Below are 55,916 nucleotides of genomic sequence, written 5' to 3' on the forward strand. Positions count from 1 at the left end.
GCCCCCTCGGGGGGCAGCGACCACACGAAGTGAGGGAGCGTGGGGGCCCCAGGCCGGCGCCGGGCCGCCCCAAGGCGGCCTGCGGCCCCCTCGGGGGGCAGCGACCACACGAAGTGAGGGAGCGTGGGGGCCCTGTTTATTCGTGCTTGAAGTCAGGCGTGCGCTTGGCCAGGAAGGCGTCCATGCCTTCCTTCTGGTCGGCGGTGGCGAACAGCGCGTGGAACAGCCGGCGCTCGAACATCACGCCATCGGACAGCCCGCTCTCGAAGGCCCGGTTGATCGATTCCTTCGCCGCCATCACCGCGACCTGCGAGAAGTTCGCGATCACCAGCGCGGCGCCGAGTGCTTCCTCGGCGAGCTTTTCGAAAGGCACGATGCGGCTCACCAGCCCGGCGCGCTCGGCCTCGGTCGCGTCCATCATGCGGGCGGTCAGGGCCATGTCCATGGCCTTCGACTTGCCCACTGCGCGCGGCAGGCGCTGGGTGCCGCCGGCGCCCGGAATCACGCCGATCTTGATCTCGGGCTGGCCGAACCTCGCGTTGTCGGCCGCGATGATGAAGTCGCACATCATCGCGAGTTCGCAGCCGCCGCCCAGCGCGAAGCCGCTCACGGCGGCGATCACCGGCTTGCGGATCTGGCGGATCGTTTCCCAGTTGCGCGTGATGTAGTCGCCCTTGTAAACATCGAGGAAGCTGTACTTCGCCATCGCCGCGATGTCGGCCCCGGCCGCGAAGGCCCGCTCGCTGCCGGTCAGGATGATGCAGCCGATCGCCGGGTCGGCGTCGAAGGCCTTGAGCGCCTGGCCCAGCTCGGTCATCAGCGCATCGTTGAGGGCGTTCAGCGCCTTCGGGCGGTTCAGCGTGACGATGCCGACTTTCTCGGCCTCGATGCGCACTTCGATGTTCTCGTAGCTCATGCGTGTCTCCTTGGAACGAACAAATGGTGGGGTGGTGTGCCGGCTATCGCGGATGCAGCCAGGCCGCGATCTTCGCCGGATCCTGGGCGAACAGGCGCCAGGTCGTGACGTTGGCGGGCAGGCTCAGCGGCAGGCGCAGCAGGCGGCGATCGCGCGCCACGAGGGCCGTCGCCTTTCGCAGCGGGCCGAGGTAGAGCGCGAGATCGTCGAGCCGCGCCAGGCGCCAGGCCTGGGCCGGCCGGCCCTTGGCCGCGGGCAGCTCGATGCCGATCCATTCGTCGTTGGCCGAGAAGCCCGCCTGTTCGGCGGCACCGCCGCGCAGCACCACCTTGACCTGCACGCTGCCACCGGTCTCGGCGACGCGCAGGCCGAGTTCCTGCGCGCGCTGGGCCGGGTCGTCGAGCGCCGCCACACCGTGCAGGCGCAGCAGGTCGGACAAGGGCAGTTCGTCGGTCGAATGGACCCAGCTCGCAATTTCCCTGGCGAACGATCGCCCGCCGACCGCCTCGAGCGCGGCGGCGACATCGGCTTCGGCGATCGGACCGCCGTCGCTCTCTTTCCACAGCAGGCGCATCACGTCGTCGAGCGAGCCCTTGCGCTCGCTGCGCAGCGTGAGGTCGAAGCACATCGCGACCAGCGCGCCCTTGGTGTAGTAGCTCACCGTCGAGTTGGGCGTCTGCTCGTCCTGGCGGTAGTACTTGATCCAGGCGTCGAAGCTGGCCTCGGCCACCGATTGCACCCGCCGGCCCGGCGTCTGCAGCACCTGGTTGATGGTCTTGTTGATGAGCCGCAGGTAGGCGGCGTCGTCGATGCAGCCGGCCCGGCGCAGCAGCAGGTCATCGTAGTAGCTGGTGAAGCCCTCGAACAGCCACAGCAACTGCGTGTAGTTCTCGCGCCCGTAGTCGTAGCGCGCGAATTCGGCGGGCCGCAGCCGCTTCACGTTCCAGGTGTGGAAATACTCGTGGCTGACCAGGCCGAGCAGCGTGGTGTAGCCCTCGGACTGCTTCCTGGCGCCGAGTTGCGGCAGGTCGCGCCGGGTGCAGATCAGCACCGTCGAGCGGCGGTGCTCGAGCCCGCCATAGCCGTCGTCGACCGCGTTGAGCATGAACACGTAGCGGTCGTGCGGCGGCTTCGGCCCGCCGCGCTTGCCGACCTTGTCGCCGTGCCAGAAGCGCATTTGCGTCTCGCAGATGGCGCGCGTGTCGGCAATCAGCCGCTCGCCGTCGAAGGAGGCCGGAGCGCCGGCGACCACGAAGCGGTGCGGCACGCCGCAGACCTCGAAATCCTCGCTCCAGAACGGCCCCATCTCGACCGGGCTGTCGGCCAGGTCGTCGTAGCTGGCGGCCAGGTAGCTGCCGAAGCCCTGGCGGTCGACCTTGGTCGGCTGCAGCGCGGTGGCGCAGGACCAGCGCGCGCCGTCGGCGATCAGAGGCGGCGCCACCACTTCGAGCGCGTGCGGCGCGTCGACATGGCCCTCGACCTGCAGGCACAGGCTGGTGCCGTTGAAGAAGCCGCGGTCGGCGTCCAGCCAGGCGGTGCGCACCGAGTTGTCGTAGGCACAGACCTCGTAGCGCAGCACCAGCGGCTTGCCGGGCGTGCAGGCGATGTCCCAGGTGCACTTGTCGTGTTGCCGCACGGCCAGCTTGCGCCGCCCCTGAAGCGCCCGCAACTGCTGCAGGTTCTTCGAGAACTCGCGCAGCAGGTAGCTGCCCGGGATCCAGGCCGCGAGCGCCACGCGCTGCAGCTCGGCGGGCGCCGCGATGGTCAGCGTGACCGCGAACAGGTGCGCCTTGCGGTCCGCGCACTCGACGCGGCAGTGGATGGCCGGCGTGGCCATCAATTGAGCGCGGAGAGCTGCTTCTCGACCTGCGCGGCCGGGATCGCGCCGGGGGTGCGTGTGCCGTCGCTGAAGATCAGCGTCGGCGTGCCGGTGATGTTGTACTTCTGGCCGAATTCGCGGTTGCGCGTGAGCGCGGCGGTGTCGCACTCGGCGGCCGCGGGCGCGACGCCCCGCTGCATCCAGTCGTCCCAGGTCTTCGCCTTGTCCTTGGCGCACCAGATGTTGCGCGACTTGACGACCGAATCGGGTCCCAGCACCGGATAGAGGAAGAGCTGGATCGTGACGTTGTCGACCTTGGTCAGGTCGCGCTCGAACTGCTTGCAGTAGCCGCAGTTCGGGTCCGCGAACACCGCCAGCCGGCGCTTGCCGTTGCCGCGCACGATCTTGATGGCGTCCTTCATCGGCAGTTTGTCGAAGGCCACCTGGCTGAGCTTCTCGACCCGTTCCTCGGTCAGGTTGCGGCGCTCCTTGACGTCGATCAGGTTGCCCTGCAGCAGGTAATTGCCTTGCTCGTCGGTGTAGAAGATCTCGAAGCCGTTGACCCGCACTTCATAGAGGCCGGGGATCGGCGCCTTCGTGACCTCGTCGATCTTGGCGAACTGCGGGATGCGCTCGGCCAGGTTCTTGCGGATCTCGGCTTCGCCGGCCGTCGCGGTCAGTGCCGAGCCGAACGTGAGGACCGCCAGCGCGGCAAAGAGGGGACGCAGGGGATGCTTCATGGTGGTGTTCCGGGGATTCAACGCAGGCCCATGGCCTGGCGCGCGATCCAGTTCTTGATGAGCCGTGTGCGGTCGAAGCCGCGCATGCCCCAGTTGCGCAGCGTCGGCAGGGGGTCGGCGCTGTGGGCGAAGAGCTGCTGAAGGCCGTCGGTGGCGAGGCTCATCGACAGCACGGCGGTGCGGCGTTCACGTTCGTAGCGGCGCAGCAGCCGGGCGTCGCCCACGCTGCGCCAGTAGTCGCGGGTGCGGATCAGCTCGGCCAGCGCGGCGACGTCGGCCAGGCCGAGGTTGAGTCCCTGGCCGGCCAGCGGATGCACCGTGTGGGCGGCATCGCCCGCCAGGGCCCAGGCCGAGCCGTCGCCGAAGGCGCCGGTCCAGCGGTCGGCGATGGCGCGCTGCAGCGGCCAGGCGGCGCGTTCGCTGGCGAGCCTGAGCGCGCCCAGCGCATTGTGGCTGGCCTCGCGCAGGGAGGCGCTGAACGCGTCGTCCGACTGCGCGAGCAGGGCCGGTGCCCGGAACTGGTCGACCGACCAGACGAGGGCGAGCGAGCGGGGCGTATCGCCCAGCGGCAGCAGTGCCAGCACCTCGCCCTTGTCGTTGAACCACTGGCGCGCGGTGCCGTCGTGCGGCTGATCGGCCTCGAGCCGGGCCGCGATCGCGTGCTGGGCGTAGCGCGTGACTTCGTAGCCGACGCCGAGCGCCTCGCGGGTGGTGCTGATGCGGCCTTCGCAGACGACCGTCAGCGCTGCCGGCACGGGTGCGGTCACGACCTCGATCCGGGACTGGAAGCGCACGGCGTCACCCAGTTGCCGTTCGAGCGCGGGCACGTCGACGATCCAGGCCAGCGCATCGACCTTCTGGCGCAAGGCGGAGAACTGCACCCGCCCGCCTTCGTCGCCGTGCACCACCATCTCGCGCACCGGCGTGGCATACGCCGACTCGGGCCAGGCGCGCAGCGATTCGAGCAGGGACTTCGAGGCGGCGTTGAGCGCGTAGGCGCGCACGTCCGGTCCGGCCGGCGCCGCGGCCGGCGCCACCAGCGCCACGCGCACTCTTTCGCGCGCCAGCAAGAGCGCCAGCGTACGGCCGACGATGCCGGCGCCGCGAATGCAAACTTCGGGGGGAAGGGCCATCGGGCCATTGTAAGGATGTGGCTTCGCTACTTCGCGTCGATCGCCACCCCCGGAGGGGGCGGCTGGCCGGTGCCGCACAATCTTCGGTCAGCCACAAGGACCCGACCGTGAACGCCTCCGATTTCGACCTCCAAGCCACCATCGCCCGCCTGTTCGTCTATCCGGTCAAGTCCTGCGCCGGCGTCGAACTCGACGAGGCCCTGCTGATCGAGACCGGCCTGGAGTTCGACCGCGCCTGGATGGTGGTCGACGCCGCGGGCGAATTCGTGAGCCAGCGCGAGCTTCCCCGCATGGCGCTGATCCGGCCGCAGTTCAAGCAGTCCGAGATGGTGCTGCGGGCGCCGGGCATGCTGGCGCTGCACATCGCCTTCGACCGGGTCGAGCAGCCGACCCGCGTCAAGGTCTGGAAGGACGAGGTGGCGGCCTACGACATGGGCGATATCGCGGCCCAGTGGTTCAGTGACTTCCTGTCGGAACCGGGCCGGCCGCGGCCATTGCGCATGGTGAGGTCCGATCCCGAGCAGCAGCGGCTGTCGAGCCTGAAATGGACCGGGGGCGTCGAGGCCCCGAACCAGTTCGCCGACGGATTCCCGCTGCTGGTGGCGAGTGAGGGCTCGCTCGCGGAGCTGAATGCAAAGCTGGTCGCCGCCGGCCATGCGGCCGTCGGTATCGAGCGCTTTCGCCCCAACATCGTGCTGGCCGGCATCCAGGCGCACGACGAGGACCGGGTCGACACGATGCACGTCGCCACCGCCGAGGGCGAGGTCCTGATGCGTCCGGTCAAGCCCTGCGCGCGCTGTCCGATCCCGGACATCGACCCGCAGAGCGCGGTCAGCAGCCCCGAGGTGGGCGACATGCTGCGCACCTACCGCGCCGATCCGCGGGTCGACGGGGCCATCACTTTCGGCATGAACGCGATCGTGCTGCAGGGGGTCGAACATGCCCTCAGAGTCGGCCAGCCGGTAGGCGCCAACCTGCGTTTCGAGTGAAAAACGTAGCCCCCAACGCTGCGTCACTGCGTTACTCGCTGCCCCCCGAAGGGGGCCGCAGGCCGCCTTGGGGGCGGCCCGGCGCCGGCCTGGTGCGCCGGGCGCCTAAAATACCCGGTTCCCCCCAGCATTCTGAAAGCACCCGCCATGAGCCTCCAGTGCGGCATCGTCGGCCTGCCCAACGTCGGCAAGTCCACTCTCTTCAATGCCTTGACCAAGGCAGGCATCGCGGCCGAGAACTATCCCTTTTGCACCATCGAGCCCAATGTGGGCGTGGTCGAGGTGCCGGATCCGCGGCTCGACGCGTTGAGCGAGATCGTCAAGCCCGAGCGCGTGGTGCCTGCGATCGTCGAGTTCGTCGACATCGCGGGCCTGGTGGCCGGTGCCAGCCAGGGCGAAGGCCTGGGCAACCAGTTCCTGGCCCACATCCGCGAGACCGACGCGATCGTCAACGTGGTGCGCTGCTTCGAGGACGACAACGTGATCCACGTGGCCGGCAAGGTCGATCCGATTTCCGACATCGAGGTGATCCAGACCGAGCTCTGCCTGGCCGACCTGTCGACGGTCGAGAAGGCGCTGCATCGCCACACCAAGACCGCGCGTTCGGGCGACAAGGAAGCCATCAAGCTGGTGGCGCTGCTCGAGAAGTGCCAGGCTTCGCTGAACGAGAACAAGCCGGTGCGCTCGATCGAGTTCAGCAAGGAAGACAAGCCGCTGGTCAAGCAGTTCTCGCTGATCACAGCCAAGCCCGCGATGTTCGTCGGCAACGTCGCCGAGGACGGCTTCGAGAACAACCCCTTCCTCGATCGCCTGCGCGAATACGCCGCGGCGCAGAACGCGCCGGTGGTGGCCATCTGCGCCAAGATCGAGGCCGAGCTGGCCGACATGGACGACGAGGACCGCACAATGTTCCTGGCCGAGATCGGTCAGGAGGAGCCGGGCCTGAACCGCCTGATCCGCGCCGCCTACACGCTGCTGGGCCTGCAGACCTACTTCACGGCCGGCGTCAAGGAAGTGCGCGCCTGGACCATCCACACCGGCGATACCGGCCCCCAGGCTGCCGGCGTGATTCACACCGATTTCGAGAAGGGCTACATCCGCGCCCAGACCATCGCCTTCAACGACTTCATCGCCTACAAGGGCGAGCAGGGCGCAAAGGACGCGGGCAAGATGCGCGCGGAAGGCAAGGAATACGTCGTCAAGGATGGCGACGTGATGAACTTCCTGTTCAGCTCCTGAACCCGCGCCATGATCACCGTCCACCACCTCGAGAACTCGCGCTCGCAGCGCGTGCTCTGGCTGCTCGAGGAACTCGAACTGCCCTACGAGGTGGTGCGCTATCAGCGCGATCCGAAGACGATGCTGGCGCCGCCCACGCTCAAGGCGGTGCATCCGCTGGGCAAGTCGCCGGTGGTGACCACCGATGAAGGTCTGACGCTGGCCGAATCCGGCGCGATCATCGAGACCCTGATCGAGCGCGAGGGCAAGGGCCGCCTCGCACCCGCGGCCGGCAGCCCCGAAGTCTTGCGCTATCGCTACTGGCTGCACTACGCGGAAGGCTCGGCCATGCCCCCGCTGCTGCTCAAGCTGATGTTCGATCGGATCGAGAAGTCGAAGATGCCTTTCTTCGCCAAGCCGATCGCCCGGGCCATTGCAGACAAGGCCCGGGCCGCATTCATCCTGCCGAACCTCAAGACCCACCTCGACTTCATGGAAGGCGAACTCGGCAGGAGCGCGTGGTTCGCGGGCGATGCGTTCACCGGCGCCGACATCCAGATGAGCTTCCCGGTGGAAGCCGCCCGGGCCCGTGGCGGGCTCGATGCTTCGCGGCCGAAGCTGATGGCCTGGCTCGAGCGCATCCATGCGCGGCCGGCCTACCGGCGCGCGCTGGAGCGCGGCGGCCCCTACGGGCTCTTGTCCTGAATTCGGTGCCGGTTCAGTTCGGCCAGATATAAAGCAGCGCCACCGTCATCGTGACGTAGCGGGCGAACTTGCCGATGGCCATGTAGAAGACGCAGGGCCAGAACGACAGCTTGAGCCAGCCGGCGACCGCGCACAGCGGGTCGCCGACGACCGGCAGCCAGGCCAGCAGGCAGGCCTTGGGCCCGAGCCGCTCCAGCCACCCCAGCACGCGCAGATGGTGCTTGGAGTGCGAATACTTGTCGGCCACCTTGTGGGCGCCGTAGCCCATCCACCAGTCGACGATCCCGCCCAGGGTGTTGCCGGCGGTGGCGACCGCGATAGCCGCCCAGAACATGTCGGGATTGAGCTTGAGCAGCCCGAACAGCACCGGCTCCGAACCCACCGGCAGCAGCGTTGCCGACACGAAGGCGGCAATGAACACCGTGCTGAGGCCGTATTGCGGAAGCGCCAGAAGCGCCAGGAGGGAGTCGAGCCAGGCTTGCATGTGTGCGCGAAGTATAGGAACCAGACCGGCCCGGGCATCGGCAAGATCACTGATGGGTACCTTCGCCGATGGATGCGGGAGTGCAAATCGTTTCAGCCGAAGGAGCGGCGCGCCGCTACAATCGTGCCTCATTTTTCAGCAGCCCGGCGCGTGCCAATTTCCCCCATGACCCTGCAGATCGGCCACATCGCGCTGGACAACAGCCTGTTCGTCGCCCCCATGGCGGGTGTCACGGACCGGCCGTTCCGCATGCTGTGCCGCGAACTCGGCGCCGGCTATGCAGTGAGCGAGATGGTCACTTCGCGCAAGGAACTGTGGGGCACGCTGAAGACCTCGCGACGGGCCAACCACGAGGGCGAGCCCGGCCCCATTTCGGTGCAGATCGCAGGCACCGACGCGGCCATGATGTCCGAGGCCGCCGAATACAACATCGACCGCGGCGCGCAGATCATCGACATCAACATGGGCTGCCCGGCCAAGAAGGTCTGCAACAAATGGGCCGGGTCGGCACTGATGCGCGACGAACCGCTGGCGCTCGAGATCGTCGAAGCCGTGGTGCGTGCTGCGCTGCCGCACCGGGTGCCGGTGACACTCAAGATGCGCACCGGCTGGAGCGAAGACCGTCGCAACGCGGTGACGCTGGCACGGCGCTTCGAGGCGGCCGGCGTGCAGATGCTCACGGTGCACGGCCGCACGCGCGAGCAAGGCTACAAGGGCCAGGCCGAATACGACACCATCGCCGCGGTCAAGGCCGCCGTGCGCATCCCGGTGGTCGCCAACGGCGACATCGCATCGCCCGAGAAGGCGCGCGACGTGCTGGCGGCGACCGGGGCCGATGCGGTGATGGTCGGGCGCGCGGCGCAGGGCCGGCCGTGGATCTTTCGCGAGATCGCGCACTTCCTGGCGACCGGCACGCACCTGGCGCCGCCGCTGGTGGCCGAGGTGCGGCGCCTGATGCTGGATCACCTGCAGCAGCACTACGCGCTCTACGGCGACTACAGCGGCGTGCGCACGGCGCGCAAGCACATCGGCTGGTATGTGCGGGCGCTGCCGGGCGGCGAGGCGTTCCGCAGCGAGATGAACCTGATCGAGGACTGCGATGCGCAACTGCGCGCGGTGGCCGCATTCTTCGACGCGCTGGCGCAACGCATGGACCGCATTCCGCCGGCCTCGGCGGACGACACGCTCGAACCGCTTGATGCGCAGTCGGCCGACGCGATCGCATGACGCCGAAGCGAACACGAGAGAAGGCTGAGAACGAGGAGAAGAAGAGAAGGCCATGAGCAAGAAACACATCGAAGACTGCGTACGCAGCAGCCTGGACAGCTATTTCCGCGACCTGCGCGGCACCGAACCCGACGGCATGTACGAGATGCTGGTGCGGGTCGTCGAGAAACCCCTGCTCGACGTCGTGATGACACGCGCCGAGGGCAACCAATCCAAGGCCGCGCAATGGCTCGGCCTCAACCGAAACACGCTGCGCAAGAAGCTGGTCGAACACAAACTGTTGAAGTAATCCTGATGAACGCACTGATCTCCGTATCCGACAAGACCGGCATCCTCGAATTCGCCCAGGCGCTGCACGCGCTGGGCATCCAGCTGCTGTCCACCGGCGGCACCGCCAAGCTGCTGGCCGATGCCGGCCTGCCCGTGACCGAAGTGGCCGACCACACCGGCTTCCCCGAGATGCTCGACGGCCGCGTCAAGACCCTGCACCCCAAGGTGCACGGCGGCTTGCTGGCGCGGCGCGACCTGCCGGCGCACATGGCGGCGTTGAAGGAGCACGGCATCGCCACCATCGACCTGCTGGTGGTGAACCTCTATCCGTTCGAGGCCACGGTCGCCAAGCCCGGCTGCACGCTCGAGGATGCGATCGAGAACATCGACATCGGCGGCCCCGCGATGGTGCGCAGCGCGGCCAAGAACTGGAAGGACGTCGGCGTGCTGACCGATGCGTCTCAGTACGGCCCCGCGCTGGCCGAACTCAAGGCCGACGGCAAGCTCAGCGACAAGACCAAGTTTGCTTTCTCGGTGGCCGCGTTCAACCGCATCAGCCAGTACGACGGCGCGATCAGCGACTATCTCTCGCGCATCCAGGAGGACGGCGCCCATGCGCTGTTCCCGGCCCAGAGCAACGGCCGCTTCGTCAAGCTGCAGGACCTGCGCTACGGCGAGAACCCGCACCAGCAGGCCGCGTTCTACCGCGACCTGTATCCGGCGCCGGGCTCGCTGGTGACGGCCAAGCAGCTGCAGGGCAAGGAGCTCAGCTACAACAACATTGCCGACGCCGATGCGGCCTGGGAATGCGTGAAGAGCTTCGAAACGCCGGCCTGCGTGATCGTGAAACATGCGAACCCCTGCGGCGTTGCCACCGGGAAAGACCCGCTCGAGGCCTACAGCAAGGCCTTCAAGACCGATCCGACCTCGGCCTTCGGCGGCATCATTGCCTTCAACCGGCCGATGGACCGTGCCGCCGCCGAAGTGGTCAGCAAGCAGTTCGTCGAAGTGCTGATGGCGCCGGGCTATTCGGCCGAAGCGCTGGAGGTGTTCAAGAGCAAGGTCAACGTGCGCATCCTCGAGATCGCGCTGCCGCCGGGCGGCAAGACCGACTGGGACAACGGCCGCAATGCCGTCGACGTCAAGCGCATCGGCTCGGGCCTGCTGATGCAGACCGCCGACAACCGCGAGCTGTCCATCGACGAGCTCAAGGTCGTGAGCAAGAAGCAGCCGACGCCGCAGCAGCTGCAGGACCTGCTGTTCGCCTGGAAGGTCGCCAAGTTCGTCAAGAGCAATGCGATCGTGTTCTGTGCCGACGGCATGACCATGGGCGTCGGCGCCGGCCAGATGAGCCGGCTCGACTCGGCGCGCATCGCCAGCATCAAGGCCCAGCACGCGAACCTGTCGCTGGCCGGCACCGCGGTCGCGAGCGACGCCTTCTTCCCGTTCCGCGACGGCCTCGACGTGGTGGTCGATGCCGGCGCCACGTCGGTCATCCAGCCGGGCGGCTCGATGCGCGACCAGGAAGTGATCGACGCGGCCGACGAGCGCGGCGTGGTGATGGTGCTATCGGGCGTTCGCCACTTCCGTCATTAGTCAGCTCGCCCCCAGGTTGGCTCACTTCGTGTAGCCGCCCACCCCCTACCGGGGGCGCAGTCCGCGGCCCGGCGAAGCCGGTTCCGCGACTGCCCACCAACAGGCGGGCGCTGCGCGCCGCCGTGGAACAACACCGCGCCGGGTTGCTGTTGGCCGGCGCAGCCAGGCCCGTTGGTGAAACGCCGCGGAACCGGCTTTGCCGGGCCGCTGGTGTTGGGGGTGGGAGGGCTACACGAAGTGAGCCCGACCTGGGGGCGAGCCTATTCCGAAAAGCGGTACTTCAGCTGGAAGCTGATGGCGCCGTAGAGCTTGTCCTTGATGCTGGGGATGATCGCGATGTTCAGTCCCCAGTGCCTGCCCTCGATCGCCGCGGTCGGGATCAGGGCCGGGAACCAGCCGCCGTTGTTGGTCATCTGGTAGCCGTCGAAGCCGCCCACCACGGCGCCGAGCTTCACGCCGTGGAATTCGAAAGGCATCACGTAGAGGCCGATGTAGTGCGAGCGGTCGCGGTCGCTGTTGCGGAAGGCGCCGGCCGTGAGCGAAAAGGTCTTGTCGATCGGCCACTCGATGCCGATGCCCGGATTGAAGTCTTCCAGTCCCTTGTTGCGATCGAAATGCAGCGAATAGAAGCCCGGGTTGATCCAGACCTGGCTGATGTCGGCCTGGGCCAGTGCCGGGCCGGGCAGCAGCAGGCTCGCGCCTGCCAGGAGCGAAGGCAGCTTCACGGCGCCTACAGCGTCTTGAAGATCTGGCGTGCCGCCTCGACGGTGGCGGCGATGTCGTCCTCGCCGTGCGCGGCGCTCACGAAGCCCGCCTCGTACAGCGCCGGCGCGATGTACACGCCACGGTCCAGCAGGCCATGGAACAGCTGGTTGAACTTTGCGCCGTCGCTCTTCATCACGGCCGTGTAGTTCTGCGGCAGCGCATCGAGCAGGAAAAAGCCGAACATGCCGCCTTCGCTGTCGACGCTGAACGGCACGCCTTCGGCGTCTGCCGCAGCCTTCAGCCCGGCGACCAGCGAGCGTGTCTTCTTCGACAAGGCTTCATAGAAGCCCGGCTTGGCGATTTCGTGGAGGGTCGCAAGGCCGCAGGCGGTCGCCACCGGATTGCCCGAGAGCGTCCCGGCCTGGTACACCGGCCCCATCGGTGCGAGTTGTTCCATGATCGCGCGTGGTCCGCCGAAGGCCGCCAGCGGCATGCCGCCGCCGATCACCTTGCCGAGCACCGTCAGGTCGGGCGTGACGCCGAGCACGCCCTGGGCGCCTCGCAGGCCGACGCGAAATCCGGTCATCACCTCATCGAACACCAGCAGCGCGCCGTGCTGCGTGCACAGCTCGCGGCAGCGCTTGGCGAAGGCCGCGCTGGCGCGCACGAAGTTCATGTTGCCGGCGATCGCCTCGATCATCAGGCAGGCGATCTCGTGGCCGTGCAGCGCGAAGGCTTCCTCGAGCTGCGCGAGATTGTTGTACTCGAGCACCAGGGTGTGCTGCACCACTTCGGGCGGCACGCCGGCCGAGGTCGGATTGCCGAAGGTCGCCAGGCCCGAGCCGGCCTTGACCAGCAGCGCGTCGGCGTGGCCGTGGTAGCAGCCCTCGAACTTGATGATGTATTTGCGGCCGGTGGCGCCGCGAGCCAGGCGCAGCGCGCTCATTGCGGCCTCGGTGCCCGAGCTCACGAGGCGCACCATCTCCATCGAGGGCACCAGCGCGAGGATGGCTTCGGCGAGTTCGATCTCGCGCTCGGTCGGAGCGCCGAAGGAAAACCCCTCGGTGACGGCGCGCTGCACCGCCTCGACCACCGCGGGGTGGCCATGGCCGAGGATCATCGGCCCCCAGGAACCGATGTAGTCGATGTAGCGCTTGCCGTCGGCATCCCAGAAGTAGGCGCCCTGCGCGCGCTTCACGAAGCGCGGCGTGCCGCCGACCGCCTTGAAGGCCCGCACGGGCGAATTGACGCCCCCGGGAATGACGGCGCGCGCGCGCTCGAAGAGGATCTCGTTCTGGTTAGTGGCGTTCATGGCATTTGCGTTCATTGTTCATGTGCGATCAGGTTCGGCGCGGCCGGCGCAGCCAGGCCCGTTGGTGAAACACCGCGGAACCGGCTCCGCCGGGCCGCTGGTGTTGCCCCCGGTAGGGGGTGGGAGGGCTACACGCAGTGAGCCCGACCTGGGGGCGAGCTAGTGTCGAGTGTCGTGCGGAGGAAGGGCGAAGTCGGTCGGCGACGCGAGGTCGTCATTGTCGTCGTCGTCGTCCTCCGGCTGGGCCCAGAACAGCCGATCGGGCAGCACGTGGCCCATGCCGGGGCGAAAGCCCGCGTCGAGGCAGCGGTCCATGTAGCTCAGGGCCTCGCTGGTGGCGGCGACCAGATCGGTGCCGCTCGCGAGCAACGCCGACAGCGCGGCCGACAGGGTGTCGCCGGCGCCCGCGAACACGGCATCGAGCCGCTCGAATTTTTCGCTCGCGAGCACCGACTGCGGCGAGGCCAGCACGTTGTCGATGAACTGGTCGGGCAGCACCAGCCCGGTGACCAGCGTGTACGGCACGCCGTACTCGCTCGCCGCCTTGGCGATGTCGCGCGCCGTCGGCGGCCGCTCGCCGCTCCAGTCGGGCAGGAGCCAGCGCCAGAGCGTGCTGTGGTTGCCCACCAGCACCGTGGTCTGCGGCAGCACCAGTTCGCGAAAGGCGTCGAGGTAGGCCTCGATCTGGCTGTCCTCCCACCACGAAAGGTTCGGCATGTAGGCCACCACCGGCACTTCGGGATAGTCGGTCGCGGTCTCGGCCACCGTGCTGAGGTTCTCGGGCGAGCCGACGAATCCGACCTTGATCAGCTGCACCTCCACGTCCTCGAGGATCGAGCGCGCCTGCTCGGCGACGGCCTCTTCGTCGAAGCTGAAATGGTCGAAGATCTCCGCCGTGTCGCGCGCGTAGGCGCCTGTGACCACCGCCAGCATGTGGGCGCCGACCGAGGCCATGGCGAGCGCGTCGCCGCCCAGGCCGCCGGCGCCGCTCGGATCGCTCGCATTGAAGACCAGCACACAGGGCGGATTCAAATCAGCTTCCGCCGCGCTCTCTTCGTCCGAGGGGTCGGTAAGATCGCTGATTTTGCGATCGTGCTCTGGTGGTAGTAAGTAAGTTTTCATACTCGAATCAGGGCTCACCAGATGGTGGCATATCTGAGACGCTTGTCACGTGAATAGTTGATACGTTTGGATACGATCGTTGCATTTGATGAACAGGGACCTTAAGCTGCGATGAATACGAAAACCTGGATGTGCCTGATTTGTGGGTGGATCTATGACGAATCGGTGGGCGTGCCAGAGGATGGTATTGCGGCCGGTACGGCCTGGGCCGATGTTCCGATGAACTGGACCTGTCCGGAGTGCGGGGCGCGCAAGGAAGACTTCGAAATGGTTGAGATCTGAAGCATGGCATAGGGCCGCGCTTCTTGCGCTCCCGAGGGGGCGCAGTTACACCCGGGTGTCACACGAGGAGCGGTTCGAATGAGCGCGAATGGATCTGGTTACAAGGTGCTTGTCATCGACGACAGCAACACCATTCGGCGCAGCGCCGAGATCTTCCTGAAGCAGGGCGGCCATGAAGTCCTGCTCGCCGAGGACGGCTTCGATGCGCTGTCCAAGGTCAACGACCACAAGCCCCATCTGATCTTCTGCGACATCCTGATGCCGCGGCTCGACGGTTATCAGACGTGCGCCATCATCAAGCGCAACGCCACCTTTTCCAATGTCCCGGTCGTGATGCTGTCCTCGAAGGACGGCGTCTTCGACAAGGCGCGCGGCCGTATGGTCGGCTCCCAGGACTACCTCACCAAACCTTTCACCAAGGACCAGCTGCTCCACGCCGTGCAGCAGTTCGGTCTCGTCCAGGAAACGCAGTAATGGCGATTCGCAAAGTGCTCGTGGTCGACGATTCCAAGACCGAACTCGTGTTCCTGACCGACCTGCTCCAGAAGAACGGCTTCTCGGTCAAGACGGCGGAGAACGCGGATGACGCGATGCGCCGGCTCGAAGAGGAGCAGCCCGACCTGATCCTGATGGATGTCGTGATGCCGGGGCAGAACGGCTTCCAGCTCACGCGCGCCATCGCCCGCAATCCGCAGTACGCGGCCGTGCCGATCATCCTGTGCACCAGCAAGAACCAGGAAACTGATCGCGTGTGGGGCATGCGCCAGGGTGCCCGCGACTACATCGTCAAGCCGGTGAACGCCGCCGAGCTGATGGCCAAGATCAGCGCCCTGGCCTGATCGAGCTCCCTGCCGCCCATGGCCAACCGCGACGCTCTCCGCGCTTTCCAGTCCCGGCTCGCCAGCCGCCTGCAGGCGGCGCGCACCTCGGACGTGTCCGCATCCTGGCTTGCCGTGGAGGCGGGCGAATCGAACTATCTGTTCCCGCTCGGCCACGCCGGCGAGATCTTTCCCTGGGTGGCCCCGCAGTCCGTGCCCTACACCGCGCCCTGGTTCCTGGGCGTAGCCAACCTGCGCGGCGGCCTCTACGGCGTGGTCCAGCTGTCGAGCTTCGCCGGCGGCGCGGCCACGGCACCCGTGGTGAACGACGCGGCCCGCGCGCAATCGCGGCTGGTGGCGCTCAACGAAATGCTGGACGTCAACTGCGCCTTGCTGATCGACCGCCTGGTCGGACTGCGCGGCGTGGAAGCCTTCGTCGCCTCGGAGGCGCCACAGGGCGACGCGCCGCCCTGGTTCGGGAATTCGTACACCGACGCTGCCGGAGGGCGCTGGCAGGAAATCAACCTGCAGGCGCTTTCGCAGCAACCCCAGTTTTTGAGCATCGGCGCCTGAGCGGCCTGCCGAGCACCGACTACAACCTGAAGGACCGACCGTGAGCTCGATCGCCGACAAGTTCAAGAATCTCCTGCCCCAAGGTGGCAACAGCGTCACCGTGGGCGCCGACAGCGCAGCCACCCTGTCGCTGGACAGCATCGAAACCGTGCAGACGGGCGACGACAGGGCCGAGCCGGTGCGGCGCGATGCCATGCCGGAGCCCGAGGCCTCGCCGGCGGCGGCCGATGCCGCGCTGCAGAGCGCGCAGGAGATGCCGCCGGCCGACGGTTCCGGCGCCGTGCCGCCGCCGGTCGCGACACGATCGCGGCGATCGCGACGATCCAGCCCGGCGCGCCAGCAGCGGATCCTCGCGCTGGCGCTGGCGGGCGTGGTGCTGCTGCTGCTGCTGGTGGCCGGCTCCGCCATCCTGCGTGCCGAACGCCTGGCGCAGCAGGTGGCGGCCACCGGCCAGTCGCTGATGCAGTCGCAGCGACTCGCCAAGTCGGTGTCGCAGGCGCTGGTCGGCAACGTCGCCGCCTTCGTCGAAGTGCGCGACAGCGCGGACGACCTGACCCGCCGCGTGCAGGGCCTGACCCACGGCGACGATGCCCTCAAGCTGGAGCGCGCGGGCAGCCAGTACGACGCCGAGCTCGGCAAGATCGGCCCGCTGGTCGAGCGGGCCGACAAGAATGCCAAGGCCGTGCTCGCCCAGCAGAAGATCCTGACCCAGGTCGGCACCGCGCTGCGCGACATCAATCGCCAGTCCTCGGACCTGCTCGAGATGGCCGAGACCGTGGCTTCCCTGAAGATGCAGCAGAACGCGACCATCCCGGAAATCTCCGCCGCCGGCCAACTGGTGATGCTGACGCAGCGCATCGGCAAGTCGGCCAACGAGTTCCTGACGGTCGAGGGCGTGAGCCCGGACGCCGTGTTCCTGCTCGGCAAGGACCTGAACAGCTTCCAGGAAATCACCCGCGGCCTGCTCGACGGCAGCCCGCAGCAGCGCCTGCCGGGCACGCGCGACGCGCAGACGCGCCAGCAGCTCGAAGCCATCCTGAAGACCTACGAATCGACCCGGACCCAAGCCGGCGCCATCCTGGGCAACCTGCAGGGCCTGGTGGCGGCGCGCGAGGCGCAAGCCGCCATCCTGGCCGACAGCGAACCGCTGCGCACCGCGCTCGGCGACCTGCAGGAAAAGCTCTCGGCCCGCACCGGCCTCGGCGCCGGCACGGTGGTGATGCTGTTCGTGCTGTCGCTGGCCGCCCTGGCGCTGGCCGGCGCGATCGGTTTCGTGCAGGTGCGCGAAGGCCGCGAGCGTGCCGCCGCGGCGGAGCGCGATCGGGTCGAGGCCGAGCGCGTGAGCGAGGACGCGAGCCGCGTCAACGCTGCCAACCAGGCCGCCATTCTGCGATTGATGAACGAACTGCAGACGGTGGCCGAAGGCGACCTGACGCAGGAAGCCACGGTGACCGAGGACATCACCGGCGCCATCGCCGACTCGGTGAACTACACGGTGGAAGAGCTTCGCCTGCTGGTGGGCAACGTGCAGAACACGGCGACCCGCGTGGCGCAGACCACCTCTCAGGTGGAAAGCACCTCGACCGAACTGCTGGCGGCCTCGACCGAACAGCTGCGCGAGATCCGCGAGACCGGCCAGTCGGTGCTGACCATGGCCGAGCGAATCAACGGCGTGTCCTCGCAGGCGCAGGAATCGGCCACGGTGGCGCGGCAATCGCTGCAGGCCGCTTCGTCGGGCCTGCAGGCGGTGCAGAACGCGATCGGCGGCATGAACTCGATCCGCGACCAGATCCAGGAGACCTCCAAGCGCATCAAGCGCCTGGGCGAGTCCTCGCAGGAGATCGGCGAAATCACCGAGCTGATCTCGGACATTACCGAACAGACCAACGTGCTGGCGCTCAACGCCGCCATCCAGGCCGCGTCGGCCGGCGAAGCCGGTCGCGGCTTCTCGGTGGTGGCGGAAGAAGTGCAGCGCCTGGCCGAACGCTCGGCCGACGCCACGCGCCAGATATCGGCGCTGGTGAAGGCGATTCAGACCGACACCCAGGATGCGGTGGGCGCCATGGAGCGTTCCACGCAGGGCGTGGTGGAGGGCGCGAAGCTGTCCGACAACGCCGGCACCGCGCTGTCGGAGATCGACCGCGTGTCGCGCCGGCTGGCCGAACTGATCGAGCAGATCTCGCAGTCCGCCTCCCGCGAAGCCGATTCGGCCAACGTGGTGGCCGCGAACATCCAGCACATCTTCGCCGTGACGGAGCAGACCGGCGAGGGCACGCGGACCACCGCGCAGCAGGTTCGCGAACTCTCGCACATGGCCGAGGAACTGCGTCAGTCCGTGTCTCGTTTCAAGATTGCCTGAACGCCGAGCGCCCAACGTGTCGATCCAAAGCCCCACCGTCGCCCACACCGCCGGCAACGCGCCGGCCACCGAGGATCTCGGGCCGCTGGCCTGGGTCCTGGGAGAGATCCAGAAGTCGCTCGACGGAGTCGGCAAGACGCTGCGGCGCTTCGCCCGCGAGGCCGCCACCGCCGCGCCGGGCACGGAGATCGATACCGGGCCGTTGCGCCTGACGCGCCAGCATCTGCACCAGGCCGTCGGCGCGCTCCAGATGGTGGGCCACACGGCGCCGGCCCTGGTGCTGGGCGCGATGGAGTTCGCGGTCCAGAGCTTCGTCACGGAGCCGCTGCGCTGCAACGAGAGCGCGGTCGAGAAGATCGATCGCGCGGGCTTCGCGGTGGCGGACTTCCTCAACGCGATGATCGCCGGCAAGGTGGTGTCGTCGGTGGCGCTGTTCCCGCAGTACCGCGAGGTGCTCGAGCTGGTCGGCAACGAACGGGTGCATCCGGCCGACCTCTGGAGCATGACCTGGCGCTGGGTCGAGATCAAGCCGGCGCCGACCCAGTCTGCGCTGGTCTATGACCCGGCGGTGCGCTCCAAGCTCGATCGCGAGGTGCTCAAGGTCGTCAAGAGCGGCGACGACCACGCCGCCCGCCGGCTCCAAGCGCTGTGCCTCGGGCTCGGGCGCGGCGCGTCGATGCCGCGGGTCGCGAGCTTCTGGACCCTGGCCGCCGGCTTCTTCGAGGCCCTGGCGCTGGCGCTGATACCCACCGACTCGCATGTGAAGCGCGCCGCCTCGCGCGTGCTGCTGCAATACGCCACCCTGGCACGCGGCGACAACACCGTGTCCGATCGCCTGGGCCAGGACCTGCTGTTCTTCTGCGCGCAGGCCGCGCCCGGCCCGCGCGACGAGGCCGCCACCCTGCGCGCGGTGCGCGTCGCCTGGGGCGTCGCCAACGAACAGTCGGTCGACTACACGATCGAGCAGTTCGGCCGCTTCGACCCGCTGGTGCTGGCGCAGGCGCGCAAGCGCATCGAGGCCGCGAAAGAGATGTGGTCGGCGCTGTCGGGCGGCGACACCAGCCGCACGCGGCAGGTCGCCGACACCTTCGCGCAACTCGGCGAATCGCTCCAGAAGCTGCATCCGCCCAGCGCACCGATGGTGCAGGCGCTCAACAATGCGGTCGAGGCCTCGATGGGGTCGGGCCAGCCACCGGCGACCGAGCTGGCGATGGAAGTCGCGACTTCGGTGCTGTACCTCGAGGCCGCCTTCGAGGACCTCGATCCGCACGACCGCCAACTCACCGCGCGCACCGTGCAGCTGGCGGGCCGCATCGAGCGGGCCCGCGACGGCGGCCGCTCCGAGCCGCTCGAGCCCTGGATGGAGGAGCTCTACCGCCGCGTCAGCGATCGCCAGACCATGGGCACCGTGGTCGGCGAGCTGCGCAGCCACCTGGGCGAACTCGAGAAGTCGCTCGATCAGTTCTTCCGCCGGCCGACCGAAAAGGGCCTGCTGCGCACCGTGCCGAGCCAGCTGCTGCAGATGCGCGGCGTGTTCTCGGTGCTCGGCCTCGACCAGGCGGCGCAGACCGTGCAGCGCATGCGCGAGAACGTCGATCAGCTGCTGGGCGAGGAATCGCCGGCCGACGAGATCCGAGCCTTCGACTCGCTCGGCAACAACCTGGGCGCGCTCGGCTTCCTGATCGACATGCTGAGCTACCAGCCGGCGCTGGCGAAGCGGCTGTTCGTGTTCGATGCCGAATTGGGCGAGCTCAAGCCGCTGATGGGGCGGCAAGGAACCGAAGGCGGTACGCCGGAAGCGGCAGCCCCGGCGTCCTTCGCCGCGGCGTCCGGCCCGGTCGCCGTGACCGAAGCCGTCTTGAGCGTCGAGGAGGTGGATGCGCAGATCGCAGCCAGGCTGGCGGCGCTCGCCGCACCGGCCAGCCGCAAGCCGCCACCTTCGCCGATCGAGGAGTTCAGCCGCGCGACCGCCAGCTGGACCTCGAAGATCACCGGTCCGGCGCCGCTGGAAGGCATGCTGCCCGACACCGAGGTCACCGAGCTCGAGGAGGACGACCTCCAGAACATCTTCCTCGACGAGGCGCGCGAAGTGCTGCACAACGGCCTGGCCGCGGTGTCGGCGCTCAGCGCCCGTCCGGACGACGACGGTGAACTGACCGTGCTGCGGCGCGCCTTCCACACGCTCAAGGGCAGCTCGCGCATGGTCGGGCTGATGGATTTCGGCGAAGCCGCCTGGTCCTTCGAACAGGTTCTCAACACCTGGCTGGCCGACCAGCGCCCCGCGACGCCGGAACTGGTTGCCGGCACGCGCAGTGCGCTGACGGATTTCGCGAAATGGGTCGAGGCCATTGCAGCCAACGAGCCGCACAGCTGGCACTCGGCGCCGTTCCGCAGCACGGCCGAGGCCTTGCGCACGGGGGAACCGCTGGTGGCGCCCGCCCGCGTGGCCGATGCCGGCGCGCTGGTTGCGGCCGCCCGCCACATCGCTGCCGAATCGCTGGCCGAGGCGCCGCCCGCCGCCGCGCCCGAAGCGTTGCCGGAGCTTCCCGGTCTGGATCTGCCCGACCTGGATCTGCCCGATCTGGACCTCGGTTCGATTGCGTCCGATCTGCCGCCGACCGAAGAGCCGGCCGCAGCGACGCCGTCCGCCGAAGCCGCCACCGTGTGGCCGGGCCTGATCGAGCCCTCCAGGGACGAGGAGGCGCCACGCACCCCGGACGATTTCGCCTCGACGGATTTTCTCGATTTCGACGGCAGCCCCGCACCGGAAGCGCCGGCGGATCTGGGCGAACTCGAGGAGGTCGATTTCCTCGAGACCGTCCATACCTCGCTCGAGCCCCTCGCGGGAAGCCCGCGCCCCGAGCCGGAAGCCGAAGCCGAAGCCGAGGCTCCCAAGGGCTTCGAGTCCCCGGTTTTCGCCCCGGCGCCGGAGCCCGAGCCCGAGCTGTCCTTCACCTTGAGCCTGGAGCCCGAAGCGCAGGCTGAGCCGCCGCCGGCCATCAGCGTCGAGCCCGAACCCGTGGTCGAACCGCTGGCGTTGGCGCCGGTGGCGGAAGCCGCCGAGGCAGAGCTGCCGCCCGAGGCCGCCGCGCCACCGGTGGCGGCGGCGACCGCGCCGCCGGCCGAGATCGAGCCCGAACGCCCGTCACTGCCGAGCGCCGAGGAGCAGGTCAAGGTCATCGGGCCGCTGCGCATCGGCATTGCGCTCTACAACGTCTATCTCAACGAGGCCGACGAATGGTCGCGGCAACTGGCCACCGAGGTCAGTGAATGGGCGCTCGAATCGCACCAGCGGGTGTCCGACTCGACGATCGGGCTGGCGCATTCGCTGGCCGGCAGTTCGGCGACGGTGGGATTCCAGAGCCTGTCGGGCATGGCGCGCCTGCTCGAGGCCGCGCTGCAGCACCTGCAGATGCAGGGCCGCGGCACGCCCCAGCAAGGCACGGTGCTGGTCGGCGCGGCCGAGGAACTGCGGCGCCTGCTGCATCAGTTCGCGGCCGGCGTCCTCAAGGATCCGGCCGAAGGCACGCTGCGGGCGCTGCGCGACGTCGCCGCCTCCGTGCTGCCGGCCGAGGCGGCTGACGCGCGGCCGGTCTATCCGCACCTGGTGCGCGACGGCATGGCGGACGTCGCGCTCGACGACTCCGAGGATGCCGTCGACGTGGCCGATGCGGTCGACGTCGACCTGTTCCCGATCTTCGAGGAAGAGGCCGCCGAGTTGCTGCCGCAGCTCGGCGCCGCGCTGCGCGAATGGGCCCAGCGTCCCGACGACATGGCGCCGCGCGCGTCCACGCTGCGCACCCTGCACACCCTCAAGGGCAGCGCCCGGCTGGCCGGCGCGATGCGCCTGGGCGAGCGCGCGCACCGCATGGAGTCCGAGATCGAATCGCTCGGCGCCGCGGGTGGCGAGCGTTCGTCCATCGAACGGCTGATGACGCGCTTCGATGCGCTGCAGGCGACCTTCGATGCGCTGCGCGCCGCCGACGATGCGATCCAGACCGAGCTGGTGCAGCGCGCGGTGGCGCCGCCGGCCCCCGCGAAGCCCGCGGAATCGGCGKCGGCCGCGGCTGCGCACGTCCGCGACGCGCTGCCGGAGGCCGCCGCCGAGTCCGCCGTCCAGCGCGGCACGGTGGCGATGCCATCGCCATCGGCCCTCACGCCGCTGCGCGCAGTCTCGAGCCAGGCGGTGCGCATCCGCACCCACCTGCTCGACCGTCTCGTGGCGCAGGCCGGCGAGGTCATCATCACGCGCTCGCGGCTCGAGGCCGAACTGGGCCAGCTGCGCAGCTCGCTCGGCGACCTGACCGGCAACCTGGATCGCCTGCGCCAGCAACTGCGCGACATCGAGGTCCAGGCCGAGAGCCAGATGCAGTCGCGCCTGGCCCAGGCCAAGGATTCGCAGCAGGGCTTCGACCCGCTCGAGTTCGACCGCTTCACGCGGGTGCAGGAACTGACCCGCATGATGGCCGAGTCGGTCAACGACGTGGCGACCGTGCAGCGCACGCTCCAGAAGACCGTGCAGGCGACCGAAGACGACCTGAGCGCCCAGGCGCGCCAGACCCGCGAGCTTCAGCGCGGACTGCTGCGCACGCGCATGGTGGAGTTCGAAGGCATCTCCGAGCGGCTGTACCGCGTGGTCCGCCAGGCCTCCAAGGAGACCGGCAAGCAGGTGCGCCTGGACATCACCGGCGGTTCGATCGAAATGGACCGCGGCGTGCTGGACCGCATGACACCCGCCTTCGAGCACCTGCTGCGCAATTGCGTGGCACACGGCATCGAAGACGCGGCGGCGCGCGAGAAGGCCGGCAAGGACGCCAGCGGCCTGATCGTCATCGAGCTGCACCATGAAGGCAACGACGTCTCGGTGAGCTTCCGCGACGACGGCGCCGGCCTCAACCATGCGCGCATCGCGGCCCGCGCGCGCGCACTCGGGCTGGTTGCCGAAGGGCAGCCGCTCAGCGACGCGGACGCGGCCGAGCTGATCTTCCAGCCCGGCTTCTCGACCGCAGAGCAGGTGTCCGAACTGGCCGGTCGCGGCATCGGCATGGACGTGGTGCGGGCCGAAGTCGCCGCGCTCGGCGGCCGCATCGAGATCCACAGCCAGGCTGGCCAGGGCACGGTCTTCAAGCTGGTGCTTCCGTTGACCACCGCGGTGACGCACGTGGTCATGCTGCGCGCCGGCGGCACCTCGGTCGGCGTGCCCTCCAACCTGGTCGAGCTGGTGTTGCGCGCCAGCACCTCGGACCTCGAGTCCGCCTACCTCGAGCAGCGCTACGCCTTCGGCGGCGAGCAGGTGCCGTTCTACTGGGCCGGAGCGCTGCTGCAGTCCTCCGCGCGCAGCGAGCGCGCGCCGTCCAAGGCCAACACGATCGTCATCGTGCGAAGCGCCGCCCAGCGCGTCGCCCTGCACGTGGACGAAGTCCTGGGCAACCAGGAAGTGGTGGTCAAGAACCTCGGGCCGCAGCTGTCGCGGCTGCCCGGCATGGCTGCCATCTCGGTGCTGGCCTCGGGCGCGGTGGCGTTGATCTACAACCCCGTAGCCCTCGCTGCGGTGCACGGCGAGCAGGCGCGCGAGTACCAGGCCGCGGCGCGCCGCCAGCCCGCAGCGCGCGGCGCGCAGCCCGCGGCCTCGGTGGCGCCGCAGGTGCCCCTGGTGCTGGTGGTGGACGATTCGATCACGGTTCGGCGCGTCACGCAGCGCCTGCTGCAGCGCGAGGGCTACCGCGTGGCGCTGGCGGCCGACGGCCTGCAGGCGCTCGAGCGGCTGCAGCAGGAGCGGCCGGCGGTCGTCCTGTCGGACATCGAGATGCCACGCATGGACGGCTTCGACCTGGCGCGCAACATCCGCGCCGACCAGTCGCTGGCCGACCTGCCGATCATCATGATCACCTCGCGGATCGCCGAGAAGCACCACGATCACGCGCGGGCGCTGGGCGTCAACCACTACCTCGGCAAGCCGTATTCGGAAGACGAACTGCTGCGGCTGGTGCGCAGCTATACCGGGGTCGAGTTGCCGGCGGTGCTGGCGGCCTGAGCGAGGCCGGTCACAACACCTGCACGCCGGGCAGCTTGCGCATGCCGCGGTCGAAGGTGGCCGTGAACTCGCAGGAATTCAGCGCGCTACTTGTCGATCACCCGGCGCGCGAATCGCTCCAGGTAGTCCATCAGCCGATTGGCGCCTGCGACCGCCGCTGCTTCGTCGCAGGTCGCGATCCCCTGGGCAAGCTCCATGTGCGCGTTCGCGCCTTCGGTGATGTCGCCTTCATGCTGGTAGGCATACCAGAAGCGCCGGCACTGGACGATCAACGGGACGACGGCCTTGACCGCGGAGTCGTTGTGGCTCGCCCGATGATTGGCTTGGTCGAGTTCCTGGTCGGCCAGCATGTAGTCGTCGAGGTTGCCGCGCGCGGCCGCTTTCACCATTCGCTCGGCGCAGCGCACGATTTCCTTGCGCTGGACGACGGTGGCGCGGCGCGCCGAGCAGGCGGCGATCAGGTTTTCGAGCACCCTGCGTGTCTGGATCACGTCGAGATGGTCCGCCAGAACGATCTGGGAGACCAGCAGTCCGCGTCGAGGCTGCTGCACGATGAGGCCGATAGAGATCATGCGCAGCAGCGCTTCGCGCACCGGGGTGCGGCCGAGACCGGTGGAGTCGGCGATGTCGGCTTCGACCACCGGGCTGCCGGGCTCGAGTTGCAGCGTCGAGATCAGCGTCTCGATGGCGTCATAGGCCAAGTCCGCCGCGCGCCGCTTGGGGGCGGTCGCTTGGGACGATTTCAAGGCGATGGGCATGGTCGGAGGCGGCGTGCTGTGGAAGTTTGCGGGGCATTGTCCGTCTATCCCGCGGAGTGGGGATTCGAAATGCCCGCCAGCGTCGCGATGCGGGCCGGCGAGAACGGGGGGCGCGGTTCGGGCGCTGTCCAGCCGAAGAGAAACTGCGCTGCCGCACCGCAGACACGGCCCTGGCAGGCCCCCATGCCGCAGCGACTGTGCAGCTTGGCCTCGGCCCAGCCGGTGCAAGGCGTCAATGCCGCGTAAGGCACGTCTTCGCAGCGGCAAACGAGCGTGTCGGGAGTCGGCAAGCGCTTGAGTGCGGGAGCCAGCGCAAAGCTTCGCTGCAACTGCGCGGCGAAGGCGTTCCAGCGCGCCCGTTCGGGCCCGCAGGCTTGCGCCGCGGCGGTATGGCCGACGGCCGCGTGACCGGCGATCGAGCCCTGCACCAGCGCGCGCTCGCTGCCGCCGATGCCGGTGCACTCGCCCGCCGCGTAGATGTCGGCGACCGAGCACTGCTGCATGCCATCGACGGCCAGCGCCTGCATGCCGCCTGCGACCGGCGCCAGCGCGCAGCCCAGCCCTCGGCCGAGCTCCGTATTCGGCACCAGACCGAAGCCGCAGGCGATGCGCTCGCAGGCCATGTCCGTCTGGCGGCCGCCGCGCTGGATGCGCGCTGCCCGGACCCGGCCGCTGCCCAGGGCGGCGACGACCTGCGCGCCGGTTCGGTACTGCGGGTCGACCAGGGGCACAGCCTGCGCGAACTTGCCCGGCCAGCCGGCTAGGCGCAGCGCGAACCCGGCGACCGCTGCGAAGCCGGCTTGTTCGGCAATGCGCACGACCTGCGCGCCGGCCTGGCGGGCGGCGGCTGCGGCGGCCAGCAGCAGCGGGCCGCTGCCGGCCACCACGATGCGCTCGCCCGCCACGGGCAAGCCGGACTTGATGAGGGCCTGCAGCGCGCCCGCACCGGTCACGCCGGGGAGCGTCCAACCCGGAAACGGCAGCAGCAATTCGCGGGCGCCGGTGCACAGGATCAGCTTCTTCCATTGCAGCCGCCAGCCGCGCTGCGCATCCTCCAGCAACAGTTCGTTCGGCGCGGTCGCGGCAACGATGCGCGTCCCGCTGCAGATCCGCACGTTGGAGCAACGGGAGACCGCATCGCGCCATGTCACGGCGGCCGCAGGCAGCTGCGCGCCGGGCCCGTCGCGCCAGATCTGGCCGCCCGGCACCGGGTTGTCGTCGACCACCACGATGCGGGCGCCGCTGGGCGCAGCGGCCACGGCCGCGGCCATGCCGGCCGGCCCTGCGCCGATGATCAGCACGTCGCAGTGCTCGGTCACCGCGCTCATTTCAATTTTCCACCGTGCGATCGCGTGACCCGCGACGCATGAAACCGGCGCAGCCAGAGGCCAGGAACACCGCGGAACCGGCTCCGCCGGGCCGCTGGTGTTGCCCCCTTGAGGGGGAGGCGGCTACACGAAGTGAGCCAGCAACGGGGGTGGGTTTCATCGCAGCGTCTCCACCCGCATGCCCCCGGCACAAGCGGTCTGGCAGGCCAGGCGTCGCCGGCCATCGATGTCGACCCGGCATTCCTGGCAGATGCCCATGCCGCAGAAAGGCGCACGGGCCTCGCCCCGCACCGAATGGCGCGCGGTTCCCAGGCCGCAGGCGTCGGCGATGCGCAGTGCCGACGCGACCGAACTGCCCGCGGGAACGGACACCGGCCAGCCATCGATGTGCAGGGCCAGCATGGCCGGCGCCGTCGTCCTCATGCGGCCTCCAGGAAGCGCGTCGGGGCGTAGGGCGCGGGGTCGAAAGCCGGCGTGCCTCCGGTCATGAGGGCGGCCAGCAGATCGGCGCTGCCGGTGGCCGTGGTGACGCCCAGGCCCTCGTGTCCCACGGCAAGCCAGAGCCCTTCGCGCCATGGATGACGACCCAGCAGAGGCAGGCTGTCGGGCGTTGCTGCACGCAGCCCGGTCCAGGCGCGGATCGCGTTGAGATCCGCCAGGCCCGGCATGTAGCCCAGTGCGCGCTGCAGCATCTGCTCCAGCATGGCCGCTTCCACGGCAGGGTCTGTGATGTCGAACTGGCGCGAGGAGCCCAACAGCAACTGGCCGGTGGGTCGGGGTTGCAGGTTGAACGCGACTGATAGTCCGTCGCTGTGGTGCGCGCTCGTCACATAGCCCAGTTCGACCAGTTGGTGGTGCACGGTGCCGGGGTAGCGGTCGGTGATCAGCAGGTGGCCCTTCTTGGGCCTGATCGGCAGTTCCGGGCACAGCGTGGTGGCCTGGATGCCGTTGGCCAGCAGGATATGGGGCGCATGGCGGCGGCTGCCGTCGGCGAGCCGGACGCCGTCCTCTTCGATCGCCACCACCTCGGCGCGTTCGACCTCGACGCGGCCGTCGGTGTGCGCGAGCAGCCAGCGCGCTGCGTTGGGCGCATAGACGATGCTGTCGCCGGGCACCTCGAGTGCGCCCGCCAGACCGGGGCGCAGCGCGGGCTCGGCCGCGGCCAGCGCGTCGGCCCCCAGCAGGCGGCAGCCGATGCCGTGATCGGCAAGGCGCGCGCGCTTGTCCTCGGCCGCCGCCATTTCGTCGTCGTTGGCGGCCAGCCAGAGCGTGCCGCAGCGCGTGAACGCGCAGTCGCTGCCCATCCGCGGCGCCAGCGCATGCCACAGCGCGAGCGAGTGCCGGCAGAGTGCGAGTTCGGCCGGGTTGTCGTCCATCACCACCAGGTGGCCCATGCCGGCGCCCGTCGCTCCGCCCAGGCCGGCATCGACCACTCTCACCTGAAGGCCGGCCTGAGCCAGCGCATGGGCACAGGCCGCGCCCACGATGCCGGCGCCAATCACGAGAACGTCGTCGGCTTTCATCTGCGATGCTTCAGAGGCGGATGCCCCAGCCGAAGGGGTCGTCGTCCTCGATCAGGAGGGTGGCTTCGGCGCTGATGTGGGCGCGGCCGCGAAGGGTCGGAACGACCCGCCCATCGGCCCGTTCATAGCTGGCCTCGAAGCGACTGCCGATCACGCTGGCCTGGCGCCAGACTTCGCCGGGTGCCAGCTTTCCGTCGGCGGCGAGGCAGGCGATCTTGGCGCTCGTGCCCGTGCCGCAAGGCGAGCGGTCATAGGCCAGACCGGGACAGAGCACGAAGTTGCGGCTGTCTGCGCCCTGGTCGTCGTCGGCGAACAGCTCGATGTGGTCGATCTCCGCGCCATCGGCACCCTGGATGCCCTGCGTCGCCAGTGCATGACGCAGAGCCGATGCATAGGTGGTGAGTGCGGCCAGGTTGTCGCTCGCCACCCGCTGCCCATGATCGCTCGCCAGGAAGAACCAGTTGCCGCCCCAGGCCACGTCGCCGTGCACCGTGCCGTGACCCGGCACGGCCACCGGCACCTGATGCAGGTGCCGGTAGGCGGCGACGTTGCGCACGCTGACCTGGCCGTCCTCGTGCAGCGTCGCCGTCACCGTGCCCACCGGGGTCTCGATGCGGTGGCTGCCGGCTTCGATGCGGCCCATGTGGGCCAGGCTCGCGACCAGGCCGATCAGGCCGTGCCCGCACATGCCGAGATAGCCCGCGTTGTTGAAGAAGATCACGCCCGCCGCGGCATCGGATGCCACGGGCTCGCACAGCAGCGCGCCGACCACGACGTCGCTGCCGCGCGGTTCCAGCACCGTGGCGCAGCGCCACGCGTCGTGGGCGGCGGCCAGCAGCGCGCGGCGTTCGGCCATGCTGCCGCCGCCGAGATCGGGAAACCCGCCGATGACCAGCCGGGTGGGCTCGCCGCCCGTGTGTGAGTCGATGACCTGGATGCGTTGCATGGCCGTGGTCCTCAGTAGCTGTCGAGCGGCACCGGCGCGGCGTTCCTGAAGGTGAACACCGTGATGGGCGCCTGCTTCAGGTTGCCCTTGTCGTCGTAGCTGTAGCTGGCAGCCACGCCCTTGTAGGTCGTCTTGTAGAGCTCCGCGCCTACCTTGTCGGGGTCGACCGAGTTGGCCTTCTGCATGGATTCGCCGATGAACATGAGCTGGTCGTAGTACGAGGCCGCATAGGCGTCGGCATCGACGTTGAAGCGCTTCTTGAACTTCGCCTTGAAGGCCGGGCCGCTCACCGCCTTCTCGAGGATCGACCCCCCCTGGGCGCAGAAGACGGCGTCGTTGACCGCATCGCCGCCCAGCTTGCCCATCTCCGGACTGCACAGCGTGTCGCCGCCGAGCAGCTTCGCGGCGATGCCGAGCTGCTTCATCTGGCGCGCCATGGGTGCGCCCTGTGGTGCGTAGCCGCCGAAGAAGATCGCTTCGGGCTGCGTGGCCTTCAGGTTGGTCAGGATGGCGGTGAAGTCGACCGCCTTGTCGGTGGTGAACTCCTGCCGCACCATGGTGAGGCCCTGCGCCTTCGCCTCCTTGGTGAACTCCTCGGCCAGGCCCTGGCCGAACGCGGTGCGGTCGTCGATCACGCCTACCTTCTTCACCTTGAGCACCTTGGCCGCATAGACCGCCATGGCGGAGCCGATCTGGTTGTCGCTCGCGATGATGCGGTAGAGGTTCTTGTAGCCGCCCTGCGTCACCTTGGGGTTGGTGCCCACGGTGGACAGCAGCACACCCCCGTCGCCGTAGACGCGCGAAGCAGGAATGGCCACGCCTGAACAGTAGGGCCCCATGACGAACTTGATGCCCTCGTCCGCGAACTTCTGCGCGACGCTGACGCCCGTCTTGGCGTCGCACTGGTCGTCCTCGGAATGCAGCTCGAACTTCAGCGTCTTGCCGCCGACCACGATCTTCTTCGCGTTGAGCTCCTCGATGGCGAGACGCGCGCCGTTTTCGTTGTCCTTGCCCGCATAGGCGTTGGGGCCCGACAGCGGACCGCTGTGGCCGATCTTGACCACCTGCTCCTGGGCCTGCGCGGGACCCGCGAGGGCGAGTGCGGCGAGGCCGAGAAGCGGAATCGTGTGTGCGACGGTCTTCATGCTTTTTCCTTGGGTGGGAGGCGGTGAATGGGCGTTGGAACGGATTCAGCTGACCGACCGGTACTCGGGCGGCCGGGTCGCGAGCGCCTGGCTGACGACCTTTTCGATGAATGCCCGCTCTTCGCCGACCAGCGGCAGGCGCGGGCGGCGCATGTGCTCGGTGCCGACACCGGCCAGCAGGTCGATCAGCTTGAGGTTTTGCACCAGCTTGGTCGAGACGTCCAGGTGCAGCATCGGCGTCATCCACTGATACAGCTTGAGCGCTTCGGCAAACCGGCCCGCCTTCATCAAATCGTAGAGCGCCACGGTTTCGCGCGGGAAGGTGCAACCGACGCCCGCCAGCAGGCCATCGCAGCCCAGCGCCAGGCCTTCGAAGGCGAGGTCGTCGACGCCGAGGAACAACTGGTAGCGGTCGCCCAGCAGATTGCGCAGGTCGGTGATGCGGCGGGTGTCGCCACAGCTTTCCTTGATGGCGACGATCCATTCGCAGTCGGCCAGTTCGGCCATGTGCGCGGGCAACAGGTCGACCCGGTAGGCGATCGGGTTGTTGTAGACCATCACCGGTTTTTGCGCTGCGTTGGCCATGGTGCGCACGTTCAGCATGGCTTCGCGCGCGTCGGCCACGTAGATGACCGAGGGCATCACCATGAAGCCGGCCACGCCGAGCTTGTTGGCGCCGTCGATGTAGCGCAGCGCTTCGCGCGTGCTGGTCTCGGAGACGTTGGCCAGCACCGGCACGCGGCCATCGCTCGCGTCCAGCGCGATCTTCGCCACCTCCAGCTTTTCCTCGAGAGTCAGGGTGCTGGCTTCGCCCAGCGAGCCGCAGGTGACGATGCCGTGGACGCCGTTGCGGATCTGGAAGTCGATGTGCTTCGCGGTGCCTTCGGCATCGATGCGCTCATCGGCGTGGAACTTGGTGGTGACGGCCGGGAAGATGCCTTGCCAGCGGGGATGGTTCATTGCGGTGCTCCTGCAAATGGTGAGGGGGCGAAGTGAGTTGTTAATATATTAGAAAGATATTTGAAATATCTTCTTAGGGTTTCCATCAGCTTGATGGATGGGGGGCTTGCGTGAATGGCAAGGAGTGGGGCCGCACAGTCCGGGCGCTCCAAGAGCACAAAGCCCGCAGCAAGCGGGCTCTGGACAATCACTCGAGGGATGGAAGTCGGCGAGCAGCTGCGGGCTCGCCGGGCATCTGCCCTATGACCGGAGCCGAGCGTTTCCCGCCGCGCGCTCCGCCTGCCGCACCACCCCATAGCGCTGCAGCGTGCGCTCGCGCGCCTCGGCGTGGTCGACCACCGGCTTCGGGTAGTTCACGCCGAGTTCGACGCCCGCCGCCAGCAGTTCGACCGGTTTGGCGGTCCAGGGTGCGTGGATCGCGCCATCCGGCAGCTTCGCGAGTTGCGGCAGGTAGCGGCGGATGAACTTGCCCTCGGGGTCGAAGCGTTCGCTCTGCGTGACCGGGTTGAAGATCCGGAAATAGGGCTGGGCGTCGCAGCCGCTCGAGCTCGCCCACTGCCAGCCGCCGTTGTTCGAGGCCAGCTCGAAGTCGTTCAGGTGCAGGGCGAAATACCGCTCGCCGCGCCGCCAATCCAGCCCCAGATCCTTGCAGAGAAAGCTCGCGACCACCATGCGCAGCCGGTTGTGCATGTAGCCGGTCTGGTTGATCTGCGCCATCGCGGCATCGACCAGCGGATAGCCGGTGCGGCCCTGGCACCAGGCGTCGAACAGCTGGTCGGCGTGCTTGCCATGGTGCCACTGGATCCTGTCGTACTCGGGCCGGAAACTGTGCGATTCGCCGCCTTCGGCCACGCGCGGGTGGTGGGCCAGGATCTGGAAATAGAAGTCGCGCCAGATCAGCTCGCCGAGCCAGGTCGCCGCGCCGCCATTGCCCTGCTGCGACAGCGGGTATGCCAGGCCCGCGAGCTGGCGGATCGAGACGGTGCCGAAGCGCAGATGGACGCCGAGGTAGCTCGGGCCGCGCACCGAGGGGAAGTCGCGTGCCGTGTCGTAGCGGTCGATGCGCTGCAGGAAGTCGCCCAGCAGCGCGGCGCCGCCCTGGCTGCCGGTCGGGATCTCGAGTCCGGACAGGTTGGTTTTCTCGAAGCCCAGCGCGGCCAGCGTCGGCACCGGCGCGCGCAGCGCGTGGGGCGGCGGCGCCAGCGCCTCGGCGTGGCTGCGAACCGGATACGGCTTGAGATAGAAGGCGTCGACCTTGGCCAGCCAGGCGCGCTTGTAGGGCGTGAAGACGGTGTAGGGCTGCCCGGCCTGGGCCAGCAGCTCGTCGCGCTCGAAGATGGCCTGGTCCTTGCAGGTGTGGAAGGCCACGCCGGCGTTGGCCAACGCGCCCAGCACCCTGGCGTCGCGGTCGAGTGCGCCGGGTTCGTCGTCGCGGTTGGCGAACACCGCCTGCGCTTCCAGGCTGCGCGCCAGTTGCGCGATCTCGTCCTCGGCCGCCGCGTGGCGCACGATCAGCCCGCCGCCCAGCGCCTCGAGCTCCGCCTGCAGCTCCACCAGGGACTCGCGGATGAACTCCACGCGCCGGTCGGCGCGGGGCAGGGGGTCGAGGATCGCGCGGTCGAAAACGAACACGCAGACCACCTGCCGGCAGGCCCGCAGGGCCTGGTAGAGCGCCGCGTTGTCGTCCACGCGCAGATCGCGCCTAAACCACATCAGGCCCCTGGGATAGATTTTGTCGACGGCCAGTAAAATCGGCGGCATGGCCTTCGATTCTGCCCCCATGAACCTCACGCATCATTTCCTGATTGCGATGCCGGGTCTGGAAGACAAGGCATTCAGCCGCAGCGTGGTCTACCTGTGCGAACACAGCGAGCGCGGCGCCCTGGGCCTGGTGATCAACAAGCCCAGCGACATCAACCTCAAGGTGCTGTTCGAGAAGATCGAGCTGCACCTGTCGCGCCCCGAGCTCGGCAACGCGCCCGTGTTCCAGGGCGGCCCGGTGCAGACCGAGCGCGGCTTCGTGCTGCACGAGCCGGTGTTCGCGGACGCCGACAAGCCCAACGAGTCGGTCTACGCCTCGACCATGACGATCCCGGGCGGCCTCGAGATGACCACCTCCAAGGACGTGCTGGAAGCGATGGCCACCGGCGCCGGCCCGCGCAAGGTGCTGGTCTCGCTCGGCTACGCGGCCTGGGGCGAGGGCCAGCTCGAATCCGAGTTGGCCGAGAACAGCTGGCTCACCGTGGGCGCCGACCCGGCCGTGATCTTCGACACGCCGGTCGAGCAGCGCTACGACAAGGCCTTGTCGCTGCTGGGCCTGGAGGCCTGGACGCTGTCGCCCGATGCGGGGCATGCATGAGCGTTCCGGCGATGCCTGACCGCGCTGTCCCTGCCCCGTCCGTCCCCTCCCATTTCCAGAGCTTCCTGGCCTTCGACTACGGCCAGAAGCGCACCGGCGTCGCGAGCGGCAACCGGCTGCTGCGCACGGCCACGCCGCAGGCCACCATCAAGGCCGAGGGCGATGCCCGCTTCGCGCAGGTCGAGGCCCGGATCCGCGAATGGCAGCCCGACGCGCTGGTGGTCGGCGTGCCCTGCCACCCCGACGGCGCACCGCACGACAACACCCGCGCCGCCCAGCGTTTCGCCCGGCAGCTGCATGGTCGTTTCCATCTGCCGGTGTACGAGGTCGACGAGCGCTACAGCACCACCGAGGCGCTGGCCGCCGGCGCCCGCGACGCCGATGCCGCGTCGGCCTGCATCATCCTTGAACAGTTCCTGAGGAGTCTCCCGTGAACGCAATCCCCGACGCCGAAGCGCTCTATGTCGAGCTGCTGCGCGGCGTCCAACCCCTCATGCGCCCGGACACCCGGCTGGTCGGCATCACCTCGGGCGGCGCCTGGCTGGTCGAGCGGCTGCAGAAGGACCTGGGCCTGGCCGGCACGCCCGGCATCATCTCCTCGGCCATGCACCGCGACGATTTCGCGCGCCGCGGCCTGAGCGCGAGCGCCCAGACCACGCTGCCCTTCGACGTCAACGGCGCCGACGTGCTGCTGCTCGACGACGTGCTCTACACCGGCCGCACCATCCGGGCGGTGCTCAACGAGCTGTTCGACTTCGGCCGGCCGGCCTGCGTGCGGCTGGCGGTGCTGATCGACCGCGGCGGCCGCGAGCTGCCGGTGGCGGCCGACTTCGCGGCGCAGAAGCTGGCGCTGCCGGCCACGCAATTGCTGGCCCTGGCGCGCAGCGACAGCGGCGCCTTCGCGTTCAAGGTAGAAGAAAGCAAATGAATCACCCCCACGCTCATCACTTCATGTATTCGCTGCCCCCCGAGGGGGCGCAGGCCTCCCTTGGGGCGGCCCGGCGGGAGGCTGAAATGAATAGCCCCCACGCTCATCACTTCGTGTATTTGCTGCCCCCCGAGGGGGCGCAGGCCTCCCTTGGGGCGGCCCGGCGGGAGGCCTGATGCTCTACAAGCGCAACCCCCAACTCAACAAGAACGGCGAGCTGATCCACCTGCTGTCGATCGAGGGCCTGCCCAAGGACATCGTCACGCACATCCTCGACACCGCGGCCAACTTCACGAGCGTCAGCGACCGCGAGGTCAAGAAGGTGCCGCTGTTGCGCGGCAAGAGCGTGTTCAACCTGTTCTTCGAGAACTCGACGCGCACCCGCACCACCTTCGAGATCGCGGCCAAGCGGCTGTCGGCCGACGTGATCAACCTCGACATCGCGCGCTCCTCGGCGACCAAGGGCGAGTCGCTGCTCGACACCATTGCCAACCTGAGCGCGATGGCCGCCGACCTGTTCGTGGTCCGCCACAGCGAGTCGGGCGCGCCCTACCTGATCGCCCAGCACGTGGCGCCGCACGTGCACGTGGTGAACGCGGGCGACGGGCGGCATGCGCACCCGACGCAGGGCCTGCTCGACATGTACACGATCCGCCACTACAAGAAGGACTTCTCCAACCTGACGGTGGCGATCGTCGGCGATGTGCTGCATTCGCGCGTGGCGCGCTCCGACATCCACGGGCTCACCACGCTGGGCTGCGCCGAGGTGCGTGTGGTCGGGCCCAAGACCCTGGTGCCGTCGGACATGGCGCAGATGGGCGTGCGCGTGTGCCACACGCTCGAGGAAGGCATCAAGGACTGCGACGTGATCATCATGCTGCGGCTGCAAAACGAGCGCATGAGCGGGGCGCTGCTGCCTTCGTCGCAGGAGTTCTTCAAGACCTTCGGCCTCACGCCCGAGAAGCTGCAGCTCGCCAAGCCGGATGCGATCGTGATGCACCCGGGACCGATCAACCGCGGCGTCGAGATCGACTCGGCGGTGGTCGACGGCCGCCAGAGCGTGATCCTGCCGCAGGTCACTTTCGGGATCGCGGTCCGCATGGCCGTGATGAGCATCGTCGCAGGTAACGAAGCATGAAATGGCGGGTGCTCGGCGACTGCGCGCCCCGATCCCGCGCCTGCGCTGCTCGCCGTACGCATGTACGGCTGCGCTGCTCGACGCGACCTCGGGCCGCTCGCTACGCCGCTCCCCCGCCATTTCCCGTCGCTGAGTAGAGAACCAACATGAATATTCTTATCGTCAACGGGCGCGTGGTGGACCCGGCTTCGAACCTCGACCGGCAGGCGGACATCGCGATCGCCGACGGCGTCGTGCAGGCCATCGGCGATGTCTCGCCCGAGTTCCGGCCCGAGCGCACGCTCGACGCCCAGGGCTGCCTCGTCGTGCCCGGCCTGGTCGACCTGGCGGCGCGGCTGCGCGAGCCCGGCTACGAGCACGAGGGCATGCTCGAGAGCGAGATGGGCGCGGCCGTGGCCGGCGGCGTCACCAGCCTGGTCTGCCCGCCCGACACCGACCCGGTGCTCGACGAGCCGGGGCTGGTCGAGATGCTCAAGTTCCGGGCCGAGAAGATGCAGCGCGCGCGCCTGTTCCCGCTCGGTGCGCTGACGCGCGGGCTGGCCGGCGAGGTGCTGACCGAGATGGCCGAGCTGACCGAGGCCGGCTGCATCGGCTTCGGCCAGGCCGAGGTGCCGCTGGGCAACACGCAGGTGCTGCAGCGTGCGCTGCAGTATGCGAGCACCTTCGGCTACACGGTGTGGCTGCGGCCGCAGGAGCGCGACCTCGGCCGCGGCGTCGCCGCCAGCGGGCCGCTGGCGACGCGTCTCGGCCTGGCCGGGGTGTCGGTCGCGGCCGAGACCATCGCCATCTTCACCATCGTCGAGCTGATGCGCAGCACCGGCACCCGGGTGCACCTGTGCCGCCTGTCGAGCGCGGCCGGGGTCGCGCAGGTGCGCGCGGCCAAGGCCGAGGGCCTGCCGATCAGCTGCGACGTCAGCATCAATTCGCTGCATCTGGCCGACACCGACATCGGTTTCTTCGACAGCCGCGCGCGCCTCAATCCGCCGCTGCGCCAGCAGCGCGACCGCGACGCGCTGTCGGCCGGGCTGGCCGACGGCACCATCGACGCGCTGGTGTCCGACCACACGCCGGTGGAAGCCGATGCCAAGACGCTGCCCTTCGCCGAAAGCGAGCCCGGCGCGACCGGTCTCGAGCTGCTGCTGCCGCTGGCGCTGCTGTGGGGTGAGCAGAGCGGCGCCGGCCTGCGGCGCGCGATCGAGGTCGTGAGCGCCGCGCCGGCGCGGCKGCTGAACGCCGAAGGCGTGGGCCGGCTGGCCGCGGGAGGCGCGGCCGACCTCTGCGTGGTCGACCCGACGCACGAGTGGCTGGTGCGGCCCGAGACGCTCAAGAGCCAGGGCAAGCACACGCCCTTCGGCGACTACGCGATGCGCGGACGGGCCCGTTTCACGCTCGTGGGTGGTCGGGTGGTGCACGGCTGATGCACGCCCTGTCCGCCAGCTGGAAGCTGCTGCGCGCGATCGCGCACGCGTTGGCCGGCTGGTGGACCATCCGGACCCGGTTTCCCCGGCTTTCGCCCGCAGAGCGCGAACAGCGCGTCCAGCAATGGGCCGAGCGCATGCTGAACCTGATGGGCGTCCGCCTCACGGTGCTGGGCACCCCGCCCATGCAAGGGCCGGTGCTGGTGGTGTCGAACCATCTGTCCTGGCTGGACATCCTGGCGATCCATGCGGCGCGGCATGTGCGCTTCGTTTCCAAGGCGGGGGTGGGCCAATGGCCGCTGATCGGCACCCTGTCGACCGGTGCCGGCACGCTCTACATCGAGCGCGAGCGCCGGCGCGACGCGGTGCGCGTGGTGCATCACATGACCGAGGCGCTGCGCGCGGGCGACGTGATCGCGGTCTTTCCCGAGGGCACCACCAGCGACGGCGGCGGCCTGCTGCCCTTCCACGCCAACCTGCTGCAGGCGGCGATCTCGGCCGGCGCGCCGGTGCAGCCGGCCGCGCTGCGCTTTGCCGATGCGACCAGCGGCGAAACCAGCCATGCGCCGCGCTACATCGGCGACGACAACCTGCTGAGTTCGCTCTGGGCCACTCTGAAAGCGCCGCCGCTGCTGGCGATCGTGCGATTCGGCGAGCCCCAGTCATCGCTGGGCCGCGATCGCCGCGTCTGGGCGAAGACCTTGCACACCGACGTCCAGGCGCTGCGCCGCGAACTCAAGTAGGGCCTGCTCAGCGCAACGCAGCGTTAAGATGACAGCATACTGTCAATCAAGGAAGTTCTCATGCGAACCGTCGTCCTCTACGCCCTCGACACCATGGCCGACTGGGAGTACGGTTACCTCGTAGCCGGGCTCGCCATGGCCAGTAGCTCGGCCTCCGGCGAGCTTCATCTCGTGGTCGCTGCCGATGGGCCTGGGCCGGTCCGGACGATGGGCGGCCTCACTGTCGTCCCGGATGCCGACCTCAACGACCTCAACCCCGCCGATATCGCCGCTCTCGTCCTGCCCGGAGCCACGACCTGGAGCGCCGGGCACGACGTCGCACTCCGTCTGGCCGGCGAGTGCAAGGACCGCGGGGCGGTCGTCGCCGCCATCTGCGGGGCGACCTACGGACTGGCTCGCGTGGGTCTGCTCAACGATCGCGACCACACGAGCAATGCGCCGGATTTCCTGGCCGCAGCCGAGGGATACACCGCACACGCCAGGTACCGGGCCACCACGACGGTGTCGGACCGCGGTGTGATCACCGCACCAGCCACGGCCCCTGTCGACTTCGCTCGCGCGGTATTCGAACGCCTTGAGCTGTTCGCACCGCCCACGCTCGACGCATGGTACGGGCTCTACACGACGGGTGAGCGGAAGTACTTCGACCGTCTTCAGCAAGCTGAGCAGTGACGGGCGAGCCTGAGAAGGGTCGGGCGACGACAGCCGGCGTGGTGCCACGCGGAACGCAGACGGACAGCTCGGCACCAGACGACGCCAGCCCGACCCGCACCGTAGCCGGAGACGCGCTGACCCGGCTGGTCCTGCCAGCCTTCGAACTCAACGGCGAGTTCCTCGCCGCCGCTCGTGACATCACGCTGCCCGTCGATCTCACCCCGGCAGGATGGCAGGTCCTCGGCGCTACTCTAGAGAAGGCGCTGACTATCGCGGAGATCGCCCGCCGGGTCGGTCTCGGGTTGGCGCGTCAGAGTGTGCAGCGGACGGCCGACGTCTTGGTCGAGGCGGGTTGGGCCGAATATCTACCCAACCCCCAACACAGGCGAGCGAACCTGCTCCAGCCGACCGACAAGGGACGTCAGACCGTCGCCGGTCTGCGGTTCGCGCAGTACGCCTGGGCCGACGCCGTCGGGGAGGAAGTCGGGGAGGAAGAACTGCTGCGGTTGCTCGACGGCATGAGGCGGGTCATCGCGGCATCCCAGAAGTACCGTTCGAGATAGGGGTTATCGCCGCCGCGCAGGGACGCATATCTCAATGGCGACAACAAGGTGCGATTTCCGTTGACTCAGTCAAAGGCCGGCATCGTAAGTGGTTGATTCGTTTGGCGTTTCAAGGGCGAACCGTACCCAACCGCGCCGCAAGGACGATTACTCTCAGCGCGGCAGCAGGCCCAGGTAATGGTCGAGCATCTGGAAGTGATCGTCCAGGAATCGGTTCTCGAGCTCGCACAGCCCGGCGATCGGCGCCCATTCGGCGGCCTCGGCATCGTCGCCGGCCTGCAGGCGCGGCATTTTCCGTTCGCCCAGATCGAAGAAATGACCGTGCGTGATGGTCCGGCCGCGCTGGCTGCGGTCGGGCCGGTCGAACACGTCGGTGGCCTTGAGGCAGGCGCGCAGCGTGGCGGGCGGCAGTGCCAGGTGGGTTTCCTCGTCGAGTTCGCGCAGGGCCGCCTGCTGGGTGGTCTCGCGCTGTTCCAGGAAACCTCCAGGCACCGCTAACAGCCCCTTGCCCGGTGCCTGGCCGCGCCGGATGAGCAGCACGCGGTCGCGGCACTTGACGACGCAATCGACCGTGACGAGCACCGGGGGATAGGGGGCCGCCGCCCATGAGGCGTCGTACCGGCGCATCAGCTCGGCCTCCTGCGCGAGCGGCTCGAACAGCGGTTGTGCGCTCCAGGCGCGCAGGAAATCGACAGTGCTTGCCGGCAACTCGCCGCCCAGCGCCTCCAGGCTGGACTGCGGTGCGGCGAACAGGGCGTCGCGCATGGCGCTGGCGCGGCGCACTGGCACGCCGTCCGCCGCGCGCAGTGCCCAGCCGGAGAAGGCGTGCAGGTAGTCGCGGGTCGCATCCCTGAGGTGGCCGACCAGCAGGGTCGAGGCAGGTGGCGGCCCGCCCTCCGCGGCCGTGGCCTGGGCCACCGCCAGGCGCACGGCGGCGATCCAGCGGGTTTCGTCGAAATAGTCCCGCACCGGTACGCAGAGCAGGCGCCGGCGCTGCGATTCGGGCACGGCGCTGCGGATCATTTGCGCCCGTTCCTGCCAGTCGAAAGGGTGCTTCGGCGAACGGGCCTGGAACGCCGAGCCGATCACCACGACCACGCGCGGCGCCGCCTCGAGCGCCAATTCCAGGAGCGCAAGGTGTCCATTGTGGAATGGCTGGAATCGGCCGATGAGGACGGCGAGGCCGCTGTCAGCATCAATTCGCTGCATCTGGCCGACACCGACATCGGTTTCGACCCCGCAGACGAATGGCAGGTGCGGACCGAGGCGCTCGCGAGCCTGGGCAAGCACACGCCGTTCAGCGGCCACGCGATGCGTGGCCGGGCCCGCTTCACGCTGGTCGGCGGCCGCGTGGTTCACGGCTGAGCGCCGCGCCGGAAACTGCACCATGGACGTCCTCTCGGTTCCGACTGCTGCGCGCGATCATGCACGCGCTGGCCGGTTGGTGGATTATCCGCATGCGGTTTCCGCGCCTGTCGCCGGCCGAGCGCGAGCAGCAGGTCCAGCAGTGGGCCGGGCGGATGCTGAATCTGCTCGGCATCAGCCTCACGGTGCTCGGCACGCCGCCCGCACACGGCCCGGTGCTGCTGATCAGCAACCATCTCTCGTGCCTGGACATCCTCACGATCGAGTTGTTGCTTGAGGGGGACTTCATGGGCGAATTGCACCAAGTGCTTATATCCATCAAGAGATCGTGGCCTTATGCTGCGCTGGCCTTCCTGCCCCCTGCAGCAGGCTTTCACTCGAAAAACTCTCTGAGGAACCCCATGAGCAAAATTCTCGCCATCATGATCGCCGGACTCTTCGCCGCGAGCGCCCACGCGCAAGCCCCCAAGGGCGCCTCGTCGGAAAGTGCTCCGATCATGAACAGCAAGCCCCAGGAGCGTGCCGAAGCCAAGGTCGACGCCCGGCCGCAGGGCAAGATCAAGCCCGTGGGCGGAGACACCCTGAACACGCCCGAGGGCGGCGCGATCGGCACCGGCAAGTCCGCCGCCGCGGGCCAGAAGCGCGAAGCCACGCGCAACGCCCGCCATCCGGACCGCAAGGTGAACCCGCAGGGCGGCACGCCGAACTGATCCGCCACCGGGCGCCGGAACGGGGCATGGCGCCGAGCGCGCCGTCGGCGCCCTAGCTCCGGCCGGAACCGGCTTGCAGCGGCGTCAGCGCCTTGCGAGCCTTGGCGCGGGCGAGCGCGTCTTCACGCTCGGCGCCGGGGATCCGATCAAGCCCGGGCCAGCGAGGTTTCGCGGCTGCGGTCGAGGTCCGCCAGAAGCTCCGGGGTCGTCATGAGGCGCAAGGCGTCGACCTCGGAGGATTCGTCGCCGCCCGACAGGAAGCGGAGCTTGAACGTACCGATCGAGACTTCGTCGCCGCTGGCCAGGATGAACGATTGCACTTTGGTGCCGTTGACGTAGACGCCGTTGCGGCTGCCCAGGTCGTGAATCGTCGCGAACGGTCCATCCATCGTGACGACGGCGTGGCGCCGGCTCACGTGCATCGAGTCGAGCGCAATGTCGTTGGTCGAAGCCCGACCGATGGTGGTTTCCCCCGCGAGCAGGGCAACCTGCTTGGTCCTGGCGGGACCCTTCATCAGAATTAGTTTCGGCATGCGTCCCCAGCTCTCCGATATGTAACACATTATTGTTACATCAAACGGCGGGGCTGCCTGATCGGAAGCTGAACAACGGCCGCAAGCCGTTGCGATGGTGTCTGGTGCCCTCGACAGGAATCGAACCTGTATCTGAGTCTTAGGAGGACCCCGTTCTATCCATTGAACTACGAGGACCAGAGCGCCCCGAACTTTACCAGTTCGCCCCGCCGTCCCTTCCGTTCAATGGCCTGCGTAGCCAGGCCCGTGGGTGAAACACCGTGGAACCGGCTTTGCCGGGCCACTGGTGTTGCCCCCGGTAGGGGGTGGGCGCCCCGACACGCAGTGCGGGGCAACCTGGGGGCGAGCCACGTCTAGTCGAACTGCACGGTGTAGATGAGGTCGATCGCGCTCTGCTGCCCCGCCTGCGCCCGCAGCGTGAGCCGCCGCGTCAGGTCGTAGAAGATGAACAGCGAGCCCAGCGTCCCGCCGAGGCTGTGCTCGTAGGTGATGTAGAAGTCCCGCGCGACGCGCTTGCCCACGGTGACTGCGGAATCGCGCACGTCGCCGCCGCTGCCCGGGCCCTTGAAGCCGATCTCGTCGAGGCCGAAGCGGCTCGCCAGTCCGCCGCCGCTGCCGCCGCCGAGGCCGCCGAGCAGCGCCAGCGCGGCCTGCTGCAGCAGCACCGACTCGCCGCCGCTGGTGGCCGAGGCGCGCCCCAGCACCAGCCAGGTGAGGGTCTCCTGGTCCGACAGCTGCGGGTCCGAATAGAGGCGCACGCGTGGCGACTGCGCGGTGCCGGTGATCGCGACGCCGGCGCGCTGCGAGATGTTCGGCCGGATCGCGAGGATGTCGAGCTGCGGGTTGTCGAAGGGGCCGTTGAAGCGTGCCACACCGGTCTCGATGTTGAGCGCCTGCCCGTAGGCGCGGTACTGGCCGGCGACGGTGCGGATCTCGCCGGTGATGCGCGGCGGGGCGTTCAACGCGGTGCTGCGGATGTCGAGCCGGCCCTCCAGCCGGGTCGTGATGCCGCGGCCCTGGACGGCGAAATCGGTGCCGAGATCGAACTTCACCGCGATGTCCGGCGGTTTCGCGGTCTGGGCCCGGGCGACTTCCGTCTGGTTTTCGGCCGCCCGGCGCTGCGCCTGCGCCGCGGCTTCCCGATCGATCGCCGCCGAGCGGATCACCACGTCGCTGCCCAGGCTGGGCGCGGTCTGGTCGGGCAGGATGATGACGGCGCGGTCGGTCTTCAGATCGCCGCGCACCGTGAACTGCCCGTCCGTGAGCCGGGCCTGCAGGTCGCCCGACAGCGTGACCTGGCGATCGGCGCGCACCAGCACGCGCAGCGCGCGCAACTGGGCCTGGACCGACATGCGGATGCCGGTTCCGGCGCCGGCGGCCGGCGCGGCGCCCCAGGCCAGTTCGCCGCGCGCCGAGATGGTGCCGCCGTCGCGCGCGGCCTCGCTGGCCGCGGTGCTGAGGTTCCCGCTCTGGCCGGGGATGCGCGTCTGGGCCCCGGTGCCGCCCTTGAGGGTGAATTCGCTGATCTCGACCCGGTTGCCCGCGAGCGTGGCCCGGAGCCGCCCGTCGCGCAGGTCCAGCCCCTCGACCAGCGCCCGCAGCGCCAGCTGGTCGGCGCTCAGGGTGCCGTTCCAGCGCGGGTCGCGGCGGCTGCCCGCGAGCGTGGCGTCGGCTTCCAGCGTGCCTGCCATCCGCCAGCCTGGCGGCGCCAGCATCGACCAGACGCCCAGGTTCGGCATCTTCGCCGTGACCCGTCCCGCGAGCGGCGCGTCGTCGCCCCACTGCCAGCCGCCTTGGCGCTGCTGCACCCGCGTGCTCGCCTCGACCCGGATCTCGCCGGCCCGTTCGCTGTCCCAGGCCAGGTTGGCGCGCACGGTGTCGCCCTCGGCGTCCAGCGTGAGCTCGGCGCGGCGCAGGCCGGCCGGCGTGCTGGTGCCGGGGCCGACGGCGGCGTCCATGGTGCGTTCGCTGGCCGTTCCCGTCCCATGGCTGTGGATGCGCGTGACCAGCGCGGCTTCGCCGGCCTGGACCCGGAGGTCGCCGCTCTCGCGCATCAGGCGGGCCTTCGCGCGCAGCGTGTCGCCGGCGTCGATGTCCCACTCGCCGTTGAACAGCAGGTCGCCGCTGAAGCCGACCTGCGCCAGCGTGTCGCCGTTGCCCAGCAGCTCCGCCCAGGCCATCGGCAAGCCCTGCAACCGGCCCCTGGACTGCAGGCGGAAGGCGCGCAGCGCCTCGCTGCCGGTGCGGCTGAAGCGCAGCGGCTGCCAGTCGATCTTCACCGTGCCGGGCACCGGGCCTTTGAGCGTCGCGGCCGCCGCGGAGGCTTCCACGTCGAGCCTCGGGCTGTCGCCCGGGACGGTGCGCACCTTGGCGCTGACCGGGCTGGTGAGTTCCAGTACCCACGGCTTGGCGTCGGGACGCGCGCTGTCGAGCGCCTGGACCCGCAGGCTGGCCAGCGTCGCATTCCACTGGTGCCTGCGTTCGATGCCACCGCTGGCGCGGGTGTCGAGCGTGAGCTTGCGGCTGCCGCTGGTGGCTTCGCCCTTCAGGGCCAGCGTCGCCTGGGACAGGCTGCCCGACAGCTCGGCGCGCACGCCGCTCAGGTTGACCGGGTCGAGGGGCGTGCCGGTCTCGGGCGGCGGCAGCTTCAGTTCGAGCTTGGGGACGGTCAGCGTGGCCTGCAGCGTCGGCTCGGCCGCGCCGCGCGGGGCTGGTTCGCCGGCGCTCTGCAGCCGTCGCTGGATCGCCTGCCAGCCCCCGCGCCAGCTGGCGTCGAGTCGGGCGTTGCCTTGCAGCGCCGCGCCGGCGAACAGGCCCTCGAGTTCGGGCAGCGCTTCGATCCAGTGCTGCAGCGCGGCCGCGTCCTCGACCCGGGCCTGGACTTCGCCGCCGCCCGTGGCCGGCGCGATGCGGCCATCGACCAGCACCGTGGCGCCCGGCACGACCAGGTTCAGCCTGCCGCTGCCGGCCTCTTCGTCGACGCGCAGTTGCAGCCGGCCTTCCACGCTGGCGCGCTGGGCCTCGATGCGCAGGCTGCGCAGGTCGAGCACCTGGTCTTGCCACTGGCCCTTGGCGAGCGCGCGCTCCAGCCGCAGGCCCTGCAGGTCGCCTGCGGCGCCGGCGCCGCCCTCGGCCTGCAGCGCGAGGTCGAACTGCAGCGCTTCGCCGGCCTGCTCGGCCTGGATGCGACCGCTCACCGGCGCGCCATCGAGCCGGGTGTGGAGCGCGCCGGGCTTCACGCCCCGCACGGTGGCCTTCGCCTGCCAGGGGGCCGGCGCGGGGCTCCAGCTGCCTTCGGCTTCGATGCGGCCGCCACCGGCGCGCATGCTCGCCTGCGGCAGTGTCCAGGTGCGGCCGTCGAACCGGGCGCGGGCATCGAGCTGCTCGACCGGCAGCTTCGCCTCGTCCCAGGGACCCGGCAACGCGTTGCGGATCTGCGCGCTGGCCTGCCAGGCCTGCGCGCCGCCCGTGGCCGTGGCGTCGGGACCGGCCTCGATCTCGCCACTCAGCAGCGTGGCGGGTGCTTCCGGCCAGAGGCGCCCCAGGTCGACGTTCTGCAACTCGGCCTTGGCGTCGATCACGGGCTGCGGCTGCCAGGGTGCCAGGTTGGCCTGCAGCCGCGCCTGCATCGGCTTTTCCGCGCCTTCCTCGACGGGGTGGAGTTCGGCGGCCACCGCAAGGCGCGCATCCGCACCGGCCAGCGCGCCCTTGACGCTCGCCTCGGCCCGGACGTCGATGCTGCGGTCCTGCGCCAGCGGCGCGCGCACCCGGCCGTTCAGCGTGGCGTCGATCGCCATCGGCGCCGGCCCCTGCAGGCGAAGCTGTGCGTCGTAGTGGCCGTCAGCGATGTCGACGCCGGCGATCTCGAGCTGGTGGTGTGCGTCGGCGTAGCGGTAGCTGCCTTCGAGCTGGGTCGCCTGCAGGGCAGGGGGGCCGGCCCAGCGCAGTTCGTCGATCTTGAAAGGCAGGTCCACCGTCACCGGCAGAACGAGCTGTTCGATCGGCTCTACCGGCGTGCTCTCGGCCGGGGTGCGACGCTCGATCGTCACCTGCGCCGCGTGCACCTCGCCGAGCTGCACCCGGCGCCGCAGCAGCGGCGCCAGCTGCCAGCCGATGCGGGCATCCCTGACCTCGACGGCGAGGCTTTCGCTCTCCCAGCGCAGCCAGCCGATGCGCCCGCCGGCGCGCAGCGATCCGGTCACCTCTCGACTCTCCAGCGACTGTCCGGCCGGCAGGTAGCGTGCCGTGCGCGCCAATGCGAAGGCCAGCGACTGGTCCGACCCCAGCCACCACCAGGCCCCCGCGCCCAGCAGCAGCACCAGCGCCACCAGCCCGGTGACCCCCCACGCCAGCGCGCGCAAGGCGCGCTGGCCGCGCGAGCGCCGCACCGCCGGTGCGGGCGTGGTTGCCGTGTGGTCGTCAGTCGTCATGAAGCAGGCGAGGTGGCATCTAGAACGTGAAGCCCAGACGCAGGTGGAGCCGGAATTCGTGCACCTGGATGCCGTAGGCCAGATCCATCTGCACCGGCCCGATCGGGCTGGCCCAGCGTGCGCCGACGCCCACCCCCACCTTCGCTGCCATTTCGGCGGGCCGGTCGGCCACTGCGCCGACATCGACGAACACGGTGCTGTCCCAGGCGGTCAGTTGGCCGTCGTAGACGAAGGGCCGTTGCCACTCGACGCTCGCCACGCCGAGGTAGCGCCCGGCGATGACCTGGCCGTCGGGCTTGACGGCGCCGATCGAACGGTAGCCGTAGCCGCGCACCGTGGTGTCGCCGCCGGTGAGGAAGTTCAGGGTCGACGGAATCTGGGCGCGGTCCGCGGCGTTCACCGCGCCGGCTTCGGCGCGCAGCTGGACGCGGGCATTGCGGGTCTGGGTCCGGTCGGCGTTGCTCACCGTGCCGGCCGGAATGAAGCCGGTCCAGCGCACGTAGGTGCGCGCGAAGGGCAGTTGATCGCCGCTCAGCGTGTAGCCGGCGGCCAGTTCGAGCGCAACGCCCTGGCCGCGCGTCGGTGCCGCCGCGTTGTCGAAATAGCGGCCGGTCCAGCCCCAGTTGAGGCTCAGTGCCGAGGCCGATGGCGGTGGATTGAAACCGTGGTTCTGCGCATAGTCGTACTGCAGGTAGGCGCTGCGGTCGATGTGGTCGCCGGCCTTGCTGCGGCCGCCCCGCAGACGCCCGCTGTCGACCGTGAAGCTGCCCGACACCTCGCTCTTCAGCAGCGCCGACGAAAAGGAGCGCCAGCCGCTGTCGTCGGGGATCGCGCTCCACTCGGTGCCCAGCGATTGCGTGTCGCGGTCGAGCGTGAGCTTCGACACGGCGCGCCAGCCGAGCAGCGGCATGTCGTTGTGCGAGTGGTCGATCGACAGGCGAGCGCCGCTGTCGGTGGTGAAGCCGACGCCCAGCACCACCCGCTGCAGCGGCGCCTCGCGCACCTGGGCGATCACGGGCGCCGCGAGTGGGTCGGATTGGGTGTCGATCGTGAGGAACACCGAGTTGAAGTAGCCGCTGCTCGCCAGCCGTTGCTGGGCGTCGAGCAACTGCTGCTGGTCGTAGTCGGCGCCGGTGGGCACGCGCGCGAGCCGGCGCACGTTGTCGGCGGGGTAGCGCTGGTTGCCGTTCACCACCAGCGGCCCGAAGCGAAAGGCCGGCCCGGAGGCGTAGGTCGCGCTGAGCCTGGCCTCGCTGCGGTCGGCGTCGATCTCGGCCTGGCTCGTGAGAATGCTGCCCGTGGGATAGCGCCTGGCCGTCAGGCTGCGCAAGGCCGCGGCCTTCGCGTTGTCCCAGGCCTGCTGGTTGAACGGCTGGCCTGCGCGCAGCGCCCAGCCGGTTCGTATCGCATCGCGCTGCGACTCGGAGGCGGGGTCCTCCGCGATCGGCCCGCTGAAGCCGATCTGGACGTTGCTCACCTGCGTGATCGGGCCGGGCTCGACCGTGATCCTCACCTCCCGCGGCGCCTTGCCGCCGGGCGTCTCCCGGAGTTCTAGCGTGAGGGTCGGCGTGAAATAGCCGAGAGTGTTGAGCAGCTCCCGCGCATTGGCTTCGGCGGCGACCATCAACCGCGAGATCTCGATCGCGCCGAGATCGTCGACCTCGCGAAAGCGCTGGATCTCCAGATGGCGCTCGAGGTAGTCGCGCACCATCTTCGGCGCCTGGACGTCGACCGTGAAGGCCTCGCCGGCGGCCCGGCCTTCGCTCGCCACGGGGCTGGCGGTCGCGTCCGATTCTGCTGCGTCCTTCTGGGGCAACAGACTGCAACCTGGCAAAAAGAGAACGGCTGCAAACAACAACGCCGGCAACCACGCCGGCGCATACGATCGGACCACCCTAAGCATGCGGCGATTCTGACAGCATGCTCAAGGGCTTCGAGGCGCCCTGACGGCCGGCTTCGCTCAGCGCCGAACGGCCTTTCGCGCCAGCGACCATAGCAGCGGCGGCATGAGCATCCGGGCGATGGCCTTGACCTGGTCGACCCGGTACCTCTGCATGAAGACGGTGCCGGCTTCGACGCCGTGCTGCTTGCCGGCGAGCGGGCTGCTGTAGTAATAGGCCGCCACCGAGCGGCGCGGGCGTCCGTCGGGCGCCTGCAGCGGCTGGGTATGGCCGTGGTAGCTGGCAGGGCCGTGCGGCAGCACGATCGTGCGGCCGAATTCGGGTTGCACATTGCTGACGCAGCGCTTCTTGTTCTTGTCCCAGAGTTCCAGCGCCGAGCCCCAGGCGGGATCCCAGCCCTTGTTGAGGTAGGTGATGAAGACCATCTCGTTCTTCAGACCCAGGTGGGGATGGCGATTGAAGTCCCGATGGATGGCGAAGGTGGCTCCGGTCCGGCTCTCGTGCAGCCCGCCGCCGAACAGCTTGGGATCGGGCAGCAGATAGGGCACGCCGCTGATCGAGGACAGCCATTCGCTGAACCAGCCCGAATTGATGAGGTCGAAATAGAGTTGCGAGGCCGGGCCCAGCTGGACATTGAAGCCTGAACGCCGAAGCAGTTCGTATCTGCTCTTGATGTCGGCCCAGTTCTCCCGCGGCAGCAGATCGAATTCTTCGGTCACGAGATCGAGCAACAGCGGATGAAAGATGCCGTCCAGGACCAGGTGCGGAAATGGCTTGGCGTCGCGCATCTGCTGGCGCAGGCTGTCGCGTCGCGCGGCGGAAAAAAGCGTGTGGTCGACGAGCTCGGCCAGCGGCAGACGCACTCCCCGGATGCAGAGATAGTCTTCTCGCGGCCCAAGCAGGGGAGCCAGCGACACCACCGGTATCGGTTTCGCATGAACCGGGATGTCGACGTGATGCGACAGCAAGGCAGACATGATCCCCTCCAAATCGTGGGGTGGAATTGAATCTTTAAGTTTTAACTGTAACGTAAAGATTCGGTTGCCTGCACTTTTTTTACATGTCTGCCGCGGCTTCGCTGCCCGGCCCCCCGAAGTGCGCTACTTCGAGAGCAGCCGCATGGCGTCCTCGAGGCCGCGCAGCGTCAACGGGTACATGCGGTGGGACACCAGCTGCTGCATCACGGCGATGCTCTGGCGGTACTGCCAGACGCCCTGGGGTTCGGGGTTGATCCAGGCGAACTTCGGGAAGGCGTGCGTCAGCCGCTGCATCCACTCGGCACCGGCCTCTTCGTTGTTGTATTCGACGCTGCCGCCCGGCTGCAGGATCTCATACGGGCTCATGGTCGCGTCGCCGACGAAGATCAGCTTGTAGTCCTTGTTGTACTTGCGGATGATGTCCCAGGTCGCGAACTTCTCGGAGAAGCGGCGGCGGTTGTTCTTCCACATGAAGTCGTAGACGCAGTTGTGGAAGTAGTAGAACTCCAGGTGCTTGAACTCGGTCTTGACGGCCGAGAACAGTTCCTCGACGCGCTGGATGTGCTCGTCCATGGTGCCGCCGACGTCCATCAGCAGCAGCACCTTGACGTTGTTGTGGCGCTCGGGCCGCATCTTGATGTCGAGGTAGCCGGCGTTGGCCGCGGTCGAGTGGATGGTGTCGTCGAGGTCCAACTCTTCTTCATGCCCCTCGCGCGCGAACTTGCGCAGGCGCCTGAGGGCGATCTTGATGTTGCGGGTGCCGAGTTCCTGGCTGTCGTCGTAGTCCTTGTAGGCGCGCTGGTCCCAGACCTTGACCGCGCTCTTGTTCTTGCCGGCGCCGCCGATGCGCACGCCCTGCGGGTTGTAGCCGCCATGGCCGAAGGGCGAGGTGCCGCCGGTGCCGATCCACTTGTTGCCGCCCTCGTGGCGCTCCTTCTGCTCCTCGAAGCGCTTCTTGAGGGTCTCCATGAGCTCGTCCCAGCCCATCTTCTCGATCTTGGCCTTTTCCTCGGCCGTGAACTCGCGCTCGAGCGTCTTGCGCAGCCAGTCGAGCGGCACTTCCTTGGTGAAGTCGGCCAGCATTTCGACGCCCTTGAAGTAGGCGGCGAAGGCGCGGTCGAACTTGTCGTAGTGCTTTTCGTCCTTCACCAGCGCGGTGCGCGAGAGGTAGTAGAAGTCGTCGAGGCCGAAGGCGCCGTCGGAATTCGGGCCGACCACGTCGGCCTGCAGCGCCTCCAGCAGCGTCAGGTATTCCTTGACCGATACCGGCAGCTTGGCCGAACGCAGGGTGTAGAAAAAGTCGATCAGCATGGCGAATCACTCCCGGTCGGAGGCAGGGGTTCGGGGCTTGTCCAGCAGGTAGAGCAACTGCGCCCGCACTTCGGGCCATTCGCCCGAGCGCAGGCTGTACATCACGGTGTCGCGGATGGTGCCGTCACGGCGCATCGCATGGCCGCGGATCACGCCATCCCTGCGGGCGCCGAGCCGCTCGATCGCGCGCTGCGAGGCATGGTTGAAGTTGTCGGTGCGCCAGCCCACCACATGGCAGCCCAGGGCGTCGAAGGCATGCGTGAGCATCAAGAGCTTGCAGGTGGTGTTGACGTGCGTGCGCTGGCAGCGCTTCGCATACCAGGTGTAGCCGATTTCGACCCGTTTCACTGCGGGCAGGATGTCGTGGAAGCTGGTGCTGCCGAGCACCGTGCCGCTGGCTTCGTCGGTGACGGCGAAGGCGAAGCGGTTGCCGTCCTCGCGCATCTTCAGTGCAGCCTCGATGTAGCCGCGCGTGTCCTTGGGTTCGGGCACCGAGGTCACACGGAGGTTCCAGAGTTCGCCGTCGGCGGCGGCGGCGCGCAGGCCGTCCTCGTGGGCCAGCGACAACGGCACCAGCGCGATGCCGCGCGACCGCAGCGTGACAGGCTCGACGAATGCCATCCTCAACTCCTGGGGTTGCCGTACTTGCGCACGTACCAGGCGCGCGCGAGTTGGGCACCGGCGCCACCGCCGAGGCCGATCAGCAGGATGCCGAAGATCGCGTTATTGGTGTAGCCGCCGGGGCCGAAGGCGTCGAGGCCCAGCAGCAGACCGAACCAGCGGCCGAGCAGCGCGCCGGCGACGAACAGCACCGCCTGCGCCACGCCGAACAGCATCAACTGCCTGGTCGGGTGCTTTCCAGCGTTCATCGGTTGTTGCGCTGCATGAAGACGAGCTTCTCGAACAAGGTCACGTCCTGCTCGTTCTTGAGCAGCGCGCCGACCAGCGGCGGCACCGCGACCTTGTCGTCCTTGCTCTGCAGCGCCTCCAGCGGAATGTCCTCGGCCACCAGCAGCTTGAGCCAGTCGAGCAGTTCGGAGGTCGAGGGCTTCTTCTTGAGACCGGGCAGGTTGCGCACGTCGTAGAAGGTCTTCATGGCCGCGGTCAGGAGTTCCTGCTTGAGGCCGGGGAAGTGCACCGCGACGATGCTTTTCATCGTTTCCGCGTCGGGGAACTTGATGTAGTGGAAGAAGCAGCGGCGCAGGAAGGCGTCGGGCAGCTCTTTCTCGTTGTTGGAGGTGATGAACACCACCGGCCGGTGCTTGGCGCGGATCAGCTCGCGCGTCTCGTAGCAGTAGAACTCCATGCGGTCGATCTCGCGCAAGAGATCGTTCGGGAATTCGATGTCGGCCTTGTCGATCTCGTCGATCAGGAGCGCCACCGGTTCGTCCGCAGTGAAGGCCTGCCACAGCACGCCCTTGACGATGTAGTTGTGGATGTCCTTCACGCGCTCGTCGCCGAGCTGCGAATCGCGCAGCCGGCTCACGGCGTCGTATTCGTACAGACCCTGCTGCGCCTTGGTGGTCGACTTGATGTGCCACTGCAGCAGCGGCAGGTTGAGGGCCTGGGCCACTTCCTCGGCCAGCATCGTCTTGCCGGTGCCGGGCTCGCCCTTGACGAGCAGGGGACGTTTGAGCGTGATGGCGGCATTGACCGCGAGCATCAGATCCTGAGTGGCAACGTAGTTGTCTGAACCCTTGAATTTCATGGAATGGCGTGGTGCGGAGGGTGGTTGAAAGAACACAACATCGATTCTTCGTCCGCGGGGGCCGCGAGGAGCCCCCATATAATCAAATGTTGATTTGAAACAAGTTTCTCCACGAGATTGTGCGCGCAAAATGAACAAGTTGTTGACCACGATGTTTGCCCTGGCTGTCGCCTGCGTGACGGTCTCGGCCCAGGCCCAGAAGATCACCGGCAATGCTGAAGCCGGGGCCAAGAAGACTGCGATGTGCGTGGGCTGCCACGGCATCATCGGCTACCAGGCGAGCTTTCCCGAGATCCACAAGGTGCCGATGATCGCGGGCCAGAGTTCCAGCTACATCGTCTCCGCGCTCACGCAGTACAAGGGCGGCGAGCGCAAGCACCCGACCATGCGCGCCATCGCCGACTCGCTGAGCGAGCAGGACATGGCCGACCTCGGCGCCTACTACAGCCAGCTCGGCCTGAAGGAAGGCGACGCGCCGCCGGCCACCGCCAAGACGCCCAGCGACAAGGTCCAGGCCCTGATCTCGCGCGACAAGGACAACGCCTGCACCAAGTGCCATGGCGCCAACTTCAACACGCCCAACGACGGCACCGTGCCGAAGCTCGCGGGCCAGTACGCCGACTACCTCTATGTGGCGCTCAAGTCGTACAAGGCGCAGAACCATGCCCAGCTCGGCCGTTCGAACGGCGTGATGAGCGGACAGGCCAAGAAGTACACCAACCCCGAGATCAAGGAACTCGCCGCCTACATCAGCTCGCTGCCCGGCGAACTGAAGACGGTGCCGGAGTCGCGCTTCCACCACGCCGACTGAACGGCTCTCGCGCCAGTTGAAAAGCCCGCTTCCGCGGGCTTTTTGCTTTGTGACTGTGCGCGGTGCTCAGGCCGGCGCCGGGCCGCCAGCGCGGCGAGGTCCGCGCTTCGCGCAGACGGGCGGCCTGCTGCTTCCCCCTCGGGGGGCAGCGACCACACGAAGTGAGGGAGCGTGGGGGCCTCAATCCCGCGTGGCGCGGCGCTGCACGCAGGCCACGTAGGCCTCGCCGTCGGGCGGGCGGCCGGCGCGCTGGCTCTCCCACATCATCTGGCCCAGGCACTCCATCGCTTCGTGGTGGGCGTCGAGCAGCGAGTCGCGGCGCGCCGCCAGCAGTTCGACTGCCTGGCGGATGCCGCGCGGCTGGTCGATCGAGCACTGCTCGCTGATCGACAGGTGCATCGACAGGTGCAGGAAGGGGTTCTCGCGCCCGTCCTTGCCGTCGTAGACGCGCGCCACCGCGGCGGCGGCGTCGGCCAGGTCGGCGTGGTATTCGGGGTGCTCGTCGATCCAGCGGCTGGCGATGATCTCGAGCGCTTCCATCGGCTCGCCGCGGCGGCTCTTGGCGAAGACGTCGCAAAAGAAGCGACGCACTTCCTCTTGGGAGGGATTGAACATCCGCCAAGATTAGCACCGGCCCCACAGGCGGCGCCGGGCCGCTACATTGCTGAGCCATGGACCGCCTCGAAAACATAGAGACATTCGTTCGCGTCGCGCAGACCCAGAGCTTCGCCGAGGCCGCGCGGCAGATGCGGGTGTCCAAGTCGGTGGTCACCAGCCGCGTGAAGCAACTCGAGGACCATGTGGGCGCGCCGCTGTTCCACCGCAGCACGCGCGTGGTGCGGCTCAGCGACGTCGGCCAGGCCTTCCTGCGCGACTGCACCGAGCTGGTCGGCCGGGCCAACGACATCATGGACCAGATGCGCGACGCCAGGGCCGGGCCCACCGGCACGCTGCGCATCCATGCGCTCACCGGCTTCGTGCTCGGCCACTTCGCGGCGCTGCTGCGCGCCTTCCAGGTCAGCTTTCCGGACATCCATCTGGAGCTGATCGTGAGTGATGCGGTGGTGGACCCGGTCAAGGCGGGCGTGGATTGCGCGCTGCAGATCTTCCCGGCGGCTTCCACCGAACTGGTGTCGAGGCCGCTGTTCCCGGTGCGCCGCGTGTTCTGCGCCACGCCCGAGTACCTGGGAGCGCACGGCATGCCCCAGAGCCCGCGCGACCTGCACAAGCACGCGCTGGGCCTCTATTCGGGCTATCCGACACGCGACCGCTGGACCTTTCACCATGGCGGCGAACAGGTGACGATCTACATGAGCGCCGCCTTGCTCACCAACAGCGTCCACCTGCTGCGCGAGTACGCGCTGGAGCACGCCGGCATCGTCTGCCTGCCGACGCTGGTGGCGGGCGACGCCATCCTGCGCGGCGACCTGCAGGTCGTGCTGCCGGAGCACCAGCTGTCCTCGTTCTCCTTGAGCGCGGTCTATGCGGGCACCTCGCGCAACGCGTTCAAGCTCCGACTCTTCATCGAGCACATCACGGCGGCCTTCGCGAAGGTGCCGCCCTGGGACGCCGCGATGATCGAGCGGGGGCTGCTGCCGCCGGGATTGATCGCCGACAGCTAGCGCGTCGATTGCGGGTAAACCCTGCGCATTGACCGGATTCTCCGAACAATGCGGCCCGGATTTGAGGCCTACCGGAGCGGCCCGCCGTTTCCTACAGTCCATTCATCGCAGTCCATCGCTGCACTGTCTGGCACCTGAGGAGACACACCATGACCGCTGCCTACCAGACCCGCTTCGGGTCCCTCCAGCACTTCGAGAAAGGCCACGTCGAGCCGATCGCCGACGACGTGCGCCACTACGCGTTTTCCAACTGCTTCGACATTGCGAGCAAGAGCAGTCCCTACGAGAAGGTGGTGTTCGGCCAGAACCAGATCTACGTGCTGGAGACGCTGCGCGCCGAAGGCACGTCGCCCTGGTACACCAGCGCGCACGACGAGTTCGCGCTGGTGATGGATGGCGAGGTCGAGGTGCACCTGGTCCAGCTCGACGCCAGCCAGACCGTGGCCGACGCAGAGAAGAACGGCGCCGTGCTCGTGAAGGGCGAACCCAAGGGCCCGAAGATGGGCTGGATGAAGCTCTCGCGCGGCCACCAGGGCCTGCTGCCGAAGAACACGGCCTACCAGTTCCGCACCGCCGGCGCGCCCGGCGTGATCGTGCTGCAGACCTGCAAGGGCGATTTGTCAGTAGAGAAGTGGGCAGACATCTGCCAGTCGCATTGAGCCGCCGAGGAGCACCACCATGAACGCACCCGCAGAACTCGCCAAGGTCATCGCGTCGCAACCCGACGCCACGCTCGGCTACAAGGATTTTTCGCTCGGCAGCTTCGGCTTCCGGCGCGACGAGTATTTCGCCCACGTCACCTGGAAGACCCGCGACGGCCGGCCGATGAGCCACACGCTGGACGTCGGCAACTACCTGCGCGCCCTGATGCGCGACGTCGCCTGGGGCTTCTTCTACGGCTGGGTCAACTTCGACGACGTGATCGGCACCGTCAACCACTACCAGTCGGTCGACCTCTATGCCGGCAGCTTCAACGGCACCATGAAGGAAGCTGGCATCGACCTGCTCGAGAATTTCCCGACGGCGCAGATCCGCGCCACCTTCGAGGCCATGCTCGACGACTGGACCAACGAGAGCTTCGACCCCTTCTCCGCGCCGCAGGAGACCGGTTCGCCCTACGGCCGCAAGAAGGGCAACAACACGGCCAAGATCACCCGGGCGCGCGAGTTGGCGACGCGCTGTGTCGGCCTGAAAGGCGACCTCGACCTGCGCAGCGACGCGCGTGGCGCGCCGATCAACCGTGCCTTCGCCGACGTGCCGCAGGGCGAGCCCGAGCTGCACCCCGAGCCCGGCTTCGAGAACGACGTGCACGCCTTCAACCTGTTCGGCTTCCTGAGCCGCTCGCAGGTGACGTGGAACCCGAGCTTCACTTCGGTCGTCAAGCACAGCTACATGTGCCCGACCACGGAGGAGCACATCCTGCCGATCATCCACGGCAACGACCGCGTCGAGTGGTTCTTCCAGATGACCGACGAGATCCACTGGGACTGCGGCGACAAGAACACCGGCCGGCCGATGGCGCGCGTGATCATGAAGGCCGGCGACATGGCCGCGATGCCCGCCTATTGCCGCCATCAGGGCTTCAGCCCCAAGCGCTCGATGCTGCTGGTCTGGGAGAACGGCTCGCCCAGCCTGGTCTACGAGATCCAGAAGGGCGAGAGCCCCGAGATCCCGGTGCAGTTCTAGGACATGTGCAAGGGCTGCGCGGGAGGCCGCGCAGCCCCCGCCACGAGGAGACGACGCGCGTGGCAGGCCGCGACCGGCCCGGTGCCGGTGCGGCGTC

At 68.6% G+C, this 55,916-nt stretch carries 52 protein-coding genes and 1 tRNA gene; 26 read left to right on the forward strand and 27 right to left on the reverse strand.

The annotated features are described in order from the left end of the window. Positions 1–136 precede the first annotated feature (136 nt). From AC1DYK_RS13055 to AC1DYK_RS13070, 4 genes are read right to left on the reverse strand one after another with little or no spacing between them, the layout of a single operon-like run. The gene (locus AC1DYK_RS13055) at positions 137–916 is read right to left on the reverse strand and encodes an enoyl-CoA hydratase (RefSeq protein ID WP_478166706.1); all 780 of its coding nucleotides are present in this window, start codon (positions 914–916) and stop codon (positions 137–139) included. Positions 917–959: 43 nt separating this feature from the next. Beyond that, entirely contained in the window at positions 960–2,753 is a 1,794-nt protein-coding gene (locus AC1DYK_RS13060; RefSeq protein ID WP_478166707.1) for a M61 family metallopeptidase, read from the reverse strand. Next, positions 2,753–3,475 (reverse strand): DsbC family protein, encoded by a 723-nt coding sequence (locus tag AC1DYK_RS13065; RefSeq protein ID WP_478166708.1) that lies wholly within the window; start codon positions 3,473–3,475, stop codon positions 2,753–2,755. The genes AC1DYK_RS13060 and AC1DYK_RS13065 overlap by 1 nt, the downstream gene beginning before the upstream one ends. A 17-nt stretch (positions 3,476–3,492) precedes the next feature. Beyond that, entirely contained in the window at positions 3,493–4,608 is a 1,116-nt protein-coding gene (locus AC1DYK_RS13070) for an FAD-dependent monooxygenase (RefSeq protein ID WP_478166709.1), read from the reverse strand. A 107-nt stretch (positions 4,609–4,715) separates the two neighbouring features. Between AC1DYK_RS13070 and AC1DYK_RS13075 the strand changes: the two genes are divergently transcribed. The 3 genes from AC1DYK_RS13075 to AC1DYK_RS13085 all read left to right on the forward strand — a co-directional run bounded on the left by AC1DYK_RS13075 (position 4,716) and on the right by AC1DYK_RS13085 (position 7,520). Next, positions 4,716–5,597 carry an MOSC domain-containing protein gene (locus tag AC1DYK_RS13075; protein ID WP_478166710.1) on the forward strand — a complete coding sequence of 294 codons (882 nt, stop codon included), beginning with the start codon at positions 4,716–4,718 and terminating at the stop codon, positions 5,595–5,597. Between the two features lie 147 nt (positions 5,598–5,744). Continuing rightward, positions 5,745–6,836, forward strand: coding sequence for a redox-regulated ATPase YchF (gene ychF / locus AC1DYK_RS13080; protein WP_478166711.1), 1,092 nt, complete (start codon positions 5,745–5,747; stop codon positions 6,834–6,836). Between the two features lie 9 nt (positions 6,837–6,845). Further along, on the forward strand, positions 6,846–7,520 hold the full coding sequence (locus AC1DYK_RS13085; protein WP_478166712.1) for a glutathione S-transferase: 675 nt from the start codon (positions 6,846–6,848) through the stop codon (positions 7,518–7,520). Between the two features lie 13 nt (positions 7,521–7,533). Here the strand turns inward: AC1DYK_RS13085 and AC1DYK_RS13090 are convergent, their stop codons facing one another. Continuing rightward, positions 7,534–8,004, reverse strand: coding sequence for a YqaA family protein (locus AC1DYK_RS13090; protein WP_478166713.1), 471 nt, complete (start codon positions 8,002–8,004; stop codon positions 7,534–7,536). A 165-nt stretch (positions 8,005–8,169) separates the two neighbouring features. Here AC1DYK_RS13090 and dusB point away from each other — a divergent pair, with 165 nt between their 5' ends. The 3 genes from dusB to purH are packed head-to-tail and all read left to right on the forward strand — an operon-like array spanning position 8,170 to position 11,097. After that, positions 8,170–9,231 (forward strand): tRNA dihydrouridine synthase DusB, encoded by a 1,062-nt coding sequence (gene dusB, locus AC1DYK_RS13095; RefSeq protein WP_478089345.1) that lies wholly within the window; start codon positions 8,170–8,172, stop codon positions 9,229–9,231. A 52-nt stretch (positions 9,232–9,283) separates the two neighbouring features. Further along, positions 9,284–9,520, forward strand: coding sequence for a Fis family transcriptional regulator (locus AC1DYK_RS13100; protein ID WP_028249493.1), 237 nt, complete (start codon positions 9,284–9,286; stop codon positions 9,518–9,520). Then, complete coding sequence (purH, locus tag AC1DYK_RS13105) at positions 9,520–11,097, forward strand: bifunctional phosphoribosylaminoimidazolecarboxamide formyltransferase/IMP cyclohydrolase (protein WP_478166808.1); 1,578 nt, start codon at positions 9,520–9,522, stop codon at positions 11,095–11,097. Before AC1DYK_RS13100 ends, purH begins: the two co-directional genes overlap by 1 nt. 260 nt (positions 11,098–11,357) lie before the next feature. Here the strand turns inward: purH and AC1DYK_RS13110 are convergent, their stop codons facing one another. From AC1DYK_RS13110 to thiD, 3 genes are all read right to left on the reverse strand, one after another. Beyond that, positions 11,358–11,822: a hypothetical protein gene (locus AC1DYK_RS13110; protein WP_478166714.1), complete on the reverse strand. Its 465-nt coding sequence runs from the start codon at positions 11,820–11,822 to the stop codon at positions 11,358–11,360. Between the two features lie 5 nt (positions 11,823–11,827). Continuing rightward, entirely contained in the window at positions 11,828–13,114 is a 1,287-nt protein-coding gene (gene hemL / locus AC1DYK_RS13115; protein WP_478166715.1) for a glutamate-1-semialdehyde 2,1-aminomutase, read from the reverse strand. Between the two features lie 159 nt (positions 13,115–13,273). Further along, positions 13,274–14,236, reverse strand: a complete 963-nt coding sequence (gene thiD / locus AC1DYK_RS13120) for a bifunctional hydroxymethylpyrimidine kinase/phosphomethylpyrimidine kinase (protein ID WP_478166716.1) — start codon at positions 14,234–14,236, stop codon at positions 13,274–13,276. A gap of 111 nt (positions 14,237–14,347) precedes the next feature. Here thiD and AC1DYK_RS13125 point away from each other — a divergent pair, with 111 nt between their 5' ends. The 6 genes from AC1DYK_RS13125 to AC1DYK_RS13150 all read left to right on the forward strand — a co-directional run bounded on the left by AC1DYK_RS13125 (position 14,348) and on the right by AC1DYK_RS13150 (position 24,302). Beyond that, positions 14,348–14,518 carry a rubredoxin gene (locus AC1DYK_RS13125; RefSeq protein ID WP_081781356.1) on the forward strand — a complete coding sequence of 57 codons (171 nt, stop codon included), beginning with the start codon at positions 14,348–14,350 and terminating at the stop codon, positions 14,516–14,518. A 78-nt stretch (positions 14,519–14,596) separates the two neighbouring features. Next, positions 14,597–14,992 (forward strand): response regulator, encoded by a 396-nt coding sequence (locus AC1DYK_RS13130; RefSeq protein WP_442283671.1) that lies wholly within the window; start codon positions 14,597–14,599, stop codon positions 14,990–14,992. Further along, positions 14,992–15,357, forward strand: coding sequence for a response regulator transcription factor (locus AC1DYK_RS13135; protein ID WP_028249487.1), 366 nt, complete (start codon positions 14,992–14,994; stop codon positions 15,355–15,357). Before AC1DYK_RS13130 ends, AC1DYK_RS13135 begins: the two co-directional genes overlap by 1 nt. 18 nt (positions 15,358–15,375) lie before the next feature. Next, a complete protein-coding gene (locus AC1DYK_RS13140) occupies positions 15,376–15,909 on the forward strand; it encodes a chemotaxis protein CheW (protein ID WP_478166717.1) in 534 nt (177 codons plus the stop codon). 193 nt (positions 15,910–16,102) lie between these two features. Next, entirely contained in the window at positions 16,103–18,268 is a 2,166-nt protein-coding gene (locus AC1DYK_RS13145; RefSeq protein WP_478166809.1) for a methyl-accepting chemotaxis protein, read from the forward strand. 16 nt (positions 18,269–18,284) lie between these two features. After that, a complete protein-coding gene (locus AC1DYK_RS13150; protein WP_478166718.1) occupies positions 18,285–24,302 on the forward strand; it encodes a hybrid sensor histidine kinase/response regulator in 6,018 nt (2,005 codons plus the stop codon). Between the two features lie 86 nt (positions 24,303–24,388). Here AC1DYK_RS13150 and AC1DYK_RS13155 read toward each other — a convergent pair whose 3' ends face one another. From AC1DYK_RS13155 to AC1DYK_RS13190, 8 genes are all read right to left on the reverse strand, one after another. Continuing rightward, a complete protein-coding gene (locus tag AC1DYK_RS13155) occupies positions 24,389–25,060 on the reverse strand; it encodes a GntR family transcriptional regulator (protein ID WP_478166719.1) in 672 nt (223 codons plus the stop codon). Between the two features lie 44 nt (positions 25,061–25,104). After that, entirely contained in the window at positions 25,105–26,388 is a 1,284-nt protein-coding gene (locus AC1DYK_RS13160; RefSeq protein WP_478166720.1) for an FAD-dependent oxidoreductase, read from the reverse strand. A gap of 156 nt (positions 26,389–26,544) precedes the next feature. Next, entirely contained in the window at positions 26,545–26,811 is a 267-nt protein-coding gene (locus AC1DYK_RS13165) for a (2Fe-2S)-binding protein (protein ID WP_478166721.1), read from the reverse strand. Beyond that, positions 26,808–27,911, reverse strand: coding sequence for an NAD(P)/FAD-dependent oxidoreductase (locus AC1DYK_RS13170; protein WP_478166722.1), 1,104 nt, complete (start codon positions 27,909–27,911; stop codon positions 26,808–26,810). Before AC1DYK_RS13170 ends, AC1DYK_RS13165 begins: the two co-directional genes overlap by 4 nt. 10 nt (positions 27,912–27,921) lie before the next feature. Further along, positions 27,922–28,857: a 4-hydroxyproline epimerase gene (locus tag AC1DYK_RS13175; protein WP_478166723.1), complete on the reverse strand. Its 936-nt coding sequence runs from the start codon at positions 28,855–28,857 to the stop codon at positions 27,922–27,924. Positions 28,858–28,868: 11 nt separating this feature from the next. After that, positions 28,869–30,002, reverse strand: coding sequence for a branched-chain amino acid ABC transporter substrate-binding protein (locus AC1DYK_RS13180; RefSeq protein WP_478166724.1), 1,134 nt, complete (start codon positions 30,000–30,002; stop codon positions 28,869–28,871). Positions 30,003–30,047: 45 nt separating this feature from the next. After that, the gene (locus AC1DYK_RS13185) at positions 30,048–30,962 is read right to left on the reverse strand and encodes a dihydrodipicolinate synthase family protein (RefSeq protein WP_478166725.1); all 915 of its coding nucleotides are present in this window, start codon (positions 30,960–30,962) and stop codon (positions 30,048–30,050) included. Between the two features lie 240 nt (positions 30,963–31,202). Beyond that, the gene (locus AC1DYK_RS13190) at positions 31,203–32,723 is read right to left on the reverse strand and encodes a cryptochrome/photolyase family protein (RefSeq protein ID WP_478166726.1); all 1,521 of its coding nucleotides are present in this window, start codon (positions 32,721–32,723) and stop codon (positions 31,203–31,205) included. Here AC1DYK_RS13190 and AC1DYK_RS13195 point away from each other — a divergent pair. The 8 genes from AC1DYK_RS13195 to AC1DYK_RS13230 all read left to right on the forward strand — a co-directional run bounded on the left by AC1DYK_RS13195 (position 32,722) and on the right by AC1DYK_RS13230 (position 38,765). Further along, positions 32,722–33,321: a YqgE/AlgH family protein gene (locus AC1DYK_RS13195; protein ID WP_478090385.1), complete on the forward strand. Its 600-nt coding sequence runs from the start codon at positions 32,722–32,724 to the stop codon at positions 33,319–33,321. The genes AC1DYK_RS13190 and AC1DYK_RS13195 overlap by 2 nt on opposite strands. 11 nt (positions 33,322–33,332) lie before the next feature. Next, the gene (ruvX, locus tag AC1DYK_RS13200) at positions 33,333–33,755 is read left to right on the forward strand and encodes a Holliday junction resolvase RuvX (RefSeq protein ID WP_478166727.1); all 423 of its coding nucleotides are present in this window, start codon (positions 33,333–33,335) and stop codon (positions 33,753–33,755) included. Beyond that, positions 33,752–34,249 (forward strand): bifunctional pyr operon transcriptional regulator/uracil phosphoribosyltransferase PyrR, encoded by a 498-nt coding sequence (pyrR, locus tag AC1DYK_RS13205; protein ID WP_478166728.1) that lies wholly within the window; start codon positions 33,752–33,754, stop codon positions 34,247–34,249. The genes ruvX and pyrR overlap by 4 nt, the downstream gene beginning before the upstream one ends. A 175-nt stretch (positions 34,250–34,424) precedes the next feature. Next, entirely contained in the window at positions 34,425–35,387 is a 963-nt protein-coding gene (locus tag AC1DYK_RS13210) for an aspartate carbamoyltransferase catalytic subunit (RefSeq protein WP_286370034.1), read from the forward strand. A 146-nt stretch (positions 35,388–35,533) separates the two neighbouring features. After that, positions 35,534–36,805, forward strand: coding sequence for a dihydroorotase (locus AC1DYK_RS13215; protein ID WP_478166729.1), 1,272 nt, complete (start codon positions 35,534–35,536; stop codon positions 36,803–36,805). After that, entirely contained in the window at positions 36,802–37,548 is a 747-nt protein-coding gene (locus AC1DYK_RS13220; protein WP_478166810.1) for a lysophospholipid acyltransferase family protein, read from the forward strand. The genes AC1DYK_RS13215 and AC1DYK_RS13220 overlap by 4 nt, the downstream gene beginning before the upstream one ends. Before the next feature lie 60 nt (positions 37,549–37,608). Further along, positions 37,609–38,220, forward strand: a complete 612-nt coding sequence (locus AC1DYK_RS13225) for a DJ-1/PfpI family protein (protein WP_478166730.1) — start codon at positions 37,609–37,611, stop codon at positions 38,218–38,220. Continuing rightward, positions 38,217–38,765, forward strand: a complete 549-nt coding sequence (locus AC1DYK_RS13230; protein WP_478166731.1) for a MarR family winged helix-turn-helix transcriptional regulator — start codon at positions 38,217–38,219, stop codon at positions 38,763–38,765. Before AC1DYK_RS13225 ends, AC1DYK_RS13230 begins: the two co-directional genes overlap by 4 nt. A gap of 153 nt (positions 38,766–38,918) precedes the next feature. Here AC1DYK_RS13230 and AC1DYK_RS13235 read toward each other — a convergent pair whose 3' ends face one another. After that, positions 38,919–39,887 (reverse strand): NUDIX domain-containing protein, encoded by a 969-nt coding sequence (locus tag AC1DYK_RS13235; RefSeq protein WP_478166732.1) that lies wholly within the window; start codon positions 39,885–39,887, stop codon positions 38,919–38,921. Positions 39,888–39,902: 15 nt separating this feature from the next. On the opposite strand from AC1DYK_RS13235, the gene AC1DYK_RS13240 reads away from it, so the two are divergent. Continuing rightward, positions 39,903–40,130: a hypothetical protein gene (locus tag AC1DYK_RS13240; RefSeq protein WP_478166733.1), complete on the forward strand. Its 228-nt coding sequence runs from the start codon at positions 39,903–39,905 to the stop codon at positions 40,128–40,130. 92 nt (positions 40,131–40,222) lie between these two features. Next, entirely contained in the window at positions 40,223–40,840 is a 618-nt protein-coding gene (locus AC1DYK_RS13245; RefSeq protein ID WP_478166734.1) for a hypothetical protein, read from the forward strand. A gap of 146 nt (positions 40,841–40,986) precedes the next feature. Here the strand turns inward: AC1DYK_RS13245 and AC1DYK_RS13250 are convergent, their stop codons facing one another. From AC1DYK_RS13250 to AC1DYK_RS13290, 9 genes are all read right to left on the reverse strand, one after another. Beyond that, positions 40,987–41,373 carry an FHA domain-containing protein gene (locus AC1DYK_RS13250; RefSeq protein WP_478166735.1) on the reverse strand — a complete coding sequence of 129 codons (387 nt, stop codon included), beginning with the start codon at positions 41,371–41,373 and terminating at the stop codon, positions 40,987–40,989. 102 nt (positions 41,374–41,475) lie between these two features. Next, positions 41,476–41,550: transfer RNA gene (locus tag AC1DYK_RS13255), tRNA-Arg, on the reverse strand. A gap of 176 nt (positions 41,551–41,726) precedes the next feature. Then, positions 41,727–45,803, reverse strand: coding sequence for a translocation/assembly module TamB domain-containing protein (locus tag AC1DYK_RS13260; RefSeq protein ID WP_478166736.1), 4,077 nt, complete (start codon positions 45,801–45,803; stop codon positions 41,727–41,729). A 19-nt stretch (positions 45,804–45,822) separates the two neighbouring features. Continuing rightward, on the reverse strand, positions 45,823–47,706 hold the full coding sequence (locus AC1DYK_RS13265) for an autotransporter assembly complex protein TamA (protein ID WP_478166737.1): 1,884 nt from the start codon (positions 47,704–47,706) through the stop codon (positions 45,823–45,825). Between the two features lie 57 nt (positions 47,707–47,763). After that, positions 47,764–48,681 (reverse strand): 2OG-Fe(II) oxygenase, encoded by a 918-nt coding sequence (locus AC1DYK_RS13270; RefSeq protein WP_478166738.1) that lies wholly within the window; start codon positions 48,679–48,681, stop codon positions 47,764–47,766. 123 nt (positions 48,682–48,804) lie between these two features. Then, positions 48,805–49,992: a vWA domain-containing protein gene (locus tag AC1DYK_RS13275; RefSeq protein ID WP_478166739.1), complete on the reverse strand. Its 1,188-nt coding sequence runs from the start codon at positions 49,990–49,992 to the stop codon at positions 48,805–48,807. 6 nt (positions 49,993–49,998) lie between these two features. Beyond that, on the reverse strand, positions 49,999–50,613 hold the full coding sequence (locus tag AC1DYK_RS13280) for a GNAT family N-acetyltransferase (RefSeq protein WP_478166740.1): 615 nt from the start codon (positions 50,611–50,613) through the stop codon (positions 49,999–50,001). Between the two features lie 2 nt (positions 50,614–50,615). Next, on the reverse strand, positions 50,616–50,861 hold the full coding sequence (locus AC1DYK_RS13285; RefSeq protein ID WP_478166741.1) for a hypothetical protein: 246 nt from the start codon (positions 50,859–50,861) through the stop codon (positions 50,616–50,618). Beyond that, a complete protein-coding gene (locus AC1DYK_RS13290) occupies positions 50,858–51,700 on the reverse strand; it encodes an AAA family ATPase (protein ID WP_478089332.1) in 843 nt (280 codons plus the stop codon). Before AC1DYK_RS13290 ends, AC1DYK_RS13285 begins: the two co-directional genes overlap by 4 nt. Positions 51,701–51,830: 130 nt before the next feature. Here AC1DYK_RS13290 and AC1DYK_RS13295 point away from each other — a divergent pair, with 130 nt between their 5' ends. Beyond that, complete coding sequence (locus tag AC1DYK_RS13295) at positions 51,831–52,511, forward strand: c-type cytochrome (RefSeq protein ID WP_478166742.1); 681 nt, start codon at positions 51,831–51,833, stop codon at positions 52,509–52,511. Between the two features lie 180 nt (positions 52,512–52,691). Here the strand turns inward: AC1DYK_RS13295 and AC1DYK_RS13300 are convergent, their stop codons facing one another. Further along, complete coding sequence (locus tag AC1DYK_RS13300) at positions 52,692–53,126, reverse strand: DUF1841 family protein (RefSeq protein ID WP_478166743.1); 435 nt, start codon at positions 53,124–53,126, stop codon at positions 52,692–52,694. 56 nt (positions 53,127–53,182) lie between these two features. On the opposite strand from AC1DYK_RS13300, the gene AC1DYK_RS13305 reads away from it, so the two are divergent. The 3 genes from AC1DYK_RS13305 to AC1DYK_RS13315 all read left to right on the forward strand — a co-directional run bounded on the left by AC1DYK_RS13305 (position 53,183) and on the right by AC1DYK_RS13315 (position 55,819). Then, positions 53,183–54,133 (forward strand): LysR family transcriptional regulator, encoded by a 951-nt coding sequence (locus AC1DYK_RS13305; RefSeq protein WP_478166744.1) that lies wholly within the window; start codon positions 53,183–53,185, stop codon positions 54,131–54,133. 149 nt (positions 54,134–54,282) lie between these two features. After that, entirely contained in the window at positions 54,283–54,792 is a 510-nt protein-coding gene (locus tag AC1DYK_RS13310; protein ID WP_478166745.1) for a cupin domain-containing protein, read from the forward strand. Positions 54,793–54,811: 19 nt separating this feature from the next. Then, the gene (locus AC1DYK_RS13315; protein WP_442283696.1) at positions 54,812–55,819 is read left to right on the forward strand and encodes a hydroxyquinol 1,2-dioxygenase; all 1,008 of its coding nucleotides are present in this window, start codon (positions 54,812–54,814) and stop codon (positions 55,817–55,819) included. Positions 55,820–55,916: the final 97 nt, after the last annotated feature.

The sequence above is a fragment of the Variovorax sp. P2_H12 genome (assembly GCF_056403395.1).

Excerpts from the sequence above, each read along its gene's own strand:
- AC1DYK_RS13170 (WP_478166722.1), bottom strand. The coding sequence starts at position 27,911 with ATGAAAGCCGACGACGTTCTCGTGATTGGCGCCGGCATCGTGGGCGCG.
- AC1DYK_RS13280 (WP_478166740.1), bottom strand. The coding sequence starts at position 50,613 with ATGGCATTCGTCGAGCCTGTCACGCTGCGGTCGCGCGGCATCGCGCTG.
- AC1DYK_RS13195 (WP_478090385.1), top strand. The coding sequence starts at position 32,722 with ATGGCCTTCGATTCTGCCCCCATGAACCTCACGCATCATTTCCTGATT.
- thiD (WP_478166716.1), bottom strand. The coding sequence starts at position 14,236 with ATGAAAACTTACTTACTACCACCAGAGCACGATCGCAAAATCAGCGAT.
- AC1DYK_RS13130 (WP_442283671.1), top strand. The coding sequence starts at position 14,597 with ATGAGCGCGAATGGATCTGGTTACAAGGTGCTTGTCATCGACGACAGC.
- AC1DYK_RS13315 (WP_442283696.1), top strand. The coding sequence starts at position 54,812 with ATGAACGCACCCGCAGAACTCGCCAAGGTCATCGCGTCGCAACCCGAC.
- dusB (WP_478089345.1), top strand. The coding sequence starts at position 8,170 with ATGACCCTGCAGATCGGCCACATCGCGCTGGACAACAGCCTGTTCGTC.
- AC1DYK_RS13055 (WP_478166706.1), bottom strand. The coding sequence starts at position 916 with ATGAGCTACGAGAACATCGAAGTGCGCATCGAGGCCGAGAAAGTCGGC.
- AC1DYK_RS13310 (WP_478166745.1), top strand. The coding sequence starts at position 54,283 with ATGACCGCTGCCTACCAGACCCGCTTCGGGTCCCTCCAGCACTTCGAG.
- AC1DYK_RS13250 (WP_478166735.1), bottom strand. The coding sequence starts at position 41,373 with ATGCCGAAACTAATTCTGATGAAGGGTCCCGCCAGGACCAAGCAGGTT.
- AC1DYK_RS13270 (WP_478166738.1), bottom strand. The coding sequence starts at position 48,681 with ATGTCTGCCTTGCTGTCGCATCACGTCGACATCCCGGTTCATGCGAAA.
- ruvX (WP_478166727.1), top strand. The coding sequence starts at position 33,333 with ATGCCTGACCGCGCTGTCCCTGCCCCGTCCGTCCCCTCCCATTTCCAG.
- AC1DYK_RS13125 (WP_081781356.1), top strand. The coding sequence starts at position 14,348 with ATGAATACGAAAACCTGGATGTGCCTGATTTGTGGGTGGATCTATGAC.
- AC1DYK_RS13260 (WP_478166736.1), bottom strand. The coding sequence starts at position 45,803 with ATGACGACTGACGACCACACGGCAACCACGCCCGCACCGGCGGTGCGG.
- AC1DYK_RS13225 (WP_478166730.1), top strand. The coding sequence starts at position 37,609 with ATGCGAACCGTCGTCCTCTACGCCCTCGACACCATGGCCGACTGGGAG.
- AC1DYK_RS13290 (WP_478089332.1), bottom strand. The coding sequence starts at position 51,700 with ATGAAATTCAAGGGTTCAGACAACTACGTTGCCACTCAGGATCTGATG.
- AC1DYK_RS13245 (WP_478166734.1), top strand. The coding sequence starts at position 40,223 with ATGCGGTTTCCGCGCCTGTCGCCGGCCGAGCGCGAGCAGCAGGTCCAG.
- AC1DYK_RS13090 (WP_478166713.1), bottom strand. The coding sequence starts at position 8,004 with ATGCAAGCCTGGCTCGACTCCCTCCTGGCGCTTCTGGCGCTTCCGCAA.
- AC1DYK_RS13140 (WP_478166717.1), top strand. The coding sequence starts at position 15,376 with ATGGCCAACCGCGACGCTCTCCGCGCTTTCCAGTCCCGGCTCGCCAGC.
- AC1DYK_RS13265 (WP_478166737.1), bottom strand. The coding sequence starts at position 47,706 with ATGCTTAGGGTGGTCCGATCGTATGCGCCGGCGTGGTTGCCGGCGTTG.
- AC1DYK_RS13275 (WP_478166739.1), bottom strand. The coding sequence starts at position 49,992 with ATGCTGATCGACTTTTTCTACACCCTGCGTTCGGCCAAGCTGCCGGTA.
- AC1DYK_RS13070 (WP_478166709.1), bottom strand. The coding sequence starts at position 4,608 with ATGGCCCTTCCCCCCGAAGTTTGCATTCGCGGCGCCGGCATCGTCGGC.
- AC1DYK_RS13180 (WP_478166724.1), bottom strand. The coding sequence starts at position 30,002 with ATGAAGACCGTCGCACACACGATTCCGCTTCTCGGCCTCGCCGCACTC.
- AC1DYK_RS13145 (WP_478166809.1), top strand. The coding sequence starts at position 16,103 with ATGCCGGAGCCCGAGGCCTCGCCGGCGGCGGCCGATGCCGCGCTGCAG.
- AC1DYK_RS13285 (WP_478166741.1), bottom strand. The coding sequence starts at position 50,861 with ATGAACGCTGGAAAGCACCCGACCAGGCAGTTGATGCTGTTCGGCGTG.
- AC1DYK_RS13135 (WP_028249487.1), top strand. The coding sequence starts at position 14,992 with ATGGCGATTCGCAAAGTGCTCGTGGTCGACGATTCCAAGACCGAACTC.
- AC1DYK_RS13185 (WP_478166725.1), bottom strand. The coding sequence starts at position 30,962 with ATGAACCATCCCCGCTGGCAAGGCATCTTCCCGGCCGTCACCACCAAG.
- AC1DYK_RS13100 (WP_028249493.1), top strand. The coding sequence starts at position 9,284 with ATGAGCAAGAAACACATCGAAGACTGCGTACGCAGCAGCCTGGACAGC.
- AC1DYK_RS13085 (WP_478166712.1), top strand. The coding sequence starts at position 6,846 with ATGATCACCGTCCACCACCTCGAGAACTCGCGCTCGCAGCGCGTGCTC.
- hemL (WP_478166715.1), bottom strand. The coding sequence starts at position 13,114 with ATGAACGCCACTAACCAGAACGAGATCCTCTTCGAGCGCGCGCGCGCC.
- AC1DYK_RS13295 (WP_478166742.1), top strand. The coding sequence starts at position 51,831 with ATGAACAAGTTGTTGACCACGATGTTTGCCCTGGCTGTCGCCTGCGTG.
- AC1DYK_RS13155 (WP_478166719.1), bottom strand. The coding sequence starts at position 25,060 with ATGCCCATCGCCTTGAAATCGTCCCAAGCGACCGCCCCCAAGCGGCGC.
- AC1DYK_RS13160 (WP_478166720.1), bottom strand. The coding sequence starts at position 26,388 with ATGAGCGCGGTGACCGAGCACTGCGACGTGCTGATCATCGGCGCAGGG.
- AC1DYK_RS13305 (WP_478166744.1), top strand. The coding sequence starts at position 53,183 with ATGGACCGCCTCGAAAACATAGAGACATTCGTTCGCGTCGCGCAGACC.
- AC1DYK_RS13190 (WP_478166726.1), bottom strand. The coding sequence starts at position 32,723 with ATGCCGCCGATTTTACTGGCCGTCGACAAAATCTATCCCAGGGGCCTG.
- AC1DYK_RS13165 (WP_478166721.1), bottom strand. The coding sequence starts at position 26,811 with ATGAGGACGACGGCGCCGGCCATGCTGGCCCTGCACATCGATGGCTGG.
- AC1DYK_RS13210 (WP_286370034.1), top strand. The coding sequence starts at position 34,425 with ATGCTCTACAAGCGCAACCCCCAACTCAACAAGAACGGCGAGCTGATC.
- AC1DYK_RS13175 (WP_478166723.1), bottom strand. The coding sequence starts at position 28,857 with ATGCAACGCATCCAGGTCATCGACTCACACACGGGCGGCGAGCCCACC.
- AC1DYK_RS13065 (WP_478166708.1), bottom strand. The coding sequence starts at position 3,475 with ATGAAGCATCCCCTGCGTCCCCTCTTTGCCGCGCTGGCGGTCCTCACG.
- ychF (WP_478166711.1), top strand. The coding sequence starts at position 5,745 with ATGAGCCTCCAGTGCGGCATCGTCGGCCTGCCCAACGTCGGCAAGTCC.
- AC1DYK_RS13300 (WP_478166743.1), bottom strand. The coding sequence starts at position 53,126 with ATGTTCAATCCCTCCCAAGAGGAAGTGCGTCGCTTCTTTTGCGACGTC.
- AC1DYK_RS13060 (WP_478166707.1), bottom strand. The coding sequence starts at position 2,753 with ATGGCCACGCCGGCCATCCACTGCCGCGTCGAGTGCGCGGACCGCAAG.